Annotated in this window: 45 protein-coding genes and 3 pseudogenes (1 of these 48 only partly in view); 18 read left to right on the plus strand and 30 right to left on the minus strand. The window is 70.4% G+C overall.

Annotated features, from left to right (window positions below):
- The 10 genes from BKI49_RS12195 to BKI49_RS12240 all read right to left on the minus strand — a co-directional run.
- Nucleotides 1-1413 carry the 5' portion of a bifunctional cytidylyltransferase/SDR family oxidoreductase gene (locus tag BKI49_RS12195; protein WP_095934260.1) on the minus strand. It extends 87 nt beyond the left edge of the window, so the window shows 1413 of its 1500 coding nt (coding positions 1-1413); the start codon lies at nucleotides 1411-1413; its stop codon lies beyond the left edge, outside the window.
- Nucleotides 1414-1764: 351 nt separating this feature from the next.
- Entirely contained in the window at nucleotides 1765-2955 is a 1191-nt protein-coding gene (locus BKI49_RS12200) for a hypothetical protein (protein ID WP_095934261.1), read from the minus strand.
- Between the two features lie 91 nt (nucleotides 2956-3046).
- The gene (locus BKI49_RS12205; protein WP_095934262.1) at nucleotides 3047-4597 is read right to left on the minus strand and encodes an alkaline phosphatase D family protein; all 1551 of its coding nucleotides are present in this window, start codon (nucleotides 4595-4597) and stop codon (nucleotides 3047-3049) included.
- 414 nt (nucleotides 4598-5011) lie between these two features.
- Nucleotides 5012-6559, minus strand: coding sequence for an FG-GAP-like repeat-containing protein (locus BKI49_RS12210; protein WP_095934263.1), 1548 nt, complete (start codon nucleotides 6557-6559; stop codon nucleotides 5012-5014).
- A 563-nt stretch (nucleotides 6560-7122) separates the two neighbouring features.
- A complete protein-coding gene (gene obgE, locus BKI49_RS12215) occupies nucleotides 7123-8559 on the minus strand; it encodes a GTPase ObgE (protein WP_095934264.1) in 1437 nt (478 codons plus the stop codon).
- A 141-nt stretch (nucleotides 8560-8700) separates the two neighbouring features.
- On the minus strand, nucleotides 8701-8955 hold the full coding sequence (gene rpmA, locus BKI49_RS12220; RefSeq protein ID WP_030362615.1) for a 50S ribosomal protein L27: 255 nt from the start codon (nucleotides 8953-8955) through the stop codon (nucleotides 8701-8703).
- A gap of 16 nt (nucleotides 8956-8971) precedes the next feature.
- Nucleotides 8972-9292 carry a 50S ribosomal protein L21 gene (gene rplU / locus BKI49_RS12225; protein WP_028802589.1) on the minus strand — a complete coding sequence of 107 codons (321 nt, stop codon included), beginning with the start codon at nucleotides 9290-9292 and terminating at the stop codon, nucleotides 8972-8974.
- A 259-nt stretch (nucleotides 9293-9551) separates the two neighbouring features.
- Entirely contained in the window at nucleotides 9552-13601 is a 4050-nt protein-coding gene (locus BKI49_RS12230; RefSeq protein ID WP_095934265.1) for an Rne/Rng family ribonuclease, read from the minus strand.
- 261 nt (nucleotides 13602-13862) lie between these two features.
- Nucleotides 13863-14639: a TIGR03936 family radical SAM-associated protein gene (locus BKI49_RS12235; RefSeq protein ID WP_095934266.1), complete on the minus strand. Its 777-nt coding sequence runs from the start codon at nucleotides 14637-14639 to the stop codon at nucleotides 13863-13865.
- A gap of 48 nt (nucleotides 14640-14687) precedes the next feature.
- Nucleotides 14688-15854 carry a hypothetical protein gene (locus tag BKI49_RS12240; protein WP_095934267.1) on the minus strand — a complete coding sequence of 389 codons (1167 nt, stop codon included), beginning with the start codon at nucleotides 15852-15854 and terminating at the stop codon, nucleotides 14688-14690.
- Nucleotides 15855-16209: 355 nt separating this feature from the next.
- Between BKI49_RS12240 and BKI49_RS12245 the strand changes: the two genes are divergently transcribed.
- Complete coding sequence (locus tag BKI49_RS12245) at nucleotides 16210-16794, plus strand: TerD family protein (RefSeq protein ID WP_095934268.1); 585 nt, start codon at nucleotides 16210-16212, stop codon at nucleotides 16792-16794.
- A 211-nt stretch (nucleotides 16795-17005) separates the two neighbouring features.
- On the opposite strand, the gene BKI49_RS12250 is transcribed toward BKI49_RS12245, so the two are convergent.
- From BKI49_RS12250 to ribB, 7 genes are all read right to left on the minus strand, one after another.
- Nucleotides 17006-19741 (minus strand): cation-translocating P-type ATPase, encoded by a 2736-nt coding sequence (locus BKI49_RS12250; RefSeq protein WP_095934269.1) that lies wholly within the window; start codon nucleotides 19739-19741, stop codon nucleotides 17006-17008.
- 66 nt (nucleotides 19742-19807) lie between these two features.
- Nucleotides 19808-20806, minus strand: coding sequence for a polyphosphate kinase 2 family protein (locus tag BKI49_RS12255; protein WP_095934270.1), 999 nt, complete (start codon nucleotides 20804-20806; stop codon nucleotides 19808-19810).
- 171 nt (nucleotides 20807-20977) lie between these two features.
- Nucleotides 20978-21742 (minus strand): SDR family oxidoreductase, encoded by a 765-nt coding sequence (locus BKI49_RS12260; protein WP_095934271.1) that lies wholly within the window; start codon nucleotides 21740-21742, stop codon nucleotides 20978-20980.
- Nucleotides 21743-21845: 103 nt separating this feature from the next.
- On the minus strand, nucleotides 21846-22256 hold the full coding sequence (locus tag BKI49_RS12265) for an STAS domain-containing protein (protein ID WP_095934308.1): 411 nt from the start codon (nucleotides 22254-22256) through the stop codon (nucleotides 21846-21848).
- Between the two features lie 163 nt (nucleotides 22257-22419).
- Entirely contained in the window at nucleotides 22420-24966 is a 2547-nt protein-coding gene (locus BKI49_RS35750; protein WP_257004730.1) for an amino acid permease, read from the minus strand.
- 334 nt (nucleotides 24967-25300) lie between these two features.
- Complete coding sequence (locus BKI49_RS12275; RefSeq protein WP_179332415.1) at nucleotides 25301-26017, minus strand: HAD family hydrolase; 717 nt, start codon at nucleotides 26015-26017, stop codon at nucleotides 25301-25303.
- 5 nt (nucleotides 26018-26022) lie between these two features.
- A complete protein-coding gene (gene ribB / locus BKI49_RS12280; RefSeq protein WP_257004731.1) occupies nucleotides 26023-26658 on the minus strand; it encodes a 3,4-dihydroxy-2-butanone-4-phosphate synthase in 636 nt (211 codons plus the stop codon).
- 291 nt (nucleotides 26659-26949) lie between these two features.
- Between ribB and BKI49_RS12285 the strand changes: the two genes are divergently transcribed.
- The gene (locus BKI49_RS12285) at nucleotides 26950-27645 is read left to right on the plus strand and encodes a DUF899 domain-containing protein (RefSeq protein ID WP_095934274.1); all 696 of its coding nucleotides are present in this window, start codon (nucleotides 26950-26952) and stop codon (nucleotides 27643-27645) included.
- 76 nt (nucleotides 27646-27721) lie between these two features.
- Here BKI49_RS12285 and BKI49_RS12290 read toward each other — a convergent pair whose 3' ends face one another.
- The 3 genes from BKI49_RS12290 to BKI49_RS12300 form a co-directional block, all read right to left on the minus strand.
- A complete protein-coding gene (locus BKI49_RS12290; protein WP_143658428.1) occupies nucleotides 27722-28294 on the minus strand; it encodes a hypothetical protein in 573 nt (190 codons plus the stop codon).
- Between the two features lie 148 nt (nucleotides 28295-28442).
- Complete coding sequence (locus BKI49_RS12295; RefSeq protein ID WP_095934276.1) at nucleotides 28443-29027, minus strand: hypothetical protein; 585 nt, start codon at nucleotides 29025-29027, stop codon at nucleotides 28443-28445.
- Nucleotides 29028-29221: 194 nt separating this feature from the next.
- Nucleotides 29222-29929 carry a GAP family protein gene (locus BKI49_RS12300; RefSeq protein WP_257004732.1) on the minus strand — a complete coding sequence of 236 codons (708 nt, stop codon included), beginning with the start codon at nucleotides 29927-29929 and terminating at the stop codon, nucleotides 29222-29224.
- A gap of 426 nt (nucleotides 29930-30355) precedes the next feature.
- Between BKI49_RS12300 and BKI49_RS12305 the strand changes: the two genes are divergently transcribed.
- The 4 genes from BKI49_RS12305 to BKI49_RS12320 all read left to right on the plus strand — a co-directional run bounded on the left by BKI49_RS12305 (nucleotide 30356) and on the right by BKI49_RS12320 (nucleotide 34208).
- Nucleotides 30356-30583, plus strand: a complete 228-nt coding sequence (locus BKI49_RS12305) for a ferredoxin (RefSeq protein ID WP_095934278.1) — start codon at nucleotides 30356-30358, stop codon at nucleotides 30581-30583.
- On the plus strand, nucleotides 30580-31974 hold the full coding sequence (locus BKI49_RS12310; RefSeq protein WP_095934279.1) for an NAD(P)/FAD-dependent oxidoreductase: 1395 nt from the start codon (nucleotides 30580-30582) through the stop codon (nucleotides 31972-31974). The genes BKI49_RS12305 and BKI49_RS12310 overlap by 4 nt, the downstream gene beginning before the upstream one ends.
- Before the next feature lie 9 nt (nucleotides 31975-31983).
- Nucleotides 31984-33204 (plus strand): cytochrome P450, encoded by a 1221-nt coding sequence (locus tag BKI49_RS12315; protein WP_095934280.1) that lies wholly within the window; start codon nucleotides 31984-31986, stop codon nucleotides 33202-33204.
- A 515-nt stretch (nucleotides 33205-33719) separates the two neighbouring features.
- Nucleotides 33720-34208 (plus strand): gluconokinase, encoded by a 489-nt coding sequence (locus BKI49_RS12320; RefSeq protein WP_095934309.1) that lies wholly within the window; start codon nucleotides 33720-33722, stop codon nucleotides 34206-34208.
- A 61-nt stretch (nucleotides 34209-34269) separates the two neighbouring features.
- On the opposite strand, the gene BKI49_RS12325 is transcribed toward BKI49_RS12320, so the two are convergent.
- Entirely contained in the window at nucleotides 34270-36087 is a 1818-nt protein-coding gene (locus tag BKI49_RS12325; RefSeq protein ID WP_095934281.1) for a glycoside hydrolase family 15 protein, read from the minus strand.
- A gap of 154 nt (nucleotides 36088-36241) precedes the next feature.
- Nucleotides 36242-37828: a GMC oxidoreductase gene (locus tag BKI49_RS12330; protein ID WP_095934310.1), complete on the minus strand. Its 1587-nt coding sequence runs from the start codon at nucleotides 37826-37828 to the stop codon at nucleotides 36242-36244.
- A gap of 255 nt (nucleotides 37829-38083) precedes the next feature.
- Between BKI49_RS12330 and BKI49_RS12335 the strand changes: the two genes are divergently transcribed.
- Nucleotides 38084-38479 carry a hypothetical protein gene (locus tag BKI49_RS12335; RefSeq protein ID WP_095934282.1) on the plus strand — a complete coding sequence of 132 codons (396 nt, stop codon included), beginning with the start codon at nucleotides 38084-38086 and terminating at the stop codon, nucleotides 38477-38479.
- Nucleotides 38480-38912: 433 nt separating this feature from the next.
- Nucleotides 38913-39266 carry a DUF190 domain-containing protein gene (locus BKI49_RS12340; protein ID WP_095934283.1) on the plus strand — a complete coding sequence of 118 codons (354 nt, stop codon included), beginning with the start codon at nucleotides 38913-38915 and terminating at the stop codon, nucleotides 39264-39266.
- A 74-nt stretch (nucleotides 39267-39340) separates the two neighbouring features.
- On the opposite strand, the gene crcB (BKI49_RS12345) is transcribed toward BKI49_RS12340, so the two are convergent.
- The 3 genes from crcB (BKI49_RS12345) to crcB (BKI49_RS12355) are packed head-to-tail and all read right to left on the minus strand — an operon-like array spanning nucleotide 39341 to nucleotide 40478.
- Nucleotides 39341-39715, minus strand: coding sequence for a fluoride efflux transporter CrcB (crcB, locus tag BKI49_RS12345; RefSeq protein ID WP_095934284.1), 375 nt, complete (start codon nucleotides 39713-39715; stop codon nucleotides 39341-39343).
- Nucleotides 39712-40062, minus strand: coding sequence for a DUF190 domain-containing protein (locus BKI49_RS12350; RefSeq protein ID WP_179332423.1), 351 nt, complete (start codon nucleotides 40060-40062; stop codon nucleotides 39712-39714). Before BKI49_RS12350 ends, crcB (BKI49_RS12345) begins: the two co-directional genes overlap by 4 nt.
- Nucleotides 40062-40478 (minus strand): fluoride efflux transporter CrcB, encoded by a 417-nt coding sequence (gene crcB, locus BKI49_RS12355; protein WP_257004733.1) that lies wholly within the window; start codon nucleotides 40476-40478, stop codon nucleotides 40062-40064. The genes BKI49_RS12350 and crcB (BKI49_RS12355) overlap by 1 nt, the downstream gene beginning before the upstream one ends.
- A 463-nt stretch (nucleotides 40479-40941) precedes the next feature.
- Here crcB (BKI49_RS12355) and BKI49_RS12360 point away from each other — a divergent pair, with 463 nt between their 5' ends.
- On the plus strand, nucleotides 40942-41979 hold the full coding sequence (locus BKI49_RS12360; RefSeq protein ID WP_095934287.1) for an endonuclease/exonuclease/phosphatase family protein: 1038 nt from the start codon (nucleotides 40942-40944) through the stop codon (nucleotides 41977-41979).
- A gap of 258 nt (nucleotides 41980-42237) precedes the next feature.
- On the opposite strand, the gene BKI49_RS36310 is transcribed toward BKI49_RS12360, so the two are convergent.
- Together BKI49_RS36310 and BKI49_RS12365 are read right to left on the minus strand one after the other, a co-directional pair.
- Nucleotides 42238-42627, minus strand: coding sequence for an aldo/keto reductase (locus BKI49_RS36310; protein WP_373557541.1), 390 nt, complete (start codon nucleotides 42625-42627; stop codon nucleotides 42238-42240).
- Nucleotides 42628-42655: 28 nt separating this feature from the next.
- On the minus strand, nucleotides 42656-43219 hold the full coding sequence (locus BKI49_RS12365) for a DUF6529 family protein (RefSeq protein ID WP_257004734.1): 564 nt from the start codon (nucleotides 43217-43219) through the stop codon (nucleotides 42656-42658).
- A gap of 729 nt (nucleotides 43220-43948) precedes the next feature.
- On the opposite strand from BKI49_RS12365, the pseudogene BKI49_RS35285 reads away from it, so the two are divergent.
- The 3 genes and pseudogenes from BKI49_RS35285 to BKI49_RS12380 all read left to right on the plus strand — a co-directional run.
- A pseudogene (locus BKI49_RS35285) lies at nucleotides 43949-45316 on the plus strand (NAD(P)/FAD-dependent oxidoreductase); the annotation flags it as partial.
- A 135-nt stretch (nucleotides 45317-45451) separates the two neighbouring features.
- The gene (locus tag BKI49_RS36315; protein ID WP_373557542.1) at nucleotides 45452-46570 is read left to right on the plus strand and encodes a cytochrome P450; all 1119 of its coding nucleotides are present in this window, start codon (nucleotides 45452-45454) and stop codon (nucleotides 46568-46570) included.
- A gap of 263 nt (nucleotides 46571-46833) precedes the next feature.
- Nucleotides 46834-47901, plus strand: a complete 1068-nt coding sequence (locus BKI49_RS12380; RefSeq protein ID WP_095934313.1) for a DNA polymerase III subunit beta family protein — start codon at nucleotides 46834-46836, stop codon at nucleotides 47899-47901.
- A gap of 244 nt (nucleotides 47902-48145) precedes the next feature.
- Here BKI49_RS12380 and BKI49_RS12385 read toward each other — a convergent pair whose 3' ends face one another.
- Nucleotides 48146-48565 (minus strand): hypothetical protein, encoded by a 420-nt coding sequence (locus tag BKI49_RS12385; RefSeq protein WP_095934288.1) that lies wholly within the window; start codon nucleotides 48563-48565, stop codon nucleotides 48146-48148.
- Nucleotides 48566-49508: 943 nt separating this feature from the next.
- Here BKI49_RS12385 and BKI49_RS35030 point away from each other — a divergent pair.
- The 4 genes and pseudogenes from BKI49_RS35030 to BKI49_RS35770 form a co-directional block, all read left to right on the plus strand.
- Nucleotides 49509-49907, plus strand: coding sequence for a hypothetical protein (locus BKI49_RS35030; protein WP_143658430.1), 399 nt, complete (start codon nucleotides 49509-49511; stop codon nucleotides 49905-49907).
- 454 nt (nucleotides 49908-50361) lie between these two features.
- Nucleotides 50362-50574: pseudogene (locus BKI49_RS35760) on the plus strand (cyclase family protein); the annotation flags it as partial.
- A gap of 21 nt (nucleotides 50575-50595) precedes the next feature.
- Entirely contained in the window at nucleotides 50596-50874 is a 279-nt protein-coding gene (locus BKI49_RS35765; protein ID WP_257004735.1) for a hypothetical protein, read from the plus strand.
- Nucleotides 50865-50984, plus strand: a pseudogene (locus BKI49_RS35770) (DUF475 domain-containing protein); the annotation flags it as partial. The gene BKI49_RS35765 and the pseudogene BKI49_RS35770, both read left to right, overlap by 10 nt.
- 249 nt (nucleotides 50985-51233) lie before the next feature.
- Here BKI49_RS35770 and BKI49_RS12405 read toward each other — a convergent pair.
- Nucleotides 51234-52637 carry a hypothetical protein gene (locus tag BKI49_RS12405; protein ID WP_095934289.1) on the minus strand — a complete coding sequence of 468 codons (1404 nt, stop codon included), beginning with the start codon at nucleotides 52635-52637 and terminating at the stop codon, nucleotides 51234-51236.
- A gap of 614 nt (nucleotides 52638-53251) precedes the next feature.
- Between BKI49_RS12405 and BKI49_RS12410 the strand changes: the two genes are divergently transcribed.
- The gene (locus BKI49_RS12410) at nucleotides 53252-53473 is read left to right on the plus strand and encodes a hypothetical protein (protein ID WP_095934314.1); all 222 of its coding nucleotides are present in this window, start codon (nucleotides 53252-53254) and stop codon (nucleotides 53471-53473) included.
- Nucleotides 53474-54172: 699 nt separating this feature from the next.
- Here BKI49_RS12410 and BKI49_RS12415 read toward each other — a convergent pair.
- Nucleotides 54173-55255, minus strand: coding sequence for a catalase family protein (locus BKI49_RS12415; protein WP_257004736.1), 1083 nt, complete (start codon nucleotides 55253-55255; stop codon nucleotides 54173-54175).
- A gap of 193 nt (nucleotides 55256-55448) precedes the next feature.
- Here BKI49_RS12415 and BKI49_RS12420 point away from each other — a divergent pair, with 193 nt between their 5' ends.
- Entirely contained in the window at nucleotides 55449-57563 is a 2115-nt protein-coding gene (locus BKI49_RS12420; protein WP_257004741.1) for an FUSC family protein, read from the plus strand.
- The last annotated feature ends 108 nt before the right edge of the window (nucleotides 57564-57671 follow it).

Below are 57671 nucleotides of genomic sequence, written 5' to 3' on the forward strand. Positions count from 1 at the left end.
CTGGCGGACGTCGATGACGTGACCGGTGAGCTCGGAGAGCAGGACGTCGAGCGAGGTGTGCGCCACGGCCTCGGAGGACAGCAGCGAGCCCGCGGGCTCCTGGCCGAACGCCTTGGTGCGCATGGGGGTCGCGGTGCGCTCGGGGTTGATGCAGTTGACGCGGATGCCGTCGCCGGCCCACTCGTCGGACAGCGCCTGGGTGAGGTTCACCATGGCGGCCTTGGTCGAGGAGTAGAGGCTGTACTCGGCGCGACCGCGGGTGTAGCTGCTGGAGGTGTAGAGCAGCAACTGGCCCTTGGTCTCGGCGAGGTACTTGTAGGAGGAGCGCGCGATCTGCACCGGGGCCAGGTAGTTGACCTTCAGCGCTTCCTCGATCGTGGCGTTGTCCGTCTCGGCGAGCTTGCCGATGCGCAGCACGCCAGCGGTGTTGATGACGTAGTCGATGCGCCCGGTCTCCGCGTACGCCGTGGACAGCGCGTCGTCGACCTCCTCGGGGTTCTCGACGTGCGTGCCGGTGGTCGAGCGGCCGAGCGCGTACGTCTTCGCGCCGTAGCCCTCGGCGAGTTCGGCGATGTCCTTGCCGATGCCGTACGAACCGCCGAAGACCACCACGGTCTTGCCGGTGAGCAGCTCGCGGTAGGCGGCCTCGTCGGCCTGCTCGGGCGCGGCGGTGGAGGCCAGCTGGAAGAGCTTGTCGGCGATGAACACGTCGACGGGCTGCGTGACCTTCATGTTGTACTCGTCACCCGCGACGACGTGGATCGGCACGTCCGGCAGGTACTTGAGCACCACGGAACAGTCGTCGGTGGCCTGGAAGTTGGGGTCCCCGGCCGCGACCTCGTAGGCGCGGCGGATGGTGGACAGCTTGAACGCCTGGGGCGTCTGACCGCGGCGCAGCCGGGAGCGGTCCGGGATCTCGGTGATGAACTCGCCGTCCTCGCCGTGGGTGCGGGTCACGATGATCGTGTCCGCGGACGGGATGGCGACGTCGACGGCCTGGTAGCGCTCGAGAGCCGTGACGCAGTCGTCTATGACGCGCTCGGACAGCAGCGGACGCACGGCGTCGTGGAACAGCACGTTGCGGTCCTCGCCCTCGGCGAGGCCCTCACCGAGAGCGCTGATGGCGCGCTCGGTGGTCTCGTTCCGCGTCGAACCGCCCTCGATCACCTTGGCGACCTTCTTCAGCCCGGCCTTGGCGACGATCTTCTCGACGTCCGGCACGTAACCCGGGGCCATCAGCACGATGATGTCGTCGATGGAGTCGGCCTTCTCGAAGGTCGTCAGCGTGTGCTCGATGACGGCCTTGCCGGCGATCTTCAGCAGCTGCTTCGGAATCGACAGACCCACGCGCTGACCGGTGCCACCAGCCAGGATCACTGCGGTGGTACGGGGCTTGGCAAAGTGCTCAGACACAGGTGACCTACCTTGGGGCGACAGGGAACCCGGGAATGGTCCCACTTACGGTTACTGCCATGCAAGGTGAGCGCCCTCTACTGCATATGTGCGCGCAACCGGTTATTCACCTTGTGCGCAGGAGACTTCCGAGAAACGGGACCGGATTGTCCTGTTTTGCTGTGAGTAACTGCACACGATTTCCGTGCGTCCTTCACGTCACGGACCGCACACCGGTCCCGGGCGCCACACCTCTTTCGACTTCAGGTGTCACGGCTCGTATTCGCCGTGACCACCGTCCGTCTCCGGTACCGCGGTTCCGGCCCGCGGTACTTGTGGCACCGCGGTTCTCGGCCACCGCGGCACCCGACCTCACGCTCGCTTGAGACGCTTGAGTACCCGGTGGCCGAGAACCCTCACCAGTTCCTTCGAGGAAGTCTGGTGCACCGTGCGCGCCGGTGCGGCCGACGCCGAGGCGGCGGCCACGGCGAGGGCTCCGTACAGCGCCCGGGCCGCCACCTCCGGGTCCATGCGGGTGGCCACCGGCGGGGTGCGCGGGGCCTCGGGCGCCGGTACGGCGGACAGCAGCGCCGGGTCCCCCAGGACCCGTACGTCCAGCGCCGCGATCCGCCCGGCCATCTCCGCGGCGATGTCCGCGGCGGCCCGCACGGCCCATTCCGGAGTGCTGATCCGGGCGTCGTCCGATGCCGGCCGGCAGGTGTTCTTCATATGCATCACGGCGCCGTTGCGTACGAGCCTGGAATAGATCTCGTCGGGCAGTCCATTGCCGCGGAATTCCGTGTTGAGCATCCGCAGCATTTCGGTCTCGGCGAGCGTGAGGGAGCGGTTGGCCGTGTCCGGCACCTTCACCAGAAGTCCGTCCGGCAGACCGAGGAGGGATTCGAAGGTGCGCATCAGTCCGTCGCGGTCCCGGTCGTCGACCACGACGACGGTGACATTCCCGGCTGCGACGACCCGCGCCCAGCGCTCGACGAGCCGGTCGTGGCGGTGGCGGCGCCAGAAGCTCGGGTTGGGCTTCTCGTAGGGAGCCCTGCGCAGCATGTGGTCGAGCCAGTCCTCGTAGCCCATGCGCAACCCGTTCTGCACGTACTGCTGCCACTGCGACGGCATGATTCTGGCCAGCGGACGCAAGGTCACCAGGACGTGCACCCGGTCACCGCCCAGGTCGCCGACGATCCGCGCCACGGTCTCGTCGTCGGGGGCGTCCGCGAAGAACTCGCTGCTGACGACCGAGGTGCGCCCTCCGGTGGCGTGCACCGCGTCCACGAGCCGCTGCCAGTGGCCCTCGGTGGGCCGGACGTCGCCCAGCATGCCGGGCCGGGCGCACACCGCGAGGGCCGCCTCCATGGGGTGTCTGCTGTGTGCGGGGAAGTCGACACCGTGCCGGGCCATCGCCTCCGCGGCGGCGAACAGGGCGCCCTGGATGGATGTGGTCCCGGTCTTGTGCGGGCCTATGTGCAGCAGCCGGGTGCCGGTGGACAGCGGAGCGGGCGCGGCGCTCCGGGCGGCCGTCGTGGGGTGGGTCGAACAGTCGGTCTCCATGGTGAGAGGACGTTAAGGAGCCATCCTGAGGGCAGGCTGAGAATGCCCTGGGACTCCTGTGAGTCCCAGGGCACCGCGGTCCGCGGACCGGTCACACGAGCCGTACGCCCGGCTCCCCGTCCTCGACGCGCAGCCGGCCCAGCGTGCTGGAGGCCGCCTCCGGGCTGAGCACCGTCTCCGGGACGCGCACCTGGGCGTCGATGCCGTCGCGGCGGATGTCGAAGAGGTGGTAGCCGCGGTGGGCGTCGATGAACTTCCAGTGCGGGTTGTCGGCCCTGCGCGGGTCCCACTCCTTGTGGAAGGCCGCCTGGTCCTGGTCGCCGCCGCTGGAGACGGAGGTCCCGACGAACTCGGCGCCCACGACGGCGGAGTCCGGGTCGGCGAAGTCCTCCTTGAGGTCGCTGACCATCGTCAGGTGCCGGTCGCCGGTGAGCACCACGGGGTTGCGGATGCTCGCGAACTCTCCCATGAGGGCGTTGCGTTCGGCCTGGTAGCCGTCCCAGGCGTCGTAGTACCAGAGCTTGCCCTCGCCGACCTGGAGGTCGGTCTCAGCCATCATGATCTGCGAGGCGATCAGGTTCCAGCGGGTCGGCGAGTGGTGCAGGCCGTCGAGCAGCCACTGCTTCTGCTCGGCCCCGAGCATGGTGAGCGAGGGGTCCTCGGCGCCTTCCTGGCCGGTCGCCTGGTTGCTGCGGAACTGCCGGGTGTCCAGGACGTTGAGGCGGGCGAGACGTCCGAAGTCGAGCCGCCGGTACATCTGGATGTGCGGCCCGTTCGGGATCGCGGCTGCCCGGACCGGCATGTGCTCGTAGTACGCCTGGTAGGCGGCGGTCAGCCGGGCGACGAACGCGTCGGGCGACTGCTTGTCGGGGTCCTGCGGGAGCTGGCCGGCGAAGTCGTTGTCGACCTCGTGGTCGTCGAAGGTGACGACCCAGGGCGCGCCCGCGTGCATCGCCGCGAGGTGCGGATCGCTGCGGTACTGGGCGTAGCGGTTGCGGTACTGGACGAGGGTGTACGGCTCGTCGCTGCCCTCGTGCCTGCGCACGGCCGTCGCCGACGGCTTGGACTCGTAGATGTAGTCGCCGACGAAGAGCACGACGTCGGGGTCCTGGGCGAGCATGTCGGCGTACGGCGTGAAGTAGCCGTTCTGCCAGTTCTGGCAGGAGGCCAGCGCGACGCGCAGGGAGCCGCCCCTGCTGTGCGGGTGGGGCGCGGTGCGGGTGCGGCCGACGGGCGAGAGCCGTCCGGAGGCGCGGAAGCGGTACCAGTACGCACGGTCCGGACGCAGTCCGCGGACATCGACATGAACGCTGTGCCCGTACTCGGGCCTGGCCTGGGCGACGCCCCGGCGCACGCTCTTCCTGAACCGGTCGTCCTCGGCGATCTCCCACTCCACCGGCACGACGGTGTCGGGCATGCCGCCGCCGTTCAGCGGGTCGGGGGCGAGCCGGGTCCACAGCACGATGCCGTCGGGCAGCGGGTCGCCGGAGGCGACGCCGAGGCTGAACACACCTTCGGGAAGGGGTGTTTCGGCCGCCCGCGCGGTGGTCGGCAGCCACAGCTGGGCGGACGCCGCGGCACCGAGCACGGCGGCACCGGCGGTCAGAAAGCGGCGGCGGTCGGGCGACACTGCTCCGGTCATCGGCGAACTCCCTTGCCTCGATGGGCTCTTGCGACACTCGGAAGCTCCCACGGGAGGACGGTCCGCCCGCTGAACGGAGACCTTCGCGTGCATGACAAATGGGCAGACAGCGGAAGACCCGTTGCGGCACAGGAACAGCACAAAGAACGTGATCTTGCTACAACGGGTCGGACGGAACGTCAGCAGACATTGCGCACAGCGGTGTTCAGGCGTCCGGAAGCGCGCGGACGGGTCTGGCCACCTGCCCCGTCCTGCGCCTGACCCGGTCGCCGAGCCCGTCGGCCGCATGCACACCGGTGGCCGGCGACGCGGCACCCGACGGGCCCTTGGCGCCGCCCCGGCCGACCTCCACGTAGCCGGAGTCGGCGCCGCCACCGGGACCGGCCCGCCGGTCGCGAGGCCGGCCCCGGTGGTTCAGTCGTTCAGGGACTGGCCGAAACGCGAACCCGTCGCGGGCAGCCCGAGCGTGGTGCCGCCGAAGGAGGACGCGCCGCTCGCGGTGATGCCGCTCGCCGTGGCGGACAGGATCCAGACGGAGCCGTTGCCGGCGTTCTCGTCCGCGTCCCCGACGATCAGGCCGTCCTTCTTGTCGCCGTTGGCGTCGAGCAGGGCGGTCTCGGTGCCGAAGCGGTCCTGCTTCTCCGCGGTCCCGGGCACTCCGGCGGTGTCCTGCGTGAACACCTTCGCCCCCGTGCCGGTGAGCCCCTTGGCGCTGCCGCGCAGGACGAGCACGCTGCCCGCGTCGGTGAGGCTGCCGAGGTCCTCGTTCGGCAGGCCGGTCGCCACGTCGAGGTAGCCGTCGCCGTTGGTGTCGCCGATCGACAGTCCGGTGCCCATGCCGTCGCCGCGCTCGCCCGCGCCGGGCACGCCCGCGGTGTCCTGGTTGATCCACACCGGCTTGCGGGTGGTGGACAGGCCGCCCGAGCCGCCGTAGACGACGCCCAGCGCCCCGCCCTTGGTGGGGAGTTCGACGTCGCTGTCGTAGTTGTCGAAGGAGTGGCCGACGACGATGTCGCCGTAGCCGTCCTTGTTCAGGTCACCGATCTCCAGGTCCTCGCCGCCGATGAGGCGTCCCGTGGGGTCCTTGAGCAGGCCCTTGTCGGTGAAGCCGTCCGCGCCGCCGGTCAGCAGGGCGACGCCGCGTGAATCGGATTCCTCGGTCGAATGGGTGCTCACGGCGATGTCGGCGATGCCGTCGCCGTTCACGTCGCCTGACGTGACGATGTCGGCGATCTCGAACTCACCCGGCGTGATGTCGAAGTACGTGGTCCTGGTGCCCAGCCGGTCCCGGGTGAACGGGCCGTGCCGCACGGCGCCGTCCGCGGTGACCGACTCGGCGCCGTGCTGCCCCTGCGGGTCGGTCGACGTGGCGTCGACGCCCAGCCGCACGAGATCGGGGTGCTTGTCGCCATCGACGTCCGCCACCGTGAAGCCCCGCATGTGCATCGCGTCCGGCATGCCGGTCAGCATGGTCGGCTCGGCCGAAAGTCCCTTGGGGCCGCCCCAGTTGACGACGACGACATTGCCGGAGTACCCGTCGAAGTGCTTCATCGCCACGGACGACAGCAGGTCGGCGTAACCGTCCTCGTCGAGATCGGCGCTCTGGAGCCGCGTCCCGTAACCGGTCAGCGTATTGACCGAGTTCCAGCGGTCCGGCCAGGTCAGGATCTGCTTGCGCGACGTCGACAGCCCGCCGGCCGCCCCGTACACCACGCTGATCGCGCCGGCCTTGGTGTGGCCGTCGGCCGTCGTGCCGGGCGCGCCGACCGCCAGGTCCGGATAGCCGTCACCGTTGTAGTCGTCGTGCAGGCGCTTGGCGCTGGGGGTCGCCGAAGTCGCCGGTGCGGTGGCCGCGTTGACGGTGGGCGCCACGAGGGCGCCGGCCGCGACCGCGACGGCCGCGCCGAGGACGACGCGTCTGCGACGGGAGAGGAAGGAACGGCGGTGCGTGTGCGGGGACATGAGCGTTCCTGACGTAGAGGGGGGCGTCGGGGGGCCGAGCGGTCACGGCGTTGCCCGTCGGCTCCGGCAAGTCCCCTGGAAGGAGGGGAAGTCCGGGCCTCAGCGGGCGAACTCGCCCCGGGTGGGGGCGCACGCCGGGTCCGAGCCGAGCGTTCCCGGTCTCGGCAGGGAGGGCTCGGGCACGTGGACTCCGGGCGGTTGGGCGGCAGTTGGACGCGCGGGGGTCCACCGCCTCAAGATCCCCATGCGCGCCCAGTACGACTCCCCGCCGCCCCGCACGGTTGCCCTGCCGTGCGCCACGACTTTCCACGGAGTTCACCCGAGAGCCCGTGACGGCATCACGGCGTTCACCCCGGAGCCGTGACGGCACCACCGCGTTCACACGAGCCGCCGTGACAGCACCGCGCTCAGCCGGGCCGGGCGTGACAGCGCCTCGGCGTTCGCCCCAGGCGGGCCCGTGACGGCACCACCGCGTTCCGAGCACTCATGACAGCACGACGGCATGCGCGCGGGGCACCGTCATGGTGCCCCGCGCGCATGCCGTGGTCGTGGGACGACGAGCCCTAGAACGGCTCGAAGTCGTCGTACTCCTTCTCCGACTCGTCCCGCTCCGCCTGCTTGTCGCGGCGGCGCTGGGCCGCGGGACGCGGGGCGTCGAGGCGGTGGTCCTCACCGCGGCGGCCGAGCATCTCCGCACCGGCCATGACGGTCGGCTCCCAGTCGAAGACGACCGCGTTCTCCTCGGGACCGATGGCGACGCCGTCGCCCGAGCGGGCGCCCGCCTTCATCAACTGCTCCTCGACACCGAGGCGGTTGAGGCGGTCGGCGAGGTAGCCGACGGCCTCGTCGTTGTTGAAGTCGGTCTGGCGGACCCAGCGTTCGGGCTTCTCGCCGCGGACGCGGAAGAGGCCGTCCTCCTCCTGGGTCACGGTGAAGCCGGCGTCGTCGACCGCCTTCGGGCGGATGACGATGCGGGTCGCCTCCTCGCGCGGCTTGGCCGCCCGGTCCCGTCCGACCAGGTCGGCGAGCGCGAAGGAGAGCTCCTTGAGCCCCATGTGCGCGACCGCGGACACCTCGAAGACGCGGTAGCCGCGGGCCTCCAGGTCGGGGCGGACCATGTCGGCCAGGTCCTTGCCGTCGGGCACGTCGATCTTGTTGAGGACGACGATGCGCGGACGGTTGCCGAGACCCCCGTACTGCTTGAGCTCCTCCTCGATGACGTCGAGGTCGGAGACCGGGTCGCGGTCGGATTCGAGGGTGGCGGTGTCCAGGACGTGCACCAGCACGCTGCACCGCTCCACGTGACGCAGGAATTCCAGACCGAGGCCCTTGCCCTGGCTCGCGCCGGGGATCAGACCGGGGACGTCCGCGATCGTGTAGACCGTCTCGCCCGCCGTGACCACACCGAGGTTGGGGACCAGCGTCGTGAACGGGTAGTCGGCGATCTTCGGCTTGGCGGCCGACAGGACCGAGATGAGCGACGACTTGCCGGCGCTCGGGTAGCCGACCAGGGCCACGTCCGCGACGGTCTTCAGCTCCAGCACGATGTCCTGGAGGTCGCCGGGCTCGCCGAGCAGCGCGAAGCCGGGCGCCTTGCGGCGGGCCGAGGCCAGCGCCGCGTTGCCGAGGCCGCCCCGGCCGCCCTGCGCGGCGACGTACGCCGTGCCGTGCCCGACCAGGTCGGCGAGCACGTTGCCCGCCTTGTCGAGGACGACCGTGCCGTCCGGCACGGGCAGGACCAGGTCCTGGCCGTCCTTGCCGGAGCGATTGCCGCCCTCACCGGGCTTGCCGTTGGTGGCGTTGCGGTGCGGCTTGTGGTGGTAGTCGAGCAGCGTGGTCACGGACTGGTCGACGACCAGGGTCACGTCGCCGCCCCGTCCGCCGTTGCCGCCGTCGGGGCCGCCGAGCGGCTTGAACTTCTCCCGGTGTACGGAGGCACAGCCGTGGCCTCCGTTACCCGCGGCGACATGCAGCTCGACGCGGTCCACGAAGGTGGTCATGGTGGTGCCTCCAGCACTTCGATTACGTACGGAATGTCTCTTCGGTAACGCGCGAAAGGCGGACCCGCTTCCCCTGCGGGAAGTGAGGTCCGCCTCGCGAAGAACTCTGTTCTACGGAGCCTGAGCCCTGGTGGGGCTGGTTCAGGCGACCGGAACGATGTTCACGACCTTGCGGCCACGGTGGGTGCCGAACTCGACCGCACCGGCGTCCAGCGCGAACAGCGTGTCGTCCTTGCCACGGCCGACACCGGTGCCGGGGTGGAAGTGGGTGCCACGCTGGCGGACCAGGATCTCACCGGCGTTGACGGTCTGACCGCCGAAGCGCTTCACACCGAGCCGCTGAGCGTTGGAGTCGCGACCGTTCCGAGTGGACGATGCGCCCTTCTTGTGTGCCATGTCTCAGTCCCTACCCTTACTTCGCAGCCGCGGGGATCTCAGTGACCTTGATCGCCGTGTACTGCTGGCGGTGGCCCTGACGACGGCGGTAGCCGGTCTTGTTCTTGTAGCGAAGGATGTCGATCTTCGCGCCCTTGTGGTGGTCCACGACCTCGGCCTGGACCTTGATGCCGGCCAGCACCCACGGGTCACTGGTCACAGCGTCGCCGTCGACAACGAGCAGGGTCGAGAGCTCGACCGTGTCGCCAACCTTGGCAGTGGAAATCTTGTCAACCTCAACGATGTCGCCGACAGCAACCTTGTGCTGGCGACCACCGCTGCGCACGATGGCGTACACGCGGATCTCTCTCTCGCTCGGAACGGAACCCCGCAGTCCAGCCGCGCGCGGAGCGAGCGGCCTCTCCCGGAGCGCATGACACGCGTGATTCCGGGAGGAAGAGGTTTACGGGGATGCGGCGCGTCTGTGACACGCCGACGGTCAAGGTTACGGGGCCACGGCCGAAAGGGTCAAACCAGGCCGGGCCCCACGGGTGTGCCGCCCGTCACTCGGCGTCCCGGCCCGGCGGATGTGCCGGGCCGGGACGCCGGACGGGGACTCAGCCCTCGTCGGTGGAGGCGGTGACGGCGGACAGGGTCTGCTCCGCCGCCGCCGTCTTCTTCGACGTGGCCTTGGTGGCGGCCTTCTTCGCGGTCGCCTTCTTGGCCGTGGCCTTCTTGGCGGCCGTCTTCTTGGCCGCCGTCTTCTTGGTGGCGGCCTTCTTGGCCGTCGCCTTCTTGGCCGTCTTGCGCGCCGCGGCCTTCTTCGCGGCGGCCGGAGCCTCGGCCTCGTCGGCCTCGGTCTCGGCGACCACTGCCTCGGCGGCGTCGGCCGTCTCCTCCGCGGGGGCCGCGGCCGACGGGACGACCACGACGGCCGCCTCCTGGGACGCGGTGGGCGCGGTGGCCTTGCGGACGGCGCGGCGGCGCGGACGCGCCGGGGCGGCGCTCTCCGCGGGCGCCTCGGCGGCGGTCTCCGCCACGGGCTCGGGCTGCGGCTCGGCGGCCGCCTCCGGCTCGGCCACGGGCGCCGCGACCGGCTCCGTGACCGTCACCACGGCCTCCTCCGAGGCCTTCGGCGAACCGGCCGGGGCCGACACCTTGCGGGTGGCGCGACGGCGCGTACGGCCCTTGGGAGCGGCCTCGTCCTCGACGGACTCCACGACGGCGGCTTCGGTGACCACCGGAGCCTCGGTGACCGCAGGGGCCTCGGCGACGAGTTCCTGCGGCGCCTCGACGACCGGGTCCTCGACGGCGACCGGCTCGGACTCGGCGGCCTCACGCGACTTGGCGGCCCGCTCGGCACGCTCGGCGCGCTTCGAGGGACGCCCCTCCGCCCGCGGCGCACCCGCCGGCGCGGACGCCCGCCGGGTGGCCCGGCGGCGCGAACGGCCCCGGCCCGCGGCGGCTTCGGCCTCGGCGGCGCTGCTGTACAGCTCCTCGTCCGGGGCGAACTCGGGTGCGAGCAGCGCGGCGGGCACCGCGGCCTCGGCGGCCACCTCGGCCTCGGTCTCCGCCTCGACGGTCTCGGCCGCCTCGGTGGTCTCCGCGGCCACGGCCTCGTGCTCGTGCTCGTGGGGCTGCTCGGCACCGCCGCGGCCGCGCTTCTTGCGCTTGCCTCCGCCGCCGGCGGACGACGGCTGCTCCATGTGCACGATGACACCGCGGCCGTTGCAGTGGACGCAGGTCTCGGAGAAGGACTCCAGCAGACCCTGGCCGACACGCTTGCGCGTCATCTGCACCAGACCCAGCGAGGTGACCTCGGCCACCTGGTGCTTGGTGCGGTCGCGGCCCAGGCACTCCAGCAGGCGCCGCAGCACCAGGTCGCGGTTGGACTCCAGGACCATGTCGATGAAGTCGATGACGACGATGCCGCCCAGGTCGCGCAGCCGCAGCTGGCGCACGATCTCCTCGGCCGCCTCCAGGTTGTTCCTGGTCACGGTCTCTTCGAGGTTGCCGCCCTGACCGGTGAACTTGCCGGTGTTGACGTCGACCACGACCATCGCCTCGGTCTTGTCGATCACCAGCGAACCGCCGCTCGGCAGCCAGACCTTGCGGTCCAGCGCCTTCATCAGCTGCTCGTCGATCCGGTACGTGGCGAAGACGTCGACCTCGGAGGTCCACTTCGACAGCCGGTCCGCCAGGTCGGGCGCGACGTGGGAGACGTACCCGTGGATGGTCTCCCACGCCTCGTCGCCGCTGACGATGACCTTCGAGAAGTCCTCGTTGAAGATGTCGCGGACGACGCGGACGGTCATGTCCGGCTCGCCGTAGAGCAGCGTCGGGGCGTTGCCGCTCTTCGCCTTCTTCTGGATGTCCTCCCACTGCGCCTGGAGCCGTTCGACGTCACGGCGCAGCTCGTCCTCGCTCGCTCCCTCGGCGGCGGTGCGCACGATGACGCCCGCGTCCTCGGGGACGATCTTCTTGAGGATGGTCTTCAGCCGGGCGCGCTCGGTGTCGGGCAGCTTGCGGCTGATACCGGTCATCGAGCCCTCGGGCACGTAGACCAGGTAGCGGCCGGGCAGCGAGACCTGGCTGGTGAGGCGGGCGCCCTTGTGGCCGATCGGGTCCTTCGTGACCTGCACGAGAACGGACTGGCCGGACTTCAGCGCGGTCTCGATGCGGCGCGGCCCGTTGGCCAGGCCGAGTGCCTCGAAGTTCACCTCGCCCGCGTACAGGACAGCGTTGCGGCCCTTGCCGATGTCGATGAAGGCGGCCTCCATCGACGGCAGGACGTTCTGCACCTTGCCGAGGTAGACGTTGCCGACGTACGAGGTCGACTGCTCCTTGTTGACGTAGTGCTCGACGAGCACGTTGTCCTCGAGGACGCCGATCTGGGTGCGCTCGCCGCTCTGGCGGACGACCATCACGCGCTCGACGGCCTCGCGGCGGGCCAGGAACTCGGCCTCGGTGATGATCGGGACGCGTCGGCGGCCCTGCTCGCGGCCCTCGCGGCGGCGCTGCTTCTTCGCCTCCAGGCGGGTCGAGCCCTTGATGGACTGCACCTCGTCGACCGGGTGCTCGTCCTTCTTGCGGGGCTCGCGGACCTTCACGACAGTGCGCTCGGGGTCGTTCTCGCCGGCCTCGGCCTCGCCGCCGGAGTCACCGGCGCGACGACGGCGCCGACGACGGCGACGGCTGCTGCTGGAGCCGGAACCGCCCGCCTCCTCGCGCTCGTCCGCCTCCTCGGCGTCCTCCTCGACCTGCTCGGCGGTGTCCTCGGCGTCCTGCGCGGCCTGTTCGGCGGCGAACTCGTCGTCCGCGGACTCGCCGTCCGCCTCGGCGGACTCGCCACGACGACGACGACGGCCACCACGACGGCGACGGCGACGGGAGCCCGCGGACTCCTCCTCGCCCTCGTCACCCTCGACGACGTCCTCGGCGGACTCGGCGCCCTCCTCCGGCTCCTCCTCGGCCTCGTCGACGGCGGCCGGCACGGTCACCGGCTCGTCCTCGACGGCCCGGCGACGGCGGCGCCGGCGTCCGCCGGTGCTCTCCTCGGCGGCTTCGGCGACCTCGGCGACCTCGGTCCCGGCAGCCTCCTCCTCGGCGGCTTCCTCGGCCGCCTCCGCGGCCTCGGCGGCAGCCGCGGCGGCGGCCCGCTCCGGGGTCTGGAACATCGGCTCGGTGAACACGGGCGCCTGGAACACGGCGACGGCCGGACGCGCCGGACGCCGACCGCCCTCGTCGGTCTCCTCCTCCTTCGCCGCGGGCGCGGAGAAGCCACCGGCGGCCTTGCGAGTGGCGCGGCGGCGGGTGCGGCGCGGTCCGCCGTCCTCGGCCTGCGCGGCCTCGCCGTCGGTCACCTCGGCGGCCGTGGCCGGCGCGGTCTCGGCGACGGGCTCGGGTGTCTCGGCGCGCTCCTCGACGGCCCCGCCCTCGGGCGTGGCGGCGGGCGCGGAGACCCGGCGGGTGGCGCGCCGGCGCGTGGTGCGGCGGGGCGCGGCCTCCTCGGTCTCGGCGACGGGCTCGGCCGGGGCGGTCACCTGCGCCGCGGCGGTCTCGGCGGGCTCCACGGCCTCAGGCGTCTCCTCGGCCTCGGCGATCACGACGGCTTCGGTCTCCTTGGGCGCACCGGTGGGTGCGGAGGCGCGGCGGGTCGCACGACGGCGCGTACGCCCGGCTGGCGCGGCTTCCTCCGCCGCGGGGGCCGGGGCCTCTGCCACGGGCTCGGCTTCGGCGGTCACCGCTTCAGCGGCGGGCACGACGGTCTCAGCGGCCTCGGCGGCCTCGGCCGTCTCCACCGACGCGGGCGCACCGGCGGGCGCGGACGCCCGGCGGGTGGCCCGGCGGCGTGTGCGGCGCGGAGCCGTGTCCTCGGCGGAAGGGGTCTCGGTCTCGGCCGCCTCGGTGGCGGCCGGGATCTCCTCGGCGACGGCCTGCTCGGTCTCGACGGCCTCGGCGGTCTCTTCCTCCGCGAGTTCGTCGGCCGAGGCGACGGCCGGTATGGCCGGAGCGGTGGTCTCGGCCGCGGCCTCGGTGGCGGCGGCCGGGGGGCCCGCGGGGCGCGACGCGGCGCGGCGACGGCGTCGCGGCGGCAGGGTGTCGCTGGGGGTGTCGTTGTTCTCGGAGCCCGTGGAGGGCTCAGCGGGTTCGGTCGGCTCAAGCATGCGGGTGGATCTCCCGTCAGGCTCCCGGGCGCCGCGCCTGGTCCGGCGATGCCGGTGACGTCCGCGGCTCGCGCGATGCGCGGTGCCGCCGTCCGGGGCGCGGGCGCCGCACGGGAGCTCTCTGTGTCCTGTCTCGCCGGTTCCGTACACCATGTGTGCGTACGGCCTGGCGAAAGTCTTCTGGTCGGTGCGCTGCCCGACCCAGGTGGCTCCCGGATTCGAGGGCGGCGCTACGACGTCCGTCCCTACGCGGGACCTTCCTTACGCCGGCGCCTTCGCGGCGGCAGCTGGGGCGGCCCCGGAGCGATCGGCTGGGGCGGCCGTGACTGCCTCGCGGTCGGGCGCGAGCGGGTCGGTCACCGTGCCGGTCTCTTCATCGAACAGCCCCTGCGCCAGCCTGGTCACCGCTGCGGGGACCGGCGGCGCCAGGTCGGCCACGGCGCGGAGACCGGACAGGACGTCGTCGGGTCGAACGGCAGGCGTCACGTGCCGAACAACCAGCCGCAGTATCGCACAGGGCTGGTCGGTCGGCCTATCAGCCTGGGGGGTGTGCGTCTCCAGGCTCGCGACGGCGGCGCGGGCGTCGAAGGTCCGCATGCCGTTCTTCGTCCTGCGCTGGACCTCGACGGTCTCGGCCGCGCGGAAGGCGCCGACGGCGCGCTCCGCCTCCTGAGGAACCACGCCGTCGAGGCGCAGCTCCCACACGGAGGCGGTGAGCCGGTCGGCGAGGCCCGAGGTGCGGGCCTCGACGGCGTCGATGATGTCGAGCCCGTCGGGCAGCGACTCGTCGAGGAGCTCACGCAGGGTTTCCGGGTCGCGCGCCTCGGTGAGCGCGATCTCCAGGTACTCCGCCTCACTGCCGGTGCCGGTGGGTGCGGCATTGGCGTACGACACCTTCGGATGCGGCGTGAACCCCGCCGAGTACGCCATGGGCACCTCGGCTCGGCGCAGCGCACGCTCGAAGGCGCGCTGGAAGTCACGGTGGCTGGTGAACCGGAGGCGGCCGCGCTTGGTGTAGCGCAGTCGGATGCGCTGCACCGCGGGTGCGGGCGGCGGGCCTTCGGGCTGTCGCTTGCCCAGTGTCGTTCAGTCCTTCGTGAGAGCGGTCGTACTGCTACCTAGAGTACGTGTCTCACCGGCCGTCGGTTCCCGGCGGTCCACGGGCTGCGGCTCGTGGGGCGGACCGAAGAGCATCCGCCGGAAGTCGGCGCGGGCCTGCCGGGCGGAGTCCCGGGCGGCGGTCAGGGCCTGCCGGGTGGCCCGTCCGACGCTGCGTGCGGCCTCGGCCGCGGGCCGCAGCACCAGGTCCCGCACGGCGTGCCCGACGGGCGTCAGCAGGGTCCGGTACACCCAGCGCACCGGCTCCACGAACGTCCACCGCAGGACCTTCGCGAGGAACCGGCCGACGGCGAGCGAGATGTGTCCGGCGACGCGCCAGGCGTGTCCGAGGGCCTCGCCGATCTCCCTGCCGATGACGGCGAGCACGCGTCCGACCGGCGCGAGCACCCATCGCCACAGCGCGAGCGCGGGCAGCACCAGGAGGATGCGGCCCGTCCAGTAGAACGCGGCGCCGACGCCGATGAAGATCATCCGTACGAGCCACACGAGACCGCCCGCCAGCCAGGCGATCCCCTTGCCGACGGGGGTGAGGACCCACTCGTACAGCCACAGGGCCGGGACCACGACGAGGTACCGGACCAGCCAGGCGCCGGCGGTGTACAGCCCGAGGCCCACGGCGGCGAGGATCAGACCGACACCCCTGACCAGCCAGGCGATCGCCCGCCCGACCGGGGTGAGCAACCGCGCGTAGACCCAGCCGAGCGCCGCCGCGATGCCGCCGAGGACCCAGGCGGCGGCCGCACCCACGCCCCGGGCCACCCAGGCGATCGCGTGCCCGACGGGTGTCAGCACGGTGCGGTACAGCCACACCGCGGGCACCACGAGCAGCACGTGACCGAGCCAGGCCAGCGCCCTGCCGAGCGGGACGAGGGCGTACCGCCACAGCGTCACCCACGGCCAGACGAACACGGCCCACGCGGCCCAGGCGAGCGCCCGCCCCAGCGGGCGCAGCACGGTGTCCCGCAGAAACCTTCCGGCGACGACGAGCGCGTCCCACGCCATCCGCACGGGTACGACGAGGACGAGCACCACGATCCGTACGGGAATGCGGATGGCGACGGCGAGGCACCCCTCGGGCTGCGGCCCTCGGGCCTGTGCAGGGGGCCGCTCAGCAGGCGTCTTTTCCCATTCCATACCCGCGTAGACGCGTCAGGCGCCCGGATGGATGCGGTCCCGGGCGATCCGGTACCGCGACATCCCTCTCTGATCACCGCTCGCCCCCAGGAAGCACACAGGCAAGGGACATGAGAGGGCGTCAACTGTCGCGCCTGCCCGGCATGCCGGGTCGCCGTGGTCCGGTGGGCGCCGGGGGCGGCTCGTTCCCGTCCGCGACCTGACCGCCATGTCGCCTCCGCGGAGGGGCCGTTGACACCGATCAGGCAGCACAAAGAGGGCGAAACGGGAACCCGCGGGCCAGTTGTGTGGATCGCCGGAAGTTCCAGGCACACTTTGCGTGTCGCAGTCCCGCCATCAAGAGGATGATCCATTCATGATTACGCTCACGAAGGAAGACGGCCCTGCGGACCTGGACGGAGTCACCCATCTGTCCATCGGGGTGTCCTGGGACCCCACCGCCGGCGCCAGCGGCGGGGTGGTCGGCATACTCCGTCGCAAGACCGGCACCGACCTCGACCTGATAGCCGTCGCCATGCAGGGATCCGACCCCGTGCGTCTGGCCGGCCTCGACTCGCTGGACCCCATGGGCAACGGCTCGCTGGTGCACAGCGGCGACAACCAGACCGGGCGCGGGGAGGGCGACGACGAAACGGTGACCGTCGAGTTCTCGCGCATCCCGCCCCAGATCACGTCGATCGTGTTCGTCGCGGCGGCGTTCAAGAAGGGCAGTTCCTTCCAGAAGGCGCGCAACATCAGCTTCAAGGTGTACGACGCCACCGGCGGCAGCACCCAGCAGGTCGCCGACATCTGGCCGAGCCTGCTCACGCAGGACAACGGCTGCGCCGTGGCCAAGGCCGTGCGGGCCGGCGGGAGCTGGAAGCTGGAAGTGATCAACGTGACGGGCAAGATCAAGCAGGGCGACGAGCACGCCCTGATGCGCTTCGCCATCAGCAAGTAGGACGCGGCCCCCTCGGCCCGGCTCTCGCGACGACACGTGATCCGGGCCCGGGGGCCGGTCCCGGCCCACTCCCCTCAGCCCGTACCCGGCACCCGGCGCCCTCTGTGCCCCGCGCCCAGCACGCCGCGCCCCACGGCCGGCGTCACACACGTCATACGACCGGCGTCACACACATCACACGACCGCCGTCACGCACGCCACACGACCGCCGTCACGCCCGTCCCGCGGTCGCTCCCCCGACGACGCGCCGCGCGATGAGCTTGCCGAGCTCCCACAGCGCCAGCAGCACGAGCGGCGGCACCAGCGTCCACGCGAACTGCTCCAGGTCGAGCTCGGTGGTCCCCAGCAGCCGCCGGAAGGCGTCCATCTGAGTGACCAGCACGGCGAGGACGAACTCCACGAGCATCGCCCGGTTCATCTGCTTGCTGTCGAAGCTGGCCGTGGTCAGGACCGTCTCCGTCTCGCTGCGGCACTCCAGCGCGGCCACGATCAGACAGAGCGCGAAGGTCGTGAACGCCATCGACTGGCCGACGGCGACGCTGTCGAAGTGCGACTCGCCGAGCTTGATCAGGGCGAGCAGACCGATGGTGATCGCCAGCCCGGAGAGCCCGACCGTGATCATCACGCTCCGGGTCAGCACGGGCTCGCCCCGCGGTCGCGGCCGTCGCGCCATCAGTCCGGGACTCTGCTGGTCGAAGCCGAGCGCGAAGCCGAAGGCGGCGTTGACGAAGAAGTGGATCCACAGCACCTGCGCCGGGGTGAAGGGCTCACCGGCGGCGATGTTGAACAGGGTCGCGCCGAGGAACGTCAGCACGAACACGACGAGCAGGACCAGCACGAAGCGGATGTACTTCGTGAGGTTGTCGTAGATCTTGCGGCCCTGCTCGACGGCGAACACGATCGTCGCGAAGTTGTCGTCGGCCAGCACCATGCGCCCGGCGTTCTTGGCGACCTCGGTACCGGACCCCATGGAGATCCCCACGTCGGCCGCCTTGATGGCCGGCGCGTCGTTCACCCCGTCGCCGGTCATGGCCACCACATGGCCCTTCTTCTTCAGCGTGTCGGCGAGCAGCACCTTGTGCTCGGGGGCCACCCGGCCGACCACACCGATGTCCTCGATCCGGGCGAGCCGCTCGCTCTCGTCCAGGGCGGCGAAGTCCGCGCCGAGCACGGCCTCCCCCTCGATCCCCAGCTGCCGGGCGATGGCGGCGCCCGTGACGACGTCGTCGCCCGTCACCATCCGGACCCGGATGTGGGCGGCCTGCGCGTCGGCCACCGCCGCCCGCGCCTCCTCCCGCGGCGGGTCGACCATGCCGACCAGACTCGTCATCTGGAGGTCCGTGACGTAACCGAGCAGATCGCCGGCGGGATCGAACGCGGCGGGATCGAGGTCGCGCCGCGCGGCGGCCATCACCCGCAGCCCCTCGCCCCCCATGCGTTCGATGTGCGTCTGGGCCTTGCGCTGCGCCTCTTCGTTCCACGGCACGGCCGCGCCCTGCGCCAGGGCGGTGGCCGACCGTTCCATCACCGCGGGCGCCGCTCCCTTCACGAAGCACCGCACGACCGGGCGGCCGTCGGCGTCCGTGGCCGAGTTGAAGGTGGCCATCAGCTTGTACGACGGGTCGAAGGGCAGCGTGGCCAGCCGGGGCAGCCGCTGCCGGGTGGCCTCCACGTCCACCCCTGCCTTGTGGCCGAGGACCAGCAGCGCGCCCTCGGTGGGGTCGCCGACCACCGCGCCGTCGACGAGGCGCGCGTCGTTGGCGACCAGGTACGGCAGGATCGCGTCCCCGAGGTCGGGTGAGCTGCCGACGGCGTGATGGATCCTGCCCTCCAGGCCGTACCCGGTGCCCGAGACGGTGTAGCGGTCGCCCGGATCGATCAGCTCCACGGCGGTCATCTGGTTCATCGTGAGCGTGCCGGTCTTGTCGGAGTTGATGGCCGAGGTGAAGCCCAGGGACTCCACCGACGGCAGGTCCTTGACGATGGCCTCGCGCCGCGCGAGGTCGACCGCACCGATCGACAGGATGGTCTGGGTGACCGTGGGCAGGGCCTCCGGGATGGCGGCGATCGCCAGCGACACGGCGCTCACGAACAGCACGTCCCACGCGGTGCCGCGGCTGCGGCCCAGGACGAACATCACGATCATGGTGAGCCCGGCGGCGCCCGTGATCCACAGGGTGAGGCGGTCCAGCTCGCGGGTGAGCGGCGAGGCCTCCCGGTGCGTCGCCGACAGCATCCCCGAGATCCGGCCGAGCTCGGTGTCGGCTCCCGTGGCCGTGACGATCACCGTTCCGCTGCCGTGCGTGACCGGGGTGTTCATGAACGCCATGTTCGTCCGGTCGCCGGGTCCCAGATCCTTCCCGGCCAGGCGTCCGGTGTCCTTGGCGGCGGGCACGCTCTCCCCCGTCAGCGCCGACTCGTCGATCTGCAGCGCGTTGGCCGCGACGATCCGGCCGTCGGCGGGCACCTCGTCCCCCGCGGCGATGAGCACCACGTCGCCGACGACGACCTCCTCCGCCGGGACCTCGGACTCCGTTCCGTCCCTGCGCACCCGGGCGGTCGCCTTCATCATCGACTTGAGCGCGTTCATGGCGCTCTCCGCCTTGCCCTCCTGGCGCATCCCGACGACCGCGTTGAGCACCGTCAGGAGAAGCAGCAGAACCCCTGTGCTCCACTCCTTGATCACCAGGGACACCACGGCGGCGGCCACCAGCACCAGCTGCATGTAGCTGCGGTACTGCGCGAGGTAGCGGCGCCAGCCCGGGAGGGGTTTCTCCTCCGGCAGGGCGTTCGGACCGTTCGCCCGGAGGACCTCCGCCGCCCGCGCCGAGGGGAGCCCCACGGCCGGGTCGACGTCGAAGGCGGCGGCGACCTCCTCCGGCGCACTCGTGTACCAGGTCCGGCCGTCGCCCGTCGGCTCGTGCGGAGCCTCTGTCTGCGCGGTCATCCCCGTGCCTCCGATCCGGCCCGCTCGGCCCGAGTGCTGTCCGCCCCCTCGGTGCTCCCCGCCCCCTCAGCCCTTGCCGCCCCCGCGCTTCCGCTTGCCGCCGCCCTTGGCCCTGCGGGCCCGCTTCGCGGCCTCGGCGGCGTACGGATCGCGGGGCTCGCCCTCCGGCGCCTCCCGCTCCAGCTCACGTCTCACCTCGGCCAGCTCCCGGCGTGTTCGGGCGCTGACGTGCGGGTACTGCGGGTCGATGTCCATCAGGGTGTGCGCCAGGACGGCCGCGGCGCAGACGCGCGCGAACCACTTGCGGTCGGCGGGCACGACGTACCAGGGCGCCCACTCCGTACTCGTGGCGGACAGCATCTGCGAGAACGCCCGCTGGTAGTCGTCCCACCGGGCGCGCTCCCGGACGTCCGCCGAGGAGAACTTCCAGTTCCGCTCGGGCACGTCGATGCGTTTGAGGAAGCGGAGGCGCTGCTCCTCCTTCGACAGGTTCAGGAACACCTTCACGACCTTGAAGCCGTTGTCGCACAGGTAGTGCTCCCAGTCGTTGATCTCGCGGTAGCGCCGCTCCCACACGTCAGGACCGCGGGCCGACTCCGGCAGCTTCTGCCGGTCGAGGTTCTCGGGGTGCACCCGCACCACCAGGACCTCTTCGTAGTGGGACCGGTTGAAGATGCCGATCTCCCCGCGCCGGGGCAGCTCGCGGGTGTAGCGCCAGAGGAAGTCGTGGTCCAGCTCCTCGGCCGAGGGCACTTTGAACCCGGCCACCCGCACGCCCTGGGGATTGATGCCGCTCATCACATGGCGGATCGTTCCGTCCTTGCCGCCGGCGTCCAGTGCCTGGAGGCACATGAGCACCCCGTACGTGTCCTGGGCGGCCAGCCGCCGCTGGTAGTCGGCGAGCAACTCGACGCCCTCGCGGAGCAGTTCGACGCCGTCCTTCTTCTTCCGGATGCCCGCCTTGTACCCGGGGTCGAAGTCCTTGGCCAGATGCACCTTCGTACCGGGCTCGACCCTCAGTGGCCTGATGAACTCCGCAATGCGTTCGGCCCTGTCCTCGGCCATCACCGCACGCCCTCTCGTCGCCCGGCCCGCGGCGCCTCGGGGCGCCCGCTCGTCGTGCACCAGCAGCTTCCGCCCGGCCCGGACGCCGGGGCTTCACCCTCCGTGGGTGATTCACGCCCCGCCGTGCCCTGCGAAGAGGTCCGGGGCCCGGCCCCGGACACTGCGGTCCCCTCAGTGCGGCAGGAGCTGCTGGCCTCCGTCGATGTCGTACGTGGCCCCGGTGAGCGCGTCGTTGCGCATGAGGTGCACGGCCAGGGCGGCGACGTCGGCCGGACCGACGACGCGTCCGATGGGGAGCCTGGAACGCAGGTCCTCACGCCGGGCTTCCAGCTGATCGCCCAGGAGCGAGGCCGACAGGGGGGTGTCGACGAACCCGGCGGCGATGAGGTTGACCCGGATCGGCGCGAGTTCGAGCGCCAGGTTGGCGACGAGGGCGGGCAGCGCCGCGGTCATCGCGGAGACGACGGCCAGGCCGACGCCGGGACGCCGGCCGCCGGTGCCGCCGATGAACACGAGCGTGCCTCCGGCTCTGACCTTGTCACGGCTGTGCAGGGCGATCCCGAGCGTGAGGGCGAGGCGGTCGCCGAACTCGCGGCGGGCCGCGTCGAGGTCCAGCTCCGCCAGCGGCGCGTACGAAGGGCTGCCGGCGGTGACCATCACATGGTCGACCGGGCCGGGCAGATCGTGGAAGAACCGCGCCACGCTATCGCTGTCGGCGGCGTCGAACGCCGCCGTGCTCACGGCGTCCAGCTCCTCGGCGGCCTGCCGCAGCCGTTCGGGGTCGCGGCCCACCAGGACCACCTGCCCGCCGTCCGCGCGGACCTGGCGCGCGGTCTCCCGTCCGATGCCCGAGCTGCCGCCGATCACGACGACGGTCCGGCCGTCGAGACCGGGCCGTCCGCCGGTGCCGGGAACACCGGCCGTGCCGCCCGTCATGCGCACCTCCAGGTGTCGGTCACCGATCCCATGGTGGTGGCGCCCTCCCTTGATCGCCCGCCGGCCGGCGACCGCGACCGCGCCGCCGCTCCCGGCGGACGGCTCACGCCCCGGCCTCGCCGTGCGGCCAGTGCGCGAGACCGTCGGCGGACGGGGCCTCGACCGTCGCCTCCTCCGGCGAGACGTAGAAGTCGTAGGCGTCGTGGAGGCCGCTGATCTCGAAGACCTTGAGCAACCGGCCGGAGGGGCAGGCGATCCGCAGCGAACCCTCCCGCTCCCGGATGCGCTTCGTGCTGGCCACGACCGTCCCCAGCCCGACGGAGTCCAGGAACGGCACGAAGCACAGGTCCAGGACGAAGTGTCGGTGGCCCTCGCCGAGCAGTTCCACCACCGCCTGCCGGATCCCGGGCGAGGTGTGGACGTCGATCTCGCCGTCGACCTCGAGCACGGTCCAGCCGTTGACCACGTCGTAGCTGATGGCCATGCGCTCGCTGCGGATGATGCTCGTTCGCATGGCCATCCCTCTTCTCGTCCTCCGGACGGCACAGGGTGCCCGGCGCGGCACCCGGCACAGGCACACGCAGGTGCGTGCGGCCGCGTGCAGACAGGGCTGACTCCACTCCAAGCCGCGCGGGCGCTGATCGCAAGTCGGGAACGCCGATCACGTGTGGCGGGGGCTACCCCTCGTCCGCCGGCGGCAGGTCCTGCTCGGTCCAGATCGTCTTGCCGGTGGGCGTGTAGCGCGTGCCCCAGTGGTGGGTCATCTGCGCGATGATGAACAGGCCCCGGCCGCCCTCGTCGTCGCTCGCGGCATGCCGCAGGTTGGGTGTGGTGTGGCCGGTGTCGGACACCTCGCAGATCAGGGTCCGGTCGCGGATCAGGCACACCTGGATCGGGCCGCCGACGTAGCGGATGGCGTTGGTGACCAGCTCGCTGACGATGAGTTCGGTGGTGAACGTCAGGTCGTCCAGCCCCCAGTCGCGGAGCTGTTTGCTGACAGCGGTGCGGATGGTGGCCACCGCCGCCGGGTCCGGGGGCAGCTCCCACTGGGTGAACTGGTTCCGGTCGAGCAGGCGCGTACGGGCCAGGAGCAGCGTCGCGTCCTCGTCCACCGGCCCCGGCAGCAGCGCGGTCACCGCCCGGTCGCACAGCTCGTCCAGGGACGCGGTGCTGTCGGCGAGGGCCTCGGACAGCTGTGCGAGGCCGGCGTCACGGCTGTCGGCCGCCTGGAGGAGACCACCCGTGAAGAGGGCGACGAGACTGCCCGCCGGGAGGTCCAGCTCCTTGCTCTGGTAGGGCGGGCCGCCGAACCCCAGCTGTGGTCCGGGCGGCAGCTCCGGATAGTGCACGACGCCCTTGTGCGGTTCGACGACCGCCAGCACCGACTCCCCGGCCCGTGCCAGGCTGCACTTCCCCGTGACGGGGTCGTACACCGCGTACAGGCACGTCACGCCGAGGGCGGCGTCGGCCGGCATCCTCAGATGGCCCCGGCCGTGGCCGTCCCGGCGCCGCTCGTGTTCGGTCTGCTCGACCAGGTCGTCCAGGCGGGACAGCAGCTCGTCCGGGCTCAGGTCCAGCCGGGCCAGGACGCGCACCCCGGTGCGCAGACGCCCCATGGTGGCCGCGGCGCGCAGGCCGTGGCCGAGCACGTCCCCCACGACCAGGCCGATCCGGGTTCCCGACAGGGGAATGACGTCGTACCAGTCGCCGCCCACCCCGCTTCCGCTGTCGGCGGGCAGGTAGCGGCTCGCCGCGTCGAGGGCGGTGTGCCGCGGCAGGCGGCGCGGCAGCAGACTCCGCTGGAGTCTGAGGGTCACCGCATGGCCGCGGGTGACCACAGGCATCAACAGGAAACCGAGCAGCAGGGCGCCCAGGCCCACGACGGTGACCCCGCCGGTCGGCCCGATCAGCGGCAGGTCGACGCTGGTCGCGCCGTAGTCGGGGGCCGCGTAGACGATGGTGGCGTAGACGAACAGACAGAGCATGATCAGCCCGCCCAGCCCCGGCAGTACGCCCTTGAAGACGAAGTCCTTGGTGCTGCGGGTGAGGATCTTGCGGTAGTACCAGAGGCAGGCGAACCCGGTCAGCCCGTAGTGGAACGTGATCGCGAGGCCGACCGAGTCGATCGAGTCGGCCAGTACGTTCCCGCTGAAGGAGGTCAGCAGCACGAGCAGGGCGATGGAGACCGCGCCCATGCCGACGGTCGACCAGGTCGGGGTGAGGAACCGGCGGTGGACCCGGGCGAGCCGCGAGGGGAGGGCCTTGTGGACCGCCATGGAGAAGACGGTCCTGGCCAGCGGCAGGATGGTGGTCTGGGTGGAGGCCAGTGCCGAGGTCAGCACCATCAGGACCAGCAGGCTCGTCAGGACGATTCCCGCGTCCTCGTTCCCGAAGACGGCCGCGCCGAGTCCGGAGAACACGTCGTCCGAGTTCCCGGAGTTGCCCAGCCCGATGCCCGAGGAACCGATCCCGGCGTAGGCCTGCGCGGAGGTGGTCACCAGCGCGTACATGATCAGCAGCAGTACGGTCGACATGACCGCGGCGCGTCCGGGGATACGGGTGCTGTCGACTGTCTCCTCGTTGATCGAGACCGCGGTGTCCCAGCCCCAGTAGATGAAGACGCCCGCCAGGAGGCCCGACGTCAGGGCCTTCACGGACGACACCTCGAAGGGGTTGAACCAGGAGGCGGAGACGTGGATCGCCGTCGGTGGGGCGTCGGTGTAGGCCCTGACCAGTGCGGCGACGGCGAAGACGACCAGCATCCCCACTTCGAGGCACAGCAGCCAGCGCTGGACGGCGGCCGAGAACTCGATGCCGATGTAGCAGACCACGGTCATCACGGCGATCCAGACGATGCCCGCGACCGTGGTCCACAGCCGGTCCTCCGCCAGCTCGTCCAGACCCACCAGCCGGAAGCTGTAGATACCGGCGATCTCGGCGAGGCTCGCCATCACGATGACGTTGGCGACGATGATGCCCCAGCCGCCCATCCAGCCGGTGCGGGGACCGAAGGCGCGGGTCGCCCAGGTGAAGGTGGTGCCGCAGTCCGCGTTGCTCGCGTTGAGCTCCCGGAAGGCGTACGCGATCAGCAGCATCGGGACGAACGCCAGCATGGTGACGATCGGGGCCTGGAGACCGACCGCCGCCACGATGAGGCCGAGCGTCGCGGCGAGGCTGTAGGCCGGAGCGGTGGAGGCCAGCCCGATGACCACCGAGGAGAACATGCCGAGGGCGTCGTTCTTGAGCCCTTTTTGGCCGGCCCCCGTCCCGGGTGCGGGGCGGCCGGGGGGCCCGGCTCCGCCGAAGTGCCTCACACTTGATTCCAACGCCGGGCCACGGCCCTCCGCAACAGCGGGGCGTCCGGAGGGCCGTACACCACGGAGCCCTCCGGACCCGGAAAGGGCTCATCAGGTCACTCGGCTCGGCGGAGAAGCCTGCCGTGGGGCTCGCGTCGCCTCCTGTCGTGAGGCTTGCACCGCCCCCTGTCGTGAGGCTTGCACCGCTGCCCCCTGTCGTGGGGTCTCGTTCCGGGACCTCCTCCGCCGGTCACGCGGCGCGTCACGGCGCGCCCTCGCGGACCAGCCGCGGGCCCGAGGGCTCGGCGGCCCGCGGACCGGGACGGAGGTCCAGCATCCGGGTGAGCAGGGGAAGGGCGTCGGCCGCGCTGCGGGCCTGTGCCGTGGACAGCCGGGCCACATCGGCCGACAGGGTGGTGCCCGCGCGGGGGACGGCGAGGACGCGCATGCCGGCGGCGAACGCCGACCGGATGCCGTTCGCGGAGTCCTCCACCGCCACGCAGTCCGAGGGCGGGACGCCGATCCCCGCCGCAGCGCGCAGGTAGGCGTCGGGAGCGGGTTTGCCGGAGGTCACGTCCTCGCCGCAGACGACGGCCCGCAACCGCGCCGCCAGGCCCAGCTCCGCCAGGATCGCCGCGACGTAGCGGCGCGGGCTGGCCGTGGCCACGGCGACCGGCCCGTGGCGACCGGCCTCACGGACGAGGTCCAGCGCTCCGGGCAGCGCCGGAACCCGGCCGGCCGCGCACTCGACGGCCATCGCTGCGGTACAGGTCTCCACCACCTCCGCGACGCCCGCCGCGCCGCCGCACAACCCCGCGACGTACGACGCCCAGCCGCCGTTGCCATGCAGCGCGGCGTCGTCCTCGGCTCGCCAGCGGTGCCCGTGCCGGGCGGCGAAGGCGGCGCACACCCGTCCCCACGCCGCACCGCTGTCGACCAGCGTGTCGTCCAGATCGAAGATCGTCGCTGCCCGTCGCACCGACGTCACACCGCCGCGGGGTCCGGGCGCCGCAGCGCCTCCGACAACTGCTCGATCGAGACCACCGCCAGCCCGTGCAGGTCCGCGAAGGCCCGCAGCCGGTCGAAGCGGGCGACGGAGCCGTCGTCCTCGCAGACCTCGCTGATCACACCGACCGGGGACAGCCCCGCGAGGCGCAGCAGGTCGACGGTGGCCTCGGTGTGCCCGCGCCGCTCCGCGATCCCCCCGGCGCGGGCGCGCAGCGGAAGGACGTGCCCGGGACGGATCAGCCCGTCGGGACGGCAGCCGGGGTCGGCGAGCGTACGGGCGGTCAGCGCCCGGTCCGCGGCGGAGATGCCCGAGCCGACACCGACCGCGTCCACGGAGACGGTGTAGGCCGTCGAGTCGACGTCCGAGGCGGTCGGGACCATCAGCGGCAGCTCCAGCCGGTCGGCGACCTCCGGCGCCATCGGCGCGCAGATCAGACCGCTGGTCCAGCGCACGAAGAAACTCAGGGATTCGGCGGTCGCGAACTCCGCCGCCATGACGAGGTCGCCCTCGTTCTCACGGTCCACGTCGTCCACCACGATCACGGGCCGGCCGGCCCGCAACTCCTCGACGGCGACCGTCACCGAGTCCAGCCCCGCGTCCGACCGCGGCACCGAAACAAACATCACAGGAACCAGCCCTTTCTCGACTTCACCGCTCCTGCAAGATCATTCGGTGATCACGTCGGCGAACTTGAGAGGGCCTCCGACCTGGAAAGAAGCTCAAGTGGCGGATCACGTAAGTCGGTTCGCGCCCGGCGCACGCCCCCCGGACGGCACGCGCCCCCCAGCGCGCCCGTTTCGGGGACATCACCGCTGAGCCGGCCGACGACCGATGAGTTCCGCAGTCCGGTGGAGTCCACCTCTGCACAAGCGAAAGTCGCGCACGAGCTCTGTGAGGGGACCATGACCACCCACGCCCTACCACCCGTCGTCGACACCGCGACCTGGGAGCGCCGACTCGAAGAACTGCGTGCCCGCGAGAAGGCCGCGACGCGGGAGCTCGACGCCATCGCCGCCGAGCGTCGCCGCCTGCCGATGGTCGAGATGCCCGACTACACCCTCGAAGGCGAGGACGGCGCCGTCCGGCTGGCGGACGTCTTCGACGGCAGGCGGCAACTGATCGTCTACAACCACATGTGGTCCGCCGGCCAGGAATGGCAGTGCCCGGGCTGCACCGGATTCACCTCGCAGTACACCCGCCTGGAATTCCTGGACAGCTACGACGCGCGGTTCGTGGTCGTCACCCAGGGGCCGATCGACGAGGCGCTCGCCTACAAACAGCGCGTCGGCAACCGGATGACCTGGTACTCGACCGCGAACAGTTCGTTCGGGGCCGACGTCGGCGCACCGCCCGAGGGAGGATTCGCGGTCAACGTGTTCCTGCGCGACGGCGACACCGTCTACCGCACCTGGCACACCGCCGGCCGCGGTACCGAGCAGCTCAGCCACACCTTCGCGCTGATCGACCTCCTGCCGTACGGACGCCAGGAGGAATGGCAGGACTCGCCCGAGGGCTGGCCCCAATCGCCCACCTACAGCCGGTGGGTGACGTCGAAGGACATCGCCGCGGTCTACGGTCCTGGCTCCGGCCGCGACTGAACGGATCACGGACCCGGTCGAGCCCCCTCTCCATCGGGACGGGGGCTCGACCCGACAGGCGGACCGCCGCTCGCGGTCAGGAGTCGCCCGTCGCGCAGCCCCTGTCCGTCATGCGCAGGGCCGACGCCTCCGCCCGGCCGGCACGGGCCAGCAGGCGTTCCCGTCCGCGGGGCCACCACGTCAGGTCGGCCAGCAGGAGCACGACCACCAGCCACGAGACGACCGTCTCGCCGGTCTCGCCCGTCAGGGTGTCGTACACGGCGAGAGCGACCGCGAGCGCGGTGACGAGCAGAACGAGCGGGCGGTGCAGGCGATCGTCCTCGGCGGCCCGGCGCAGGGCATCGGCGTACTCGACGACCGGAGGCACCAGCCGGGCATCGTCGACGGCCTCGCCGCGCCGGGTGGCGCGGACCACGGCCACGCGGTCGGCGTACGGCATCTCCTTCGCCGCGGGCCAGATGCGGTCCATCCGGCGCACCGTGCGGATCCCGCAGAACAGGCTCAGCACCACGAAGACCACCGCGGCGCCCGCCCAGGACCCCGACTCGACGAGAACGAACACCCCGAAGAAGACGCCGGCGGCGAGGCCGGCGGCCACCGCGCGGCTCACCGCCCCCCGCTGCCACAGCCACCCCGGAACGAGAATCACCCGTTCACGGTCGCCGTCCCCCACGAGGGACGCAACCACCGCCCCGGCACGTCGCCCCCGGCACACGCACACGGCGCACCACGACGGGCGGACTCACCGGACCTGTCTCCCTCACCCGCGGCGCAGCGGCCGACGCGTCTTCGCGCATTCAGCGCAGACGGTACGGCGGGCCCTTGGCGCAACCGGGCGGCGCGTTGTTGCCGCTCACATCGAAGTCCGCACAGGTGAGGAAAAGATGATTGAACTTGCCGAGCAGGAAGGCGAGAATTCCGATGAGCAGCGTGATGCCTACGGCTCCGAAACGCTGAGGCGTAGGAAGCTCGTCGTAGTCGGACAGGAGAATTTTCGACAGAAGCCACGTCAGATAGGGGGCACTCAGGATGGTGACGGCCACCTCGAAATAGTGGAGGTAGTGAAATCCCCTGCTGAGCGGTGCCGTCATGCCGAGAACGATCCAGAGCGACGGCAGGAGCAGTGCGGCCCAACTGCCCCAGGGCACGGAGACCTGTCGGTGCAGTACCAGGCCCGCGAGGAGTACCGCTGTGGCCACCGCCCAGAGGGCCAGCACATTGTCGAAGAAGATGGCGTCGTAAGCGCCGAACGTGAACGCCGGCCACCAGATGACCAATGTCCCGCCCGCCGCCGCCGTCGCGGTGGCACGCAGAGAAGAATGGATTTCCGGTAGGCCGCGCTTGCCGCTCGAGCTCGGATTGCGGGTCTCCCCAGACTCCATTCCCACTCCGCCCGTTCACCGTGAAGCCAGGGTGAGCCGTTCCAATTTCCTTCACGAAACACCCATTCAGCCTGTTCGACGATATAGGGGCGATGCTGCGGCGGTTATGGCGACACGCCGCCGTCACAGCGGCCCTCACGCTGTGGCCCGGGAGCACCCCACAGCCCCGGCCGGGCGGCACCGCACACCCGCGGTCAGGAATTCAGGATGTCGATGCCGTCCCCCAGCAGTTTCAGCCCGAACACGAAGAACAGGACCGCCATGATGGCGATGTTGTGCCGCGCGGCCCATTCCTTCCAGTTGCCCAGCATGTGCTTCGCCCGGTCCCCCATGACCAGGAACACCACGAGCGGGGTCAGGAGTCCGAGGGAAGCGATCACGACGAAGATCACCATGGCAGTGATCTGCTGTCCGACCGGCAGCCCCGACGCGCTGATCGACGCTGCCGCGGCGATGGTCAGCGGGGCGTTCTTCAGGTTCCCGGCCGACAACAGGAGGGCGAGGAGGAAGATCTTCACCGGCGTGAAGTGGTCGATCGCGGCCATCCACTGCGGCAACTGCGCCTGCGTGACGTCGGTGGGGCGACGGCGCCACAGCCGCACGGCGAAGAAGGCCAGCGCCACTCCCAGCACGAGCTTGAGGATCCCCACCCAGTCGGCGGGATGCCCATGGCTGTGGGCACTCCCCTTGCCGCCGATCAGCAGCATCACCGCGCCCAGGGCCGACAGACCCACCACCCAGCCGGTGGCGAACACCAACCCGTTCAGGCGTCCATGAGGCGTTGCCAGCACGATGATGATGGCGACGATCGGAAGCGGACTGATGGCGACGGCTGCCGCCAGGCCCAGTACATCGCCCAGTACGTTTCCCATGCGTGCCTCCGGCACATCGAAGAACTGCACTGATCGCAGCCGTCAGCGCGACGGACACCACGAAGCAGGAGCACTCCGCGGACCGGGTCGCTCCAGCCACCTACAAAGGATCACCGAACACGGTCACGGCCGCAGGGGCACGCGGCATGCGGGGGACAGACACGCGCTGCCGTCCTGGTTCCCCAAGTGCAGGTGAGGGGCGCGCGGGATAGGCTTTTCTCGACAAGTCAGGTTCTCTGGGCGGTTCTACAGACGCCAGTCGCTTCTGCAGATGCCAGTCGTTCTGTTCGCGGCGAACAATTTCTTTCTGTGGAGACCCGACAGACCGGTGTGCACCCCTCGCACTCTGCGGGGCTGAGCAACGACCGCATTCCTCCCCGAGCATGTCCCGCGCGGGGCGTGCCGCAGTGGCACCGGCATCAGGGTCCGCAGTTTGCAGTGCCCGTGGAGGCCGGGATGAGAATTGTCGTTGATCTTTCCCGATGTGAAGGTTATGCGCAGTGCGCCTTCCTGGCTCCGGACGCGTTCCGGATGCACGGCGAGGAAGCGCTGATGTACGACCCGAGCCCCGACGACGCCCAGCGCGAGCGGGTGCTGCGCGCCGCGGCGGCCTGCCCGGTCCAGGCGATCCTGGTCGACCAGTTGGAGGGGCTGGAGGCACCGGTGGAGGCGTCGCCGTCATGACCAGAGCGGACACCCTGCGAGCGTTCAAGCGCGACGGCCGCATCGTGATCGTCGGAGCCTCACTGGCGGGACTGCGGGCCGCGGAGGCACTGCGCGCCGAGGGCTTCACCGGCTCGCTGACCATGATCGGTGACGAGCTGGGCGAGCCCTACGACCGGCCTCCCCTGTCCAAGCAGGTACTGACCGGATGGGTGCCCGCCGACGGCACCGCGCTGCCGCGACGCCGTGACATCAATGCGGAGTGGCTGCTGGGCGTACCCGCCAGCGGCCTGGACATGGCGGGCAACGTCGTACGTCTCGCCGACGGACGCGAGGTTCCCTTCGACCGTGTGCTGATCGCCACGGGGGTACGGGCCCGGCCGTGGTTCGTCGAGAGCGAGGCGGCCCTGGACGGAGTGTTCGTCGTGCGTACCCGCGAGCACGCCGAGGGTCTGCAGCGGGCCCTCGCCGCCGGACCCTCCCGCGTCCTGGTCATCGGCGCGGGATTCACCGGCTCCGAGATCGCCTCCATCTGCCGCGAGCGGGACATCCCGGTGACCGTCGCCGAACTCGCGCCGGCCCCGCTGGTCGGGGCGCTCGGCGCCATGATCGGTGAGGTCGCGGCGGACATGCAGCGCGCTCACGGCGTCGACCTGCGCTGCGGCGTCAAGGTGACCCGGCTGGAGGGCGACGCACAGGGGCACCTCCGCCGCGCCCACTTCGACGACGGCAGCACGATCGACGCCGACGTCGCGGTGGTGGCACTCGGGGGCATCCGCAACACCGATTGGCTCCGGGACTCGGGACTGGCGGCAGGTGTCTGGGGAATCGCGTGCGACACGGGCTGCCGGGCCCTCGACATCAACGGCCTGATCACCGACGACGTCTTCGTCGCCGGAGACGTGGCGCGCTGCCCGAACCCGATCTACGAGTACCGGCTGATCTCGCTGGAGCACTGGGCCAACGCCGTGGAACAGGCCGAGGTCGCGGCGCACAACATGGTCAGCGCCCAGGCGGACCGCTGGCCCCACCTGTCCATCCCGTTGTTCTGGTCGATCCAGTTCGGCGCCAACATCAAGTCCGTCGGCGTACCGACCTTCGCCGACGAAGTCGTCGTCACCCAGGGGTCGGTGTCCGACCGCCGCTTCGTCGCCGCGTACGGCTACCAGGGCCGTGTCACCGCGGCGGTGAGCTTCAACAACGCGAAGTGGCTGGACCACTACCGGCAGCTGATCGAGACGGCCGCGCCCTTCCCGCCGCTCTGTCCCACGCCCGACCAGCCCGTCGACTCCAAACCGGTGCCCGTCGACTTCCCCGGCCCCGCGCTGATCGCCCAGGGAGCCACGGTGGTCGTCACCGGCAACGCCCCGAGTGAGCGGCGCGTCACGTCTCTGCAGCAGCACCATCGGTAGGAGGGGAAGATGACCACGACCCAGATGCCCGACACGCTGCGCCGGATCCTCGACTACTCCTCCCGCGCCGACCCGTACCCGCTGTACGCCGAGCTGCGCAGGACGCCGGTGGCCCGGCAGGAGGACGGCAGCTACGTCGTCAGCACCTACCGCGAGCTCGCCGAACTGCTGCACGATCCGCACCTGAGCTCCGACGTCCGCAATCTGGCGCATCCGATGCGCTCGCACGAGGGGGAGACCACGCCGCCGTTCATCAACCTCGATCCGCCCGAGCACGACCGCCTGCGGCGTATGGCCATGCGGCACTTCGGGCCCCCGCACACCCCCGGGCTGGTGGCCGGCATGGACGGCGATCTGACCGCCGTCGTGAGCGGTCTGATCGACGGCTTCGCGGGCAAGGAGCAGATCGACATCGTCGACGACTTCGCCTACCCGTTCCCCGTCACGGTGATCTGCCACCTGCTCGGCGTGCCGCGCGAGGACGAACCGAAGTTCCATGTGTGGGTGGACGGCATCGTCAACTCGATCGACTACAACCCCAAGATCGACCCGAAGGAGAAACTGGAGAAGGGGCTGCAGGCCCGCAAGGACCTGCGCCAGTACCTCGGCGGACTGCTGGAGCAACGCCACGGCCGGGCGGGTGACGACCTGTTGTCGCGGCTGGCCAACGACGACGGGCCGGACGGGCGGATGACCGACGAGGAGATCGTCGCGACCGCCAACCTGCTGCTGATCGCCGGCCACGAGACCACCGTCAACCTCATCACCAACGGCATGCTGACGCTGCTGCGCCACCCGGAGGTGCTGCAACGCCTGCGCGACGACCCGGACCTCGTCGTCCCGCTGGTCGAGGAACTCCTGCGCTACGAGCCTCCCGTGCACATCATTCCCTGGCGGGCGGCGTACAGCGACATCACCGTCGCCGACACCGTCATCCCCAGGGGTTCGCAGATCATGCTCATGCTGGCCTCGGGCAGCCGCGATCCGGACCGCTTCCACGATCCCGACCGCTTCGACCCCGATCGGCGGGACAACCAGCACCTGGGCTTCGGCAGCGGTATCCATCTGTGCTTCGGCGGCCCGCTGGCCCGGCGGGAGACCCAGATCGCGCTGACCGAGCTGGTACGCCGGCTCGACCGGCCCCGGCTGGTCGCCGATCCACCGCCGTACCGGCGCAGCCCCGTTCTTCGCGGTCCGATCCATCTGCAGGTCGAGCAGGGCACCGGCTGACGCGGCAGCCGCAGACACACCGATGGCCGCTCCCGACCTGGCGTTCTCCACCGTCAGGCCGGGAGCGTCCTGCTGTGAGGCTGTGGTTTCCGTCTCCGGGCGGTGGGCGGGCGGTCGGCTACGACAACCGCCGCGACGAGGTGCCTTCACCGGCCCACCCCGGATGCGCAGTGGCGCCGCTGGTCCCGGTTCTGGACCGGGCGAATGATCGGTGGTCCGCTGGACCGCTGCTCTCCGTTTGCTGGGCTGTCTCTCGACGTCGGCTTCCTGGAGTCGTCGGCGTCCCCCGGAAGGACCGGATCGGCCTTCCGAACTCTCCCTTGTTCCCCAGTGCTTGGAGCCACCTGTGCTGCGGGGGTGAGGGACGGAGCGAGCGGGACGCGCTCCGCGGAGGGCCGGCTCATACAGCACGTCCTGGAACGACGGGTGATAGTGGATGTGGCTCCAGTCCTCCACCGTCGTCTCAGGGAGGCTCGTTGACCGGCGTGGTCGGTGGTTCTCGCGTGGTGATCGTGATGGGTGTGTCGGCGTCCGGCAAGTCCACCGTCGGACCACGCCTCGCGCGACGGCTCGACGTGCCGTTCCTGGACGGCGACGACCTCCACCCCCCTGCCAATCGCGCCAAGATGGCTGCCGGGCATCCCCTCGACGACGCCGATCGCGAGCCGTGGCTGGCTGCCTTCACGCAGTGGATTCGAGCGACGGCGGCAGGCGGGCACGGGGGCGTCGCCACGTGTTCCGCGCTCAAACGTGAGTACCGGGACCGGTTCCGGCGGACGGGCGCGGACCTGTGCTTCGTCTACCTGGCTCTGGACCGAGCGGTGGCCGCGGAGCGGATCGCCCGTCGCAAGGGACACTTCATGCCTCCGCGGCTGCTCGACTCCCAGTACGACATCCTGGATCCGCTCGAGGCCGACGAGCCGGGCCTCACCGTCGACGCCTCCGGCGACCGGGAACAGGTTCTGGCGGCGGCGCTGCGCGCGGTGGCCGAGCGGGACCCGTAGTTCGCCTTCGTTCTCGTGGCCGCGGCTCACCGGCGAGCAGTCCGGACGGACCGAACGACGATCAATGCCGGAGCCGGTCCAGCGCGTCGTTGAGCGTCGTGGCGGCCATGATGAGGGAGAGGTGGGTGAAAGCCTGCGGGAAATTGCCGAGTTGCTCACCGCTCGGGCCGATCTCCTCGGCGAACAGACCGACGTGGTTCGCGTAGGTCTGCATCTTCTCGAAGGCGTAGCGCGCCTGGGAGAGCCGCCCCGCACGGACGAGGGCGTCGACGTAGAGGAATGTGCAGAGGCTGAAGGTTCCTTCGGTGCCGCGCAGTCCGTCGGGGGACGCCTGAGGGTCGTACCGGTAGACCAGGCTGTCGGACACGAGGACGCGGTCCATGGCGTCCAGGGTGCTCAGCCAAGCGGGGCTTCGGGGGGAGATGAATCCGACCCGGGGTGCGAGCAGGAGGGACGCGTCCAGGACGTCGCCTCCGTAGTACTGGACGAGGGCCTGCTCCTTCTCGTTCCAGCCGCGTTGCATGACCTGTTCCAGGATCTCGTCCCGGGCGCGGGTCCAGCGCGCGGTGTCGGCGGGCCTGCTGAACTCGGCCGCCAGCTTCAGACCACGGTCGAACGCCGTCCAGCACATCACCCGGCTGTAGGTGAAGTCCTTGCGTCCGCCCCGGGTCTCCCAGATCCCTTCGTCGGGCCGGTCCCAGGAGTCGGCGAGCCAGTCCAGGGTGCCGGCGAGGCTCTTCCACCCGTGGTACCCCGCGTGCTCGCCGACCTCACGGCCCTCGGCCAGGCCGTAGAGGGCCTCGCCGTAGATGTCGAGCTGCAGCTGGTCGGAGGCGGCGTTGCCGGCCCGGACCGGGTAGGAGCCGCGGTAGCCCTCGAAGTGGTCCAGTATCTCCTCGGTCAGATGAGCGTCACCGTCGACCCGGTACATGATCTGCAGGGGTTCGCCGTCCGGTCCCTCGCGGGCGCCCAGACGGTCGCCGAGCCAGTGGGTGAAGCGGGTCGCCTCCTCCACGAAGCCGAGATCGAGCAGGGCCCGGACCGACAGGGACCCGTCGCGCACCCAGGTGTACCGGTAGTCCCAGTTGCGCTCGCCGCCGACCTGCTCGGGCAGCCCCATGGTGGCGGCCGCGACCGGTGCGCCCGTGGGGGCGTAGGTCAGGAGCTTGAGGGTGATGGCGGACCGGTACACCATGTCCGTCCAGCGGCCGTGGTAGCGCGAGGTGCGCACCCACAGCTGCCAGAAGTTGATGTTGTCCCCGACGTCTTCGGTGATCCCCTCGGTGGTGGGTGACGGTGGCGCCTCTCCGCCCGGCGGGCACATCGTGAACACCATGGCGGCCACGTCTCCCGCGTTGAGCGTGATGGTGCCCCGGACGTCCTGCCCGTCCTGTTCCAACGGGATGTCACCCTGGAGGTGGGCGGTCGCACCCGGGGCGTGGAACGTCGCCCGTCCGGGCGTCACGTCGAGTCGGTGACCGGCCCGCGCGTAGTCGAACCGCGGCCGGCATTCGAGCGCGAAGCGGACGGTGCCGCGCACCGTGCGGGCCACACGCACCAATTGGTGCCGGTCACTCGCTCGGGGACCCGGCTGGACCGGCATGTAGTCGATGATCTCGCCCACTCCGTCGGGCGACATGAAGCGGGTCACCAGGACGGCGGTGTCCGGGTAGTAGAGCTGCTTCCAGGTCCCTTCGGGGTGGTCCGGCGCGAGGAGGAAGTAGCCGCCGCCGTCGTGGTCGAGCAAGGCGGCGAAGACGCTGGGCGAGTCGAAGCGCGGCGCCGCGAACCAGTCGACCACGCCGTGCGACGACACCAGAGCCGTGGTCTGCAGGTCCCCGATGAGTCCGTGTTCGGCGATGGGCGGATAGCGATCCATGACGGCCTCCTTGCTGGTTCCCTGCTCAGGCTCGTGTCGCCTGGACCCGTCCCGTACGAACGGCATCGACGCGTGCCGGGTGGTCCCTCTCGTTCCGGTCGGCGCGGAGCCCGGCGAACGTGGCCGGCGCCGCCGTCGGGCGGGACGCGGGACGTCATTGCAGTCGCTCCGCGATGTGGTCGCCGACCCGCAAGGCGTTGGCCATGGCGGTCAGTGAGGGATTCACTGCCGCGATGCTCGGGAAGAAGCTCGTGTCGACGACGTACAGGTTGTCGAGGTCGTGCGCCTTGCAGTTGACGTCCAGGGCCGAACTCGCGGGGTCGCGGCCGAAACGGACCGTGCCCGCCTGGTGCGCCGTGGCGCCGATGGGCATGCCCTTGTGCAGGTAGATGCTGTGCGACAGGAGACGGTGCGGGTGCATGCCCAAGTGGCCGAGCATGTCCTGCAGTTTGTGCCGCAGCCGCTCCAGCCCGGCGATGTTGTTCTTCTCGTCGAGGGCGAGATGGATCCCGCCGTCCCCGTCCAGGGTGACGCGGTTGCCGGGGGCCGGCAGGTCCTCGCCGCACAGCCAGAAGTCGACCGCATGGTGGGCCAGCACCTCGAACGGCATGTCCGGAGAGACGGCCCCGGCCCAGCGGGGCGCCTCGCCGTGGATCTGCTCGGCATCGGACTTTCCGAGCATCTGGATACCGCCCAAGGGGTAGTCCCAGTCATCGGATCCCAGATACCAGTCGTGCAGCGCCAGAGTCTTCTGGAACTTGGTGTCGTTCGGTTCCCGGGACACCGCCATGAGGGCCATGTTGTTGTGCCGCATGTAGTACCGGCCCACCACGTCCGAGCTGTTGGCCAGCCCCCGCGGATGCCGGTCGTCGGCCGAACGCAAGAGCAGCACGGCGGAGTTGACGGCGCCGCAGGCCACGACCACGATGTCGGCGCCGAACCGCACGGTGGCGGGGTCCTGGTCCCCCACGGTGGCGACGACCGCGGTCACCGTCCGGCCGGTCGCGTCCGTCTCGAGGCGCTGTACGTCCGCGTACGTGATCATCTCGACGTTCGCGCGTTCCAGGGCGGGGTCGACGCAGATCACCTGGGCGTCGGACTTCGCGCCGACCAGGCAGGGGAAGCCGTCGACGCGGTCGCAGCGGATGCAGGCACTGGTGTGCACGGCCCGGCCCCGGTCGTCCTGGGTGAGGTTCACCCCGATCGGGAGATGGAAGGGGTGCAGTCCCTGCTTCTCCAGATCGTGGCCGAGCTGCTCGATGCGCGGCTCGTGCTGGACCGGCGGGCAGGCGTACTGCGCGCTGGTGGGACCCTCCGTGGGGTCTTCACCGTGCCGGCCGTGCACCAGGTAGAGATGTTCGGCCTGTGTGTAGTACGGCTCGAAGTCTTCGTAGCGCAGCGGCCAGGCGGGCGAGACGCCGTCGTGGTGACGTACCTCGCCGAAGTCTTCCGGGCGCATACGGAAGAGCGCGGCGCCGTAGAACTTGGTGTTGCCGCCCACGTAGTAATTGACCTCGGGCGGAAATCGGTTTCCGTCCTTGTCGAACCAGAACTCCGGGGCGCGGTACTTCCCTTTGACGAAGACCGCGGTGGAATCCCAGTTGTCACGCTCACGGGGCAGATAGCCGCCGCGTTCGAGAAGGAGGACACGTTTTCCCGTGTCCGCCAGCCGGTGGGCGAGGGTGCCACCACCCGCACCGGTGCCGATGACAATGACGTCGTAGTACTGCGCTTCGGTCATGCCGGCCACCGCCCTCGGAGCCTTGTCCGGTCCTGCCGTGGCGAAGAAAAGATCCGCTCCAGCCGCCATCGCGCCCCGCTCACCAACCTATCTCCGGGCGATAGGCCCGGCGAGTTGGGCCATTCGGGCGGGTCGGGGGGATCTTCGGTCGCCGAACAGGGCCGCCGGGATCCGCGTGGGCCGGGCCGCCACACCTCGTGCCCCTTCTCGGCACCCGCCTGTCGCCCGGATGCTCCAGCCTGCGAGAGTGGTCCCGTGCTGCTGGATCCTGAGAACACCCTGTTCGTTCGTGGTGCCACGCCCGTGCTCCTGCTGGCCGGCGCGACCGTCCACGACGCCCTGCCGCCCCTGATCGCACCGGACGGGGCGGTGCCCTTGTGCGAGGGATGGAGCATCGTCCCCCGACTCACCCTGTGCGTCGTGGACGGACCTGGCGACCACGGACTCGTCGTCCCCGCCCTCGCCGCGCCGGTGGTCGGTGAGGCGGACGGCGGCACGGCGTCGAACGACATGGGCGGCTGGTGCGCGGATGCGGAGCAGGCCGGCGGAGCAGTCGTCATGTCTGTGGACCAGCTGCCCGAGGCACTCGACTGGTCCGCCCTGCTGTCCTCCGGTGCCGCGCGCGGTGGCTTCATGCCTGCGCCGGCCTGATCGCGTAAATCAGCCGTACCCGGCCCTCGTCCCGAACCACAGCAGCCACCTCGCCGGAGGCGTACGGGAGCCGGATGGATTCATTCCATAGTGTGCTGAATAGCGATATCTTGGACGTGTAGCCGAAGTCGTCTTCCGGCTGCGGTTACGCGGCGGTGGGGCTCGCCGTACCCCAACCGTGGCATTCGCTGCCACCAACAGTCCCTACTCGTGAAGTGATCTTGGCCTGTCTGTCGGCCCGCGCGAGTAGGAGGGCTACGGAAATGGAAGGCCCCAACTGCAGCTCACGTTGTTCGGCCGTCTGGGGGAGCGTAGAGGCCGGTTTCTTCGGGTTGGATCTGTCGTGCCTCGGTAGGGCCCGGGACACAACGGTTGCGCCTGGGCCGGCCGCGCGCACAGCGCAAGGCGCCTGTGTGATGGCCAGGAGGACGTCATGATGCCTATGGAATCGGCCCTGCAGCTGACGATCTTCATAGAGGAGTGCGACACCTGGCATCACCGGCCACTGTTCGCGGAGATCGTGCATCGCGCCCATGAGGCGGGGTTGGCCGGCGCGACGGCCTTCCGTGGCGTCGAGGGCTTCGGAGCCTCATCGGTCATGCATGCCCCTCGGATGCTGTCGCTCAAGCAGGACCTGCCGTTGGTGATCGTCATCGTCGACGACGAGGAACGCGTACGCCGATTCCTTCCGACACTGAGCGAGCTGATCGACGAAGGGCTCGTGATCGTCGAGAGGGTCGGGATCATGCAGGGCACCGACCGGGATCCCGTCCCCGCACAAGTCTGACCCGTCCCCGCACAAGTCTGAGGGGGGCCGGTTCCCGGCGGATGCCTGAGGGGGCGGATACGGATCGGCGCCTCCTAGCCGAAGGCTGCCTGCGCGAAGGTCATGCCGATGAACACGGCGCCCAGCCCGGCCACGATCGAGGCCACCACGTTGACCGCGGCGAGAAAGCGCGCTCCGGCCTCGGCGAGGCTGAGCGTTTCGTAGGAGAACGTCGAGTAGGTGGTCAGGGCTCCGCACAGGCCCGTGCCCAGGAAGAGCTGGACGTTCTGCGAGGCGGCTCCGGCGAGCGTCGCTCCGGTCAGCGTGCCCAGGATCACCGATCCGGTGACATTGGCTCCGAACGTGCCCCAGGGGAAAGTGGTGTCATGGCGTGCCTGGACGCTCCGGTCGATCAGGTATCGCATGGGGGCGCCGATGGCCCCTCCGAGAATGACGAGCAAGAACCTCATGTGGCTGCTGCCTCCCGGCCCTTGTAGTGGACCACCTCGACCGGCTGGACGGTGACGAGGCCACTGATGGGCAGTTCTTCGAGCTGAGACATGAAGGCTCGGATGCGGTCCTCTTCATCGATGATGATGACGGCCGTCGGCAGGTCGTCGGCCATGGACAGCAGCCGTGTGGTGTGCACGACCGATGTCGCTCCGAACCCCTCCACACCTCGGAGAACCGTCGCACCGGCCAGGCCGAAGGCATGGGCCCGGTGCACGATCTCCGTGAACAGGGGCTTGTGCTGCCAGGTGTCCGTGTCGTCCACGATGATCGTCAGGCGCAGTGCGTGTCCGTGGAGTCTCATGATCACAGTCCTCTCGTCGCGAGGATGCGTCTGGTGGAGGCCATGCCGATCTTCGCCGCGGCCAGTGCGATGACCACGGTCGCCGCCAGGTACGTCAGGGCGAGGCCTGCCCTGTCCGCTCGCACCAGACGTTCGATGTCGACGCAGTACGTGGAGAAGGTCGTGAAGCCTCCCAGAACTCCGGTCCCGAAGAACGGCCGCAGCAATGGGTGCACGGTGAAGGCTTCTGTGATCATCACCAGGAACACGCCGATGATGAAGCATCCGACCGCGTTGACGCCCAGAGTCGTCCAGGGGAACGCCGCCTTCCCGGTGGGCCAGAGCAATGCCGCTTCGTAGCGGGCCAAAGCACCCAGGGATCCGCCCACAGCAATGACCGAAAGGGTCTGCAGATGCGTACGGCGGGCCTCCCGACGCACGTGCGCCCGTCCCGCCGCAGAACTCTCCGAGACCGCGGTGGCCGGTGAGCGTTGCGCAGGCCCATCACTCACGTTGCCTCGCCCTCACGAGCCGCAGGACCCCAGCTCGGGATGAGCACCCGGTGCGGCCGTCCGGGGCTGATCAAAGGCCCCGACAGGCCGCTTCATCCACCACCCCAACATTAAGCCTTGACCCGGACAGCACCAGACTCATACCTCACTCCCGTCCCGGCTTCCATCACCGCGGTCACGGTGGTGCTCGGTGCTGCCACTGCCACTGCCACTGCCAAGAAGACGAGCGCTTTTGAGTGGCACTGCCCGACCCACGGGCTCTCGCACTCACGTCCGGGCAATCATGTGATCACAGGAAGTTATCGGATTGTTCGGGACGGTATGAGCGGATCCGGAATGGCCTGAGGCTCCGGACGTCGTGATCTGACCCGGGCAATGGAAGGAGAAGCGCATGGCACGAAGATGGGCGTCACTTCTGGTCGCCGTGGGGCTGGTTGCCGCGACACTGGGCCTGGCCGCCCCGGCTCAGGCCGGTACGCGGCAGCTCAAGGTCGCCACGTACAACATCTATCTGGGCGCCGACCTCGCGCCTCTGGCCCTTGCGCAGACTCCGCAGGAGCTCGTCGAGCGAGCCGGGGTCGCCTACGACCAGGTGGTCGCCACCGACTTCCCGTCCCGCGCCCGGGCCATCTCGCGCCTGGTCAGGAACGAGCGCCCCGAGGTCATCGGCCTGCAGGAGGTGGCCCTGTGGAAGAAGGGCCCGCTGACCGGCCCCCTCCACACCACTTACGACTTCCTGGACATCCTGCTCCGCGAGCTGCGCCGGGCCGGTCTCCACTACCGGGCCGCCGCGGTCGACGACACCGGCACCACCACCCTGCCGATCAGTGCGACCGAACGGGCGAGTTTCACGAACCGGGACGCGGTCCTGGTACAGGACGGGCTCCCGGTGACGAACGCGCAGTCGCACCTCTATGCCGCGAAGCTCGTCGTCACCACCCCGTTCGGAGTCACCTTCACCACCGCGAGGGGCTGGTCCGCGGTGGACGTCGCCGTCAAGGGCAAGCCGACCCGGGTGCGGGTGGCCACCACACACCTGCAGCCAGGGGTGCCGGCCATCCGCAACGCCCAGGGGCAGGAGCTGTACGCCGCGCTGGCACAGTCGCCGTATCCCGTCGCCGCTCTCGGCGACTTCAATACCCTGCCCGTCGAAACGACCGGACCCTACGGCACGTTCACCAACGGCGGCTACGACGACGCCTGGCGGACCGTCCACGGCCCCGTGGGCGGATTCACCGCCGTCCAGGACCCCGATCTGCGCAACCTGCCGTCCAAGCTCAGCGCGCGCATCGACTACGTCTTCTACCAGCCCACACACCTTTCTGCCGTCTCCGCCCGCCTGATCGGAGACAAGGTGAGGGACCGGACTCCCAACGGTTTGTGGCCGTCCGATCACGCCGGCCTGGTGGTGGGGCTGCGCCTCCGGTAGCCGACTCCACCCGAACACAGTGGGCCCGCAAGTGGCGCGACGCTGGAATCGACAAAGGGCCAGTCCCGGAGGACCCCCCTCCCGGACTGGCCCTTCTGCCTGCGCCCCGGCGGGATGTGAACCCGCGACACCCGCTTCAGGGGTTCACTCCAAGCCCGCTCCCACGCGACCGCCTCCGCCGCTCTCTGCGGATCCGCGCCTGCCGATTGTCCTCCTTGACGGCCCTGCGGCCGCCGCCTGACGTACCGGCCCCGAACGTCAGCCACAGCCCGCCGGCCCAGGTAGTCGTCGAGCTGCGCGACGCTGCGCGGGCCGATGATCGGCACGTACGCCGTGGCCGCCCGCGCGCCCTGCTCCCGCATCCAGGCGATGGCGACGTGGGAGGCCGGGACGCCGAGCTCGGCCGCGACGTCGAGGACGGCGTCGACGATCGCGGTCTTCCGCGCGATGTCCTCGAAGAACCCGACGGTTGAGGTCGCTGATCCGGCCGGTGGCGCCCCCGCGGTACGTGCCGGTCAGCAGACCGCCGCCGAGCGGGCTCCACGGCGCCGCACCCAGACCGAGCGACTGCGCCCTGGGCAGCAGCTCCCGCTCGGCGGCGCGGTCGACCAGGCTGTACTCGTGCCTTCCGGAAGGGCTGCCGTGCAGGCCACGGCGGGCCTCGGCGACAGCACGGTCAGAAGCCGGGGGCGGAGCCGGCGAAGAACCACAAGGCGGCCGTGTACCACAGCAGTGCGATGACGACGACCAAGGCGCCGCCGGCGGCCGGAAGCGCCCAACCGGGCAGTCGGCGGCTGCGTACCACCAGCACCTTGGCGACGAACACGCCGTACAGGAGGCAGCCCGCGATGGAGTGCACCGCCACTCGGCTGCTCGAGAACTCGACTCCGTAGGCGATGACGCACTGGTAGGCGATGGGCAGCGACAGCAGAAAGGCAAGCAGGCCGATGAGCCGGTGCGTGGGCTGCACCCGGTGCGGCGCGGCGCCCGCTCCTGGCAGGCGCCGGTACATCCACAACCCGAGCAGCAGCTGGACGACCGCGAGTGCCATCAGAGCGCTGCCCAGGCGCGCCTTGAGATCGATGACGCCGACGCCGTGCTGCCCGAACAGGCCCCTGGTGTAGTCGGGTGTGTGCGTGCGGCCGAACACATACACCCCCACCGCGACCGCGACCGGCAGCAAGAAGCCCGCCATCATGCGTGCGGGGCGCCGCTTCCGCTCGCCCGTGTGCTCGGTCATCGGTCCCCCATCGATCGGGTTCGGCCTTGCTGCCCGATGCGTCGACGACGTACGACTGTGGCGCCGGACACGCCGGTTTCCTCGCCGTCGGTCGCCGCGGCCGTTCCCTTCATGAGCGCTCCATGGTGTCGGACGGCGCATCGGTGCAGCCGCGGGAAACGACCCCGGCGGACCTCTTCTCCCAGTTGGCCCCGGGTGCTCGGGGCCTGTCCACTCCAGTTGGTCTGCCCGGGCAGTCGCTGCTCCATCGGGGGCTTGCCCCGGGGCGGAGACAGGAGACCGGTGCCGCTGCCACGCTGAATCCCTGCCGGCATTCCGGCGCACCGTGCTCTACGGTTTCCTCGCCACGGCAATCCAAAAGAGCGCCGCTTACGTAAGCTAGATGCGGCCATAAGCAGGGATACGTCCCTGGGCAGGTGTCGATCGCCTCAGCCGCGATGATCAATTCTTTCCACAGAGACCCGCCGGGCGCGGCGCACCCCCTCGCACTTCGCAGGGATGGGTAGCGGCCGAATCCCCCCACGTTGCGCTCCGAAGTGACGCCGGCTCGAGGGTCTGCAGCTCCCGCTCCCAGCGGAGGTCCGGGTGAAAGTTGTCGCTGCTCTGCCCCGATGTGAGGGAGTGCGCGTACCTGGTTCCGGAGGCGTTCCGGATGCACGGCGAGGAAGCGCCCATGTACGACCCGAACCCCGATGACACGCGGCACGCATCGGCGGAGGCATCGCCGTCATGAACAGTGCCGACCATCTGCAGGCGTTCAAGCGCGACGGCCGCATCGTGATCGTCGGAGCCTCGCTGGCGGGGCTGCGGGCCGCGGAGGCGCTGCGCGATGAGGGCTTCACCGGCTCGCTGACCATGATCGGTGACGAGCTGGGCGAGCCCTACGACCGGCCTCCCCTGTCCAAGCAGGTACTGACCGGATGGGTGCCCGCCTGCGACACCACATTGCCCCGCCGTCGTGCCATCGATGCGGAGTGGCTGCTGGGCGTACCCGCCGACGGGCTGGACCTCGCGACGCACCACGTCCTGCTCGCCGACGGACGCGAGGTTCCCTTCGACCGTGTGCTGATCTCCACCGGAGTACGGGCCCGGCCGTGGTTCGTCGAGTCCGAGGGAGCCCTGGACGGGGTGTTCGTCGTGCGTACCCGCGAGCACGCCGAGAGTCTGCAGCGAGCCCTTGCCGCAGGGCCTTCCCGCGTTCTGATCATCGGCGCCGGATTCATCGGCTCCGAGATCGCCTCCGTCTGCCGCGAGCGGGACATCCCGGTGACCGTCGCCGAACTCGGGGCGGCCCCGCTGGCCGCGGCGCTGGGTGCCCTGGTCGGTGAGGTCGCGGCGGACATGCAGCGCGCTCACGGCGTCGACCTGCGCTGCGGTGTCGAGGTAACCCGGCTCGAGGGCGACGCGCGCGGACGGTTTCGCCGTGCTCACTTCGTCGACGGCAGCACGATCGACGCCGATGTGGCGGTGGTGGCGCTCGGGAGCATCCGCAACACCGAATGGCTCCGGGACTCGGGACTGGCGGCGGGCGTGTGGGGAATCACCTGCGACACGGGCTGCCGCGCCCTCGACATCAACGGCCGCGTCACCGACGACATCTTCGCCGCGGGAGACGTGGCACGCTGCCCGAACCCCCTCTACGAACACCGGCTCATCTCACTGGAGCACTGGGCCAACGCCGTGGAACAGGCCGAGGTCGCGGCACACAACATGGTCAGCGCCCCGGCGGACCGTCGGCCCCACCTGTCCATCCCGCTGTTCTGGTCGATCCAGTTCGGCGCCAACATCAAGTCCGTCGGCGTACCGACCTTCGCCGACGAAGTCGTCGTCACCCATGGATCGCTGGACGACCACCGTTTCGTCAGCGCATACGGCTATCGAGGCCGCGTCACGGCCGCCGTGAGCTTCGACGACGCCAGGTGGCTCGACCACTACCGACGGTTGATCGAGACGGCCGCGCCCTTCCCGCCTTCCTGCCCCACGCCGGACCAGCCGGCCGACATGAAACCGGTGCCCGTGGACTTCCCCGGCCCCACCCTGCTCGCTCAGGGGGCCACCGTGGTCGTCACCGGCGATGACCCGGGTGAGCGCCGCGTCGCGGCCGTGCGCCGGCATCGGCAGGAGGAAGGCCCGCCGACCGCGACCGAGACGCCCGGCATCCTGCAACGGATCTTCGACTACTCCGCCCGGGCCGACCCGTACCCGCTGTATGCCGAGTTGCGTGAGACGCCGGTGGCCCGGCAGGAGGACGGCAGCTACGTCATCAGCACCTATCGCGAGATCAGGGACATTCTGAATGACCCGCATCTGAGCTCCGACATGCGCAATCTGTCGCGTCCGCCCTCGGTCGAGGGAGGGGCCACGTCCTCGTTCATCCACAGGGACCCGCCCGAGCACGATCGCCTGCGGCGTACGGCCATGCGGCACTTCGGCCCCCCGCACACCCGTGGGCTGGTGACCGGGCTCGAAGGCTTCCTGACCGCCACCGTCGGCAGCCTGATCGACGAGCTGGCAGGCAAGGAACAGATCGACGTCGTCGACGACTTCGCCTTCCCGCTCCCCGTGACCGTGATCTGCCGCCTGCTCGGCGTGCCACGCGAGGACGAACCGAGGTTCCACCTCTGGGTGAACGACATCATGAACTCGATCGACTACGACCCCGAGACCGACCCGAAGGAGAGACTGGACAAAGGCGTACAGGCCCGCAAGGACTTGCGCCGATGCCTCTGCGTGCTGGTGGAACAGAGCCACGGCCGGCCGGGCGACGGTCTGTTGGGTCGGCTGGCCGACGACGACGGGCCGGACGGGCGGATGACCGACGCCGAAATCGTCGCGACCGCCAAACTGCTGCTCATCGCCGGCCACGAGACCGTCGTCAACCTCATCACCAACGGCATGCTGACACTGCTGCGCCACCCGCAGGCGCTCCAGCGCCTGCGCGACGACCCGGACCTCGTCGTCCCGCTGGTCGAGGAACTCCTGCGCTACGAGCCTCCCGTGCACATCATTCCCTGGCGGGCGGCGTACAGCGACATCACCGTCGCCGACACCGTCATCCCCAAGGGCTCCCGGATCACGCTCATGCTGGCCTCGGGCAACCGCGATCCGAAGCGCTTCCACGACCCCGACCGCTTCGACCCCGACCGGCGGGACAACCAGCACCTGGGCTTCGGCAGCGGTGTCCACCTCTGCTTCGGCGGCCCGCTGGCCCGGCGGGAGACCCAGATCGCGCTGACCGAGCTGGTACACCGACTCGACCGGCCCAGGCTGGTCGCCGACCCGCCGCCGTACCGGCCCAGCCCCGTTCTTCGCGGTCCGATCCATCTGCAGGTCGAGCAAGGCACCGGCTGACGCGACTGGCGAGGGCGGTTGCAAAGTCGTGCCGCGCGCGCCACTTTGGATGCGCAGCCGCCAACGGCGTCCCCGCGCCCTCGTCCCGGACCCGGACCTGACGGTGGCTCCCCAGGGCGGGAGGGCTGCAAGGGTCGCCGCACAGTCTCGCCTCAGTGCCGTCGAGCCGCAGCACCACCCTTCCGCTCTCGCGAGATCCCCTCCCGAGCCGGGTTGACCCTCGACCTTGTGCAGGGGCCAGAGTGCTGGGTGTGGAGAACGACATGCGCAGCATTGGCGAGATGGCCCGCGAGAGCGGTCTGGGCGTGAGCGCCCTGCGGTTCTACGACCGTGCCGGTGTGCTGGTCCCGGCCTGGGTGGATCCGGTGAGCGGGTACCGCTGGTACGAACCCGAGCAGCTCGAAGAGGCCCGCCTTCTGGCCCGCTTGCGCCGGGCCGGAATGCCACTGCCGGACATCAGGCTGGTACTGGCCAGCTGGTCCGGCGCGGACACCGATCTGGTCCGAAAGCTGCTCAAGGCGCACCTGTCCCGTCTCGAACAGGGACTGTCCGATGCCCGCGGCGAGTTCTCCGCGCTCCGAGCACTACTCGATCACCGGGAGAACGTCATGACTTCGCTCCGCATCGCCACCGTCCGGCTGTCCAGCGCCGCACCCGAGCTGGCGGCCGCGCTGGACGCGGTCCGTTTCGCGGCGAGTACCGACCCTGAACTGCCGATGCTCGGCGGGGTCCTGTTCGACATCGAGGGCGAGAGACTCCACGTCGTGGCCACTGACCGGTACCGAATGGCTGTCGCGCAGGCCGATGTCGCCGGGCACGACGGGAGCCGGGTGCAGGTCGTCGTACCCACCCCGCTCGCCGACGCGATGCGGGCTCTGTTGGACGGCGAGGGACCCGTGCGGCTGTCCGTCGACGGTGACCGCGTGACCCTGGAGGCGGGAGACAGGCAGGCAGCCGGCCAGTGCCTCGACCACGACTTCCCCGACTACCGGCGTCTCCTCCCGCAGGCCGCGGGGCGCCGCGCCGTCGTCGAGGTGGCGGCCTTCCGCAAAACCCTGGAGACCGGTCCTGTCCGTTCCGAAGAGGCCGGAGCGCCCGACCTCAGCCTGCTCAGGGTGGAGGACGGCGGCACGGCGACGCTTTGCACGGACGGTGACGCAGACCCGAACCGCATCGCCGTCAACCGTGAGTTCCTCCTGGACGCGCTGGCCGCCGGAGCCCGGGACCGGCTGATTCTCGAACTCGACACCCCCGCAACGCCGATCGCGATCCGCCGGCCCGACGACGAAGGCACCTTCTCGATCCTGATGCCGGTCCGCCTGGAGGACTGACGGTCCACTCACCCTGATCCGGCTCGCCCAGACCGATCGGACGCAGCCGGCTCAGGGTGCCGGCGAACCCGTTGCCGGCGACAGACGCACCATCGCCGATCGAACGAACCCGCACCACGGTGCTCAGGCCGCCCCATGGAAGCCGTCACGGTTCGTCTGATACGCCCTCACGCTGACGAGTTGTCCCGCGCATGTCCCCGTGACGCGGCGATCAAGTCGTCGGTTCGCGGCCGGATCACCCGGATCAGCCTTTCTCCCGGCTGAATTCGTCCGTGCACCCCCCGGACGTCATGTCCCGAGTGAAGCAGGCGACGAAGGAGCTCGGGGAGCCGTGGAAGGCGAGTTTCATGTCCTCGCAGTCCACGCCGTCGAAGGTGACCTCGCCATACGATCCGAGGAGGGACAGCGTTCCCTGTTGCCGGTCGGCGATCCCGGAGCACTCGGCGCCGACCTCCGCCTTGTCCAAGCCCTCGGCCGTGAACGTGCCGTCGCCCTTGAACTCAACTGTCCTCCCGGCAAAGTCCGACGACACGCCCGTCAGCTGATCGACGGTGTCGACCTCGACCGGGTAGTCGGAGCAGGAGGCCAACAGGAGTGTCACCACGCACCCCAACGCGGCGCCCATGAATGCACGTCGTATCCGCTGATGCTGGTCGGCAGCCATACGGCCCTGCCCCTCGTGTCTCGCACATGCCCGACAGCGACGCCTCAAGGAAGCGGCGAACATTATTTTGAACGTGTTCAAATCCTGATGTCAATGGGACTGGGGCGCGCTTCGCGATGACGGTCCGCGCCTGTGCCCGTCGGCGGATTGCCCGATCCGGTTGGCTCCCGTTCAGCGCCGGGCGGCCCGGCTTCGGTGCTCGCGCGAGTGCGGCACAGTTCCTCGGGGTCCCCCAGCGCCTCATGGGGCCGCCCCCGCCCGAAAGACCGTCTGAGCACCTTGGGATGCCTGCGTACACCGCGTACGCCCCGGCCATCTCTTGAGCCGCACTTCTTACGACATTCTTACCCATTTCCAACCCAGCCCCCGGCCCGGTGTCGGCAGCTCCCCCGCCGGAGGCATCGTTGTGACCGTGGCCTTGCTCGTCCAGGTCTCGGCTCAGGGCCGTAGCTCGCTGCGACCCAAGGAACCGGCCCGCACCTCGCGCGGCAACTGAACCAGTAGTGGGGAAGGTTGAAACTCAGCGGGGCTCAGAGAAGCCGAGGCTCGCGGACCCACACGTAGGGGAACGCCGCCCCTCCCGGTCACGGACCACGCCTCGACGATCACCGGCGAGACCCTCCCACCCGCCGCGGCGCATGACGCCTGAGTCGCCCTCAAGATGATGTGTGGCGAGCTACACTTCAGAGGTGAAATGCCGCGAAACACGGCATAACGTCCGAAGAAGTTCCGTCACCGCGGGAACCCGGTCACAGCGGCCACCGGCGCGACCTGGCGCCGGGGTCCTGGAGACATCGGCGGCAGGGCGGTGCTCTTGAGAATGCCGCGGTAAGCCCAAAGACCGCGCCGCACCCTTTTCCTCCCTCTGCGGCGGCGGCCCTCCACCTCGCGTCCGTCCCTCTGGGAGCCGCGAGAGGCGATGGAGAGGGAGAGGTGATTTCCCATGCGATCACAACGCGCCAGGCGCGTCTTCGTAATCTCGGCTGCCGGTGTGCTGATGGCCGGTGGTGCCGCGATCGGCACGGCGGGCACCGCTTCGGCGAGCTCGAACCACAACTCCAGTTACAGCAGTTCCTGGAACCACGACGACGACTGCGACAACGGTTGGAACGGCGACTGCGGATACGGCCACGGCGGCTATGACAACGGCTACGGCGGCGACCACGGCGGCGGCGGCTATGGCGGCGACCACGGCGGCGGCGGCTATGGCGGCGACCACGGCGGCGGCGGTTACGGCGGCGGTGGCGGTGGTCACGGCGGCGGTGGCGGCGGCGGCGGTGGCGGCGGCCACGGCGGCGGTGGCGGCGGTGGCCACGGCGGCGGTGGCGGCGGCGGACACTGATCCCAGCCACACCGAGCGCCGGTGCCGGCCCCAGGAAGGGGCCGGCACACGGCGTGTCCAGGCCGCGAGGCCGAGCCCGTGGGCCAGGCGACCGGCAGGACAGGGCATGAGCGTGCGGAAACCGCGTCGCTGGCGAACCGGTCGGCGGCGCCGAGCTGCCCTTGGACCCAATCCACCTCGGAGATGATCCCCGCAGCGGCTCGCGGGCCCGGCAACGGCGTCCGGGAAGGCACCGCCGGCGCGGAAGAGAGAGGGCCGGAAGCGCCAACCGCAGCCAACGCAGCGGCCACCTCGTCCTCGCTCGCCCCGGCCAAAACCTCAGGCACTGCACCCCTGCCTCTCCCCCACCGGTCCGGCCTTGGGCCCTTGCGGCACCAAGGGTTCAGAGGCGTGCCCCAGACCCGCCGGGTCCCACCCTGACTTGCACCTCAGTAGGCCCCCATTTTGATCGATCATTCGACCACCCCTTGACGTACGCGAGGGCTGCCGCGTCGAGCCGGGCGATCTCGTCTTCGTCCACACCGGCTGGGCCGACTGGTACCTCACCACCACACCGGAAGAACGCGACGAGGTACGCGCCGAACGACGCGCCACCGGCTTCACCCAGAGCCATGCCTTCGCCGCCTGGTGCTGGGACCACCGCGTCGCACTCCTGGCCACCGACACCTTCGCGGTGGAAGTGCTGCCCGTGGCCGCCACCAGCGACTTCCGCGACACCGCTCCCGAGGACGACGGCATGATGCACCAGGAGCTGATCGCCAAACTGGGCCTCCCCCTAGGCGAGTTGTGGAACCTGCGCACCCTCGCGCTGGACTGCCGTGCCACCGGGCGCTGGGACAGCCTCCTCACCGTCAAACCACTCAACCTGACCGGTGGAGTCGGCTCACCCGCCAACGCCACCGCCCTGCGCTGGCCACTCGCGTCCCGCCACAACTCACACCCGAAATGGGGTAGTCAGTGCTTCTGAAAACCTTCGGCTGGTCGTTCGCGATTACCGCGCTCGGTCTGGTCGCAGCGGCGTTCTACGGGGGGACCGCCTTCGGGATCGTGGCGATCCTGGCCGTCCTGGAGATCGCTCGGCGCGGCTGAGGAAGACGCGGCCTCCAGCACTTCATCAGCGCGACTGCATTCCGGCCCCGACGCTCTTCACGAGCACGCGTCCACACATGACTGAGCACGTCCAGGCACACGTCTGAAGAGTCCGCCGCCGCGGTCACAGCCGCGCCAGGCTCACACTCCGGCGGCGGTGTCCAGGAGGACACCGCCGGGGCGGTCGAGCGAAGGAGGAAGCACCGGCCGCAACCAGCGCGGCCGCCGTCGATCGGCTCAGCCGATGCAGCCAGGAACGCCGTTCGGCGGTGCGCAGTTGTTCGGCTTGTTGCGCTTGACCACGGTGTTGTTCAGCGTGACCGTGCCGCTCGGGCCCTCGAAGATGCCGCCCCCGTCGCCGGCACGGTTGCCGGTGACGGCGCTGTCGTTCAGGGTCGTCGATCCGATGTCGGTGAAGATGCCCCCGCCCTGCGCGGTGCCGCCGCCCGGAGCCTTGGCGGCGTTGTCGCCGATGTCGGAGCGATGCGTCGTCACGGTGCCGCCCGCAGGGTTGTCGATGCCCCCGCCCTGGGCGATGCCGCCGCGAGCGCCGGCCGTGTTGCCGAGCACCTTGCTGCTCGTCAGCGTGAGCTGACCGAAGGCGGCGTTCCTGATCCCGCCGCCCCGCGCGGTACCGCCCGCAGCGGTGGCGGTGTTGTCGACGACGCGGGTGTCGACCATGTGCATCGGGGCGTTGTTCGCGACTCCGCCGCCCGTGGCGAGGCCGCGCGGGGCGCTGGTGGTGTTGCGACTGATGACGGTGTCGGTCACCGTCATGTCGACGGCGTTGGTCAGAGCGCCGCGCGCGATGCCGCCCGGGGCGTCGGCGTGGTTGCCGCTGATGGTGCTGTGTTCGATCGTCGTCTCCGCGAACGCGGCGTGGCCGGCACCGAACGCGGCGCTGTCGGGGTTCTCGGCGACCCGCACGGTGTTGTTGGTCACGCGGCTGCGGTTGAGCGTGAGAGGGCCGTCGTTGGCGATCCCGCCGCCGTCGGCGCTGCCCGCGGTCCTGCCGGTGTAGATGGCCGTGTTGTCGCTGACATCGGTGTCGTTCAAGGTCGCCGCGGGGCCATCGCTGTCGATGCCGCCGCCTTCCACGGGGATGCCGTCGACGGCGGAATCGGCGGCGTTGTGGACCACTCGGCTGTGGTTCACCGTCAGGGTTCCCTGGTTGTTGATGCCGCCCCCGCAGACCGCTCCCTCTCCTCCGGGGATGAGTGGGCAGTCCGTCGCCCGGCCGCCGCTGATGGTGGTCCTGTTGAGCGTCAGGGCGCCTTCCTCGCCCACCAGCAGGATGCGGAAGTCCGGGGCGGACTTGGCGCGCGTGATCGTCGCGCCGTTGCCGTCGATGGTGACCTCGCTGGTGATGACGGGCAGGCCGTTGGCGGGACTGGCCGCGTCCGGGGACATCAGCTTGTAGGTGCACCTGCGGGCCAGCCGGAGGGTGTCGGCGCCCGGTGAACTGTTGGCCGTGGTGATCGCCTCGACGAGCGCCCGGACCTTGCACGGCACGTCCACGGTGGTGGCATGGTCATCCGCCTGTGGCTGGGCAGTGGCGCCGCCTGCCAGGGCCGTCACCAGGCCCAGTGCGGAGGACACCGCGGCGGTGCACGCTCGGATGCGGGTCAGGGTCTGATTCATCGTGCAGCAGCACCTTTCGGCTCTCGGCAGCGTCGCCCAGGCTTTTGGGGGCGAGGTTGACCTGCGCCGAAAGACCTCCGAACCGGACACGCTGCCGCATCGGCCGGATGGCCGAGCGGGCTGCACTCTCGCGGGTTAGAGGCCGCTACGGGACGGCCCTTTGGCAAGGCCGCCGCACGGTCTGACTCGCTCGAAAGGCTGACCGGCACGGCCCGGATCTGAACTCAACCTTGGCTCGGCGTAGGACTCATAGGCCGTCCCTAGACTGCGAGCAGCCCGGCGAGCGTCAAAGCTCCCACAGCACAGAAGAGCCGCCGCTCCCTCCAGCCCGGTCCCGAAGCCTGTCGGGTCAACTCCCAGACGGCCGTCAGACCGCCGCCAAGGCCCAGCGCGCTCCGCAGCAAGAAGACGCCGGTGTGCACAGGGAGCCTCCAAGGACCTTCGAACGGAGTGAAAGGCTACCCCCGGTGATGGTCGCGCAGATGGCCAGCCCCGGCTCGGAGGATCGTGTAGACGTCAGTAGAGCCTCCATGGTGAATCAAGTACGGCCCAGGAACGGCCCCACCGGTCACCTGGCGCTTGGTGCCGGCGACATTCACACGAGAGGGGTGGGCATGGACATCGTCGAACTCATGGAATGGCTGATCGAGCAGGGGTGCTACGCAGTCTTCAAGGCTGACGGCGAGCGCACCCCGGGCACACGATGGATGGTGATCGTCTCTGGCGGAGCCTTGGGCGAGGATTCGTTCTTTCGTACCGACCAGCCCTCGCCGGACGCATGTCTTCAAGACCTGCTTGATCACCTAGAGACGGCTGGGCTCTCTCCCTTTGATTGAGGGCCGGACGAGGACACTCAGTACGTCATCAACAAGATCGTGGGGTGGGGCTTCCTCACCGGTGGCGCTGTGTTCCTGTACGGCGGACGACCATCCTGATCGAATTTGTAGCCGGCTGACCTCGGCAGCACGAGTGCTGCAATGCTGCACGACCGACGTCCCCGTCCGTGACCTGAAAGCGAACAAGCCCCACGCGCCTCCGATGTGCCCAGGCCCACCATCAAGCATCACCTGGGACCCGACACGCGCGAGGCACTCCGGTGTGCCAAACCCATGGACTCACTCGTCGACGAATGCCAATGAGCCCCCTTCCCGGTCAGGAAAGAGGGCTCGCGGCCACACCGTCACGCGCAAGCCGATAGGGAACTCAGACCCACTCCACCTCGGAAACGATGTGCAGCGAAGCCTCAGGGACCGGCAGCGGCGTCCGGGAGGGTGGCGAAGACACCGACGGGCGGGGGGCGAGACGCCGGCCGCGGACAGTGCAGCCGTCACCTCGTCCTCGCTCACCCCCGCCAGCGCCTCAACCACCCGATCGAGCGCCCCGCTCACCTCAGTGCGTGTGACCGCTCGAAGCAGGCGTCGGGCCGGCGTTCTTGACCGTCAGGGGCAGCAGCTTCTTGCCCGTGGGGCCGATCTGGATGTGGGTGTCCATCTGCGGGCACATCACCACGTAGAGCCCCAGCGCCCCACCCGAGGCTATGGGAACACCTCGCCAATGCTGCGCGGCTCCGTGCGCGGCTGCTGGTTGAGCTTGTGGCGCTCGATGGAGGAGTGCCGGTAGACCTCTTTGCGAGCCCGCATGATGTTGCCGAGGGGAGCGTGCTCGGCGGTGACCCGCCAGGGCGTGAAGGACAGGGCGTCCATCTTCGCGAGATTTTCCGGGCCCGAGATGTCCTGCTGCGGCAGCCGCAGCTTGGCGACCGTGACGTACGGCGAGAGTCCCTCGGGCCACTCGACGGTGGTGTCCTCCACGGGCATCCGCTCAAGGTCGGTGCAGAGCTGAACCTGGATGTCGAAGACGTAAGGGCGCTCCTGCAGTTCGGCTTGCAGGGCCGGCCGGTACACCTCGGTTGCGGACGTCGGGTCGACGGTGCGTTGGACGACCGCAGCGGCGGAGTGCGGGTCGGGTGCGATGCGCACCTTGGCGATGTAGTCCCCGTGCCTGACCGCGCCCATGGTCCAGTAGGTCGACAGGAGTAGGTTCACTCGGGGGATGGTGGATAGGCGAAGGTAGGCCAGGAGCTCGTCCCACGCCCAGTCGTCCTGGTCCAGGGTTCCATTCCCGGTCACGAACTCGGTATAGAAGCGGTGTGCGCCGGTTCGGCCTTCGGAGAAGTAGTCCGAGGAGTGCAGGAACAGTTTCTGAATGAACAGGTAGTGCTCGACCGTGTTGCAGAAGAAGATCGGCCCGTTGATGTTGGCGTACTCAAACGTACCTGTGTCCGGTTCGTCTTCGAGGAGGGTCGGGCCGTCGATTCCGAAGATCTTCAGGGCCAGTCCGGAGGATGCGCCGAGTCGCGCGTCGGCTCCGGCGTGGGGCGAGCCGTTGGAAAAGCGAATGAGCGCATCGTGAGTGCCTGGTGTCGCGTAGATACCTTGAGCGTATTCGGCGGGAAGGTCGCTCAGGATCTCCACCTGACCTCGGACCAGCCCGTATCCCTTGGCGTGCGCGTCGCGGAATGCTTGGCCGGTACCACCGCTCTTTACTGACGCGGCGATGTAATCCTCCGCTCTTTCGATCACCTTCTTCAGGGAGACTCCCGCGCCCTCTCCACCCACATTGCCCCCGCGTCCACCGCCCCGCATCCGGTGGCCGGGCGCACCCGCCCGGCCTAGCGTGAGCGGGGAGGAGGAAGTTTCTCCGCACGAATCGACGAGGAGGCCACGGGTGCCCCGTCGCGGTGGGCTGGACTGGTTGCGGACCCGTGATCCGGGACTGCGGGCGGTACGGCGTTCTGCGCGCGTGACGCTCATGGCGTGCACGGGGTTCTACGCCGCGCGCTACGGCCTGGGGAACCACGTCGCGGCGATCTACGCGCTGTTCGGCGCGATCGCCACCGGCGGGATGTCCTTCGTCCCGGGTACTCCGCGTGAGCGCGCCCGCACGCTGCTGGCGGTTCTGCCGGTCGCGGCCGCGCTGGTTTCCCTGGGCACCGTGCTCGGAGCGCACTCGTGGACGGCCGCCCTCGGAATGTTCGTGGTGGGCTTCCTGGTGAGCTACGCCGGGGTGGGCGCGCCCCGGCTGGGCGGGCTGGCGGGCGGCCTCCAGGCGTTCTACATCCTGGCGTGCTTTCCGCCGTACGACCCGACGACGCTCGGGTCGCGCCTGGCCGGGCTGGCGACCGGGGTGGTGCTGATGGCGGCGGCGGAGATGTGGCTGTTGCCGGAACCCCCACCGGGTCGGTACGCGGACCGGCTGGCCGGCGCCGCTGCGCTGGCGTCCGGGGCGCTGCGGGCGCTCGCGACGGAGCAGCGATCACCACCGTTCGACAGCCCGGAGCAGCTGGTGGCGGCGTCGCAAGAGCTGCGGCTGACCCGAGTGCCGGACGACGAACGCCCGACATCGGCGTCGGCGCGGCACCGGGCGCTGTGCCAAAGCGGCGCCTACATGCTTCACCTGCTGGCCCAGACCCGGCAGCTGGCACTGGACGCCCGCGACGCCCCCGGCACCCGCGACCCCGCGGCGGCCCGGCTGCTGCAGGCGTCGGCCACGGCATGCCACGACGTCGCGGTCGGGCTGTCCGGCCGGGGCCCGGCGCCTTCCGACGCCCCCTACACCGCCGCCGCGGCGGACTTCGAAGCCCACCGCGTCCACCCGCCGACGTGGCACCCGAACCGCGCGGCCATGGTGCGCGGCGACGCGATCGCCCTGGACATCGCCCACACCGGAACCCTCCTGGTCACGACGGTGCGCATCGCGCTCGGCGCGCCCGTACGCGCGGACACGACGCCACCCGCCGAGCGGCCGGGCCCGTTCTGGTACGCGGGGCGTCCCACGCTCTCCCTCTACGCGCGCCGCCTCCAGGACCATCTCACGCCCCGGTCGGTGTACTTCCAGAACGCCGTCCGAATCGCGCTGGCCCTGGCGGCCGCCCGGCTGATCGTGGGCGGGCTCGACCTGTCGCACGGCCTCTGGGCACTGCTGGCCACCATCACCGTGATGGGGACCAGCGCCACAGGCACCCGTACGGCGCTGTGGCCGGCATTCAGCGGCACCCTCGCGGGCGCCGCCGTGACAGCTGTGATGCTGTACCTCGTCACCGACCACGTGGCGGTGTACGCGGTCCTGCTGCCGCCTCTGTACCTCCTGGCGTTCTCCGCGGGGCCCGTGCTCGGCATGGGCTGGGGCCAGGCGTTCTCCACGATCGCGGCCGCCGCCGCCTTCGCCCAACTCGACTACGCCAAACCGGGGCTGGCCGCCATCCGCTTCACCGACGTCGTCATCGGCGGCCTCACCGGCGCCCTGATCGGGCTGCTGGCCTGGCCGCAGGGCGGCGCCGGGGAATTGCGCCGCGCCTGCTCGCGGCTCCTGGACCAGAGCACCCGAGCTGTCACCGAGACCATCGACACCATCACCGGAAGCAGCACGACCGGCGACGCATTGGCCCGCGCCCGCCAGGCCCTGGTGATCGCAGAGGAGAGCTACACGCAGTACGCCACCGAACCCGACGACCCTGACCCGGCGCACCCCACCGACAAGGACTGGATGACCATCCTGCTCGCCGGGAACCAGGTGATCACCATCGGACAGAGCCTGCGCAACCACTGCGCCCCGGGCGCACTGGCTGCCTGGCCGCTCAGCGCCACCCACCTGCGCGACGCCGCCCACCGTCTCCGACTGACCGCGCTGCCGCTGATGAACGACCTGCGCTCCAAGAAGCCACGCCCCACGCCCGTCGTGCCCCTGGCCCCGAACACGCCGACCGACCGCACCGTCATCGCCGATGTGTTCGCCGCCTCAGGCGGCCGGGCGACCGACCCGCTGCAGTACTACGCCGTCGACGCCGCCCTCTGGCTGACCAGCCTGCAGGTCATGGTCACAGCGATCCGCCGGGGCTCGGACGCTCGAGTAGCGGCGCCGGGTTGACCCTTCGAAGATCATGGCGACGCCTCACGCCGAATGGGGAAGGGGCTCAGCCGACCAGAGGGAGCACCCTCAGACCCACTCGACTTGGGAGACGATCTGCGGGCTCTC

Origin of the sequence: Streptomyces sp. Tue6028, assembly GCF_002300165.1 — a bacterium.
GTDB lineage: Bacteria > Actinomycetota > Actinomycetes > Streptomycetales > Streptomycetaceae > Streptomyces > Streptomyces siamensis.

Bases quoted from the DNA above. Each gene is read 5' to 3' on its own strand.
- BKI49_RS12295 (WP_095934276.1), bottom strand. From the start codon at position 29,027: ATGGAGTCTGGGGAGACCCGCAATCCGAGCTCGAGCGGCAAGCGCGGC.
- BKI49_RS12305 (WP_095934278.1), top strand. From the start codon at position 30,356: ATGAGAATTGTCGTTGATCTTTCCCGATGTGAAGGTTATGCGCAGTGC.
- BKI49_RS12210 (WP_095934263.1), bottom strand. From the start codon at position 6,559: ATGTCCCCGCACACGCACCGCCGTTCCTTCCTCTCCCGTCGCAGACGC.
- crcB (WP_095934284.1), bottom strand. From the start codon at position 39,715: ATGAGGTTCTTGCTCGTCATTCTCGGAGGGGCCATCGGCGCCCCCATG.
- BKI49_RS12250 (WP_095934269.1), bottom strand. From the start codon at position 19,741: ATGACCGCGCAGACAGAGGCTCCGCACGAGCCGACGGGCGACGGCCGG.
- BKI49_RS12385 (WP_095934288.1), bottom strand. From the start codon at position 48,565: ATGGCTGCCGACCAGCATCAGCGGATACGACGTGCATTCATGGGCGCC.
- rpmA (WP_030362615.1), bottom strand. From the start codon at position 8,955: ATGGCACACAAGAAGGGCGCATCGTCCACTCGGAACGGTCGCGACTCC.
- BKI49_RS12265 (WP_095934308.1), bottom strand. From the start codon at position 22,256: ATGCGAACGAGCATCATCCGCAGCGAGCGCATGGCCATCAGCTACGAC.
- BKI49_RS35030 (WP_143658430.1), top strand. From the start codon at position 49,509: ATGCGATCACAACGCGCCAGGCGCGTCTTCGTAATCTCGGCTGCCGGT.
- BKI49_RS12420 (WP_257004741.1), top strand. From the start codon at position 55,449: ATGGCGTGCACGGGGTTCTACGCCGCGCGCTACGGCCTGGGGAACCAC.
- BKI49_RS12325 (WP_095934281.1), bottom strand. From the start codon at position 36,087: ATGGATCGCTATCCGCCCATCGCCGAACACGGACTCATCGGGGACCTG.
- BKI49_RS12200 (WP_095934261.1), bottom strand. From the start codon at position 2,955: ATGGAGACCGACTGTTCGACCCACCCCACGACGGCCGCCCGGAGCGCC.
- BKI49_RS35750 (WP_257004730.1), bottom strand. From the start codon at position 24,966: ATGTTCTCCTCGGTGGTCATCGGGCTGGCCTCCACCGCTCCGGCCTAC.
- BKI49_RS12340 (WP_095934283.1), top strand. From the start codon at position 38,913: ATGATGCCTATGGAATCGGCCCTGCAGCTGACGATCTTCATAGAGGAG.
- BKI49_RS12255 (WP_095934270.1), bottom strand. From the start codon at position 20,806: ATGGCCGAGGACAGGGCCGAACGCATTGCGGAGTTCATCAGGCCACTG.
- BKI49_RS12330 (WP_095934310.1), bottom strand. From the start codon at position 37,828: ATGACCGAAGCGCAGTACTACGACGTCATTGTCATCGGCACCGGTGCG.
- BKI49_RS12205 (WP_095934262.1), bottom strand. From the start codon at position 4,597: ATGACCGGAGCAGTGTCGCCCGACCGCCGCCGCTTTCTGACCGCCGGT.
- BKI49_RS12240 (WP_095934267.1), bottom strand. From the start codon at position 15,854: ATGGAATGGGAAAAGACGCCTGCTGAGCGGCCCCCTGCACAGGCCCGA.
- BKI49_RS12365 (WP_257004734.1), bottom strand. From the start codon at position 43,219: ATGACCGAGCACACGGGCGAGCGGAAGCGGCGCCCCGCACGCATGATG.
- BKI49_RS12360 (WP_095934287.1), top strand. From the start codon at position 40,942: ATGGCACGAAGATGGGCGTCACTTCTGGTCGCCGTGGGGCTGGTTGCC.
- obgE (WP_095934264.1), bottom strand. From the start codon at position 8,559: ATGACCACCTTCGTGGACCGCGTCGAGCTGCATGTCGCCGCGGGTAAC.
- BKI49_RS12310 (WP_095934279.1), top strand. From the start codon at position 30,580: ATGACCAGAGCGGACACCCTGCGAGCGTTCAAGCGCGACGGCCGCATC.
- BKI49_RS12285 (WP_095934274.1), top strand. From the start codon at position 26,950: ATGACCACCCACGCCCTACCACCCGTCGTCGACACCGCGACCTGGGAG.
- BKI49_RS12380 (WP_095934313.1), top strand. From the start codon at position 46,834: ATGCGCAGCATTGGCGAGATGGCCCGCGAGAGCGGTCTGGGCGTGAGC.
- BKI49_RS12230 (WP_095934265.1), bottom strand. From the start codon at position 13,601: ATGCTTGAGCCGACCGAACCCGCTGAGCCCTCCACGGGCTCCGAGAAC.
- BKI49_RS12315 (WP_095934280.1), top strand. From the start codon at position 31,984: ATGACCACGACCCAGATGCCCGACACGCTGCGCCGGATCCTCGACTAC.
- BKI49_RS12245 (WP_095934268.1), top strand. From the start codon at position 16,210: ATGATTACGCTCACGAAGGAAGACGGCCCTGCGGACCTGGACGGAGTC.
- BKI49_RS12260 (WP_095934271.1), bottom strand. From the start codon at position 21,742: ATGACGGGCGGCACGGCCGGTGTTCCCGGCACCGGCGGACGGCCCGGT.
- BKI49_RS12405 (WP_095934289.1), bottom strand. From the start codon at position 52,637: ATGAATCAGACCCTGACCCGCATCCGAGCGTGCACCGCCGCGGTGTCC.
- BKI49_RS12410 (WP_095934314.1), top strand. From the start codon at position 53,252: ATGGACATCGTCGAACTCATGGAATGGCTGATCGAGCAGGGGTGCTAC.
- BKI49_RS12320 (WP_095934309.1), top strand. From the start codon at position 33,720: ATGGGTGTGTCGGCGTCCGGCAAGTCCACCGTCGGACCACGCCTCGCG.